The organism is Citrobacter sp. RHBSTW-00986 (assembly GCF_013783065.1).
GTDB classification, from domain to species: Bacteria; Pseudomonadota; Gammaproteobacteria; order Enterobacterales; family Enterobacteriaceae; genus Citrobacter; species Citrobacter braakii.
In genome coordinates this window covers 633,442-691,112 of sequence record NZ_CP056200.1, presented here as the reverse complement: position 1 = coordinate 691,112, position 57,671 = coordinate 633,442, and the positions used below count along the sequence as shown (strand labels likewise).

The 57,671-nt window shown below is 49.8% G+C and carries 50 protein-coding genes and 7 pseudogenes (2 of these 57 only partly in view); 21 read left to right on the top strand and 36 right to left on the bottom strand.

Annotated elements, in window-relative coordinates:
• Positions 1 to 631, bottom strand: the 5' portion of a protein-coding gene (locus tag HV345_RS03395) for an ATP-binding protein (RefSeq protein WP_015063045.1). The gene continues 686 nt to the left of window position 1, outside the view; only the first 631 of its 1,317 coding nucleotides appear in the window; the start codon lies at positions 629 to 631; its stop codon lies off the left edge, out of view.
• A 3-nt stretch (positions 632 to 634) separates the two neighbouring features.
• A complete protein-coding gene (locus HV345_RS03390; protein WP_035893670.1) occupies positions 635 to 2,944 on the bottom strand; it encodes a TerB N-terminal domain-containing protein in 2,310 nt (769 codons plus the stop codon).
• Between the two features lie 573 nt (positions 2,945 to 3,517).
• Here HV345_RS03390 and HV345_RS03385 point away from each other — a divergent pair.
• Positions 3,518 to 4,441 (top strand): phage exclusion protein Lit family protein, encoded by a 924-nt coding sequence (locus HV345_RS03385; RefSeq protein WP_227745126.1) that lies wholly within the window; start codon positions 3,518 to 3,520, stop codon positions 4,439 to 4,441.
• Positions 4,442 to 4,742: 301 nt separating this feature from the next.
• Here the strand turns inward: HV345_RS03385 and HV345_RS03380 are convergent, their stop codons facing one another.
• Positions 4,743 to 5,210: a hypothetical protein gene (locus tag HV345_RS03380; RefSeq protein ID WP_015063048.1), complete on the bottom strand. Its 468-nt coding sequence runs from the start codon at positions 5,208 to 5,210 to the stop codon at positions 4,743 to 4,745.
• 24 nt (positions 5,211 to 5,234) lie between these two features.
• Positions 5,235 to 5,414 (bottom strand): annotated as a pseudogene (locus tag HV345_RS26330) (YfjS/YafY family lipoprotein); the annotation flags it as partial.
• Positions 5,415 to 5,486: 72 nt separating this feature from the next.
• Between HV345_RS26330 and HV345_RS03375 the strand changes: the two are divergent.
• From HV345_RS03375 to HV345_RS03365, 3 genes are read left to right on the top strand one after another with little or no spacing between them, the layout of a single operon-like run.
• Positions 5,487 to 5,891 (top strand): transposase, encoded by a 405-nt coding sequence (locus HV345_RS03375; protein WP_003031976.1) that lies wholly within the window; start codon positions 5,487 to 5,489, stop codon positions 5,889 to 5,891.
• Positions 5,888 to 6,235: an IS66 family insertion sequence element accessory protein TnpB gene (gene tnpB, locus HV345_RS03370; protein WP_021563201.1), complete on the top strand. Its 348-nt coding sequence runs from the start codon at positions 5,888 to 5,890 to the stop codon at positions 6,233 to 6,235. Before HV345_RS03375 ends, tnpB begins: the two co-directional genes overlap by 4 nt.
• Positions 6,236 to 6,283: 48 nt before the next feature.
• Positions 6,284 to 7,822, top strand: coding sequence for an IS66-like element ISKpn24 family transposase (locus HV345_RS03365; RefSeq protein ID WP_004201219.1), 1,539 nt, complete (start codon positions 6,284 to 6,286; stop codon positions 7,820 to 7,822).
• Between the two features lie 36 nt (positions 7,823 to 7,858).
• Here the strand turns inward: HV345_RS03365 and HV345_RS03360 are convergent.
• The 5 genes and pseudogenes from HV345_RS03360 to HV345_RS26325 all read right to left on the bottom strand — a co-directional run.
• Positions 7,859 to 8,140: pseudogene (locus tag HV345_RS03360) on the bottom strand (YfjS/YafY family lipoprotein); the annotation flags it as partial.
• A pseudogene (gene ypjK, locus HV345_RS03355) lies at positions 8,140 to 8,384 on the bottom strand (protein YpjK). The pseudogenes HV345_RS03360 and ypjK, both read right to left, overlap by 1 nt.
• Positions 8,385 to 8,424: 40 nt before the next feature.
• On the bottom strand, positions 8,425 to 9,126 hold the full coding sequence (locus HV345_RS03350) for a WYL domain-containing protein (RefSeq protein WP_015063051.1): 702 nt from the start codon (positions 9,124 to 9,126) through the stop codon (positions 8,425 to 8,427).
• A 216-nt stretch (positions 9,127 to 9,342) separates the two neighbouring features.
• Positions 9,343 to 10,161 (bottom strand): DUF932 domain-containing protein, encoded by an 819-nt coding sequence (locus HV345_RS03345; RefSeq protein ID WP_053275379.1) that lies wholly within the window; start codon positions 10,159 to 10,161, stop codon positions 9,343 to 9,345.
• A gap of 495 nt (positions 10,162 to 10,656) precedes the next feature.
• Positions 10,657 to 10,902 (bottom strand): annotated as a pseudogene (locus HV345_RS26325) (transposase).
• Positions 10,903 to 10,918: 16 nt separating this feature from the next.
• Here HV345_RS26325 and HV345_RS03335 point away from each other — a divergent pair.
• A pseudogene (locus HV345_RS03335) lies at positions 10,919 to 11,532 on the top strand (IS630 family transposase); the annotation flags it as partial.
• A 308-nt stretch (positions 11,533 to 11,840) separates the two neighbouring features.
• Here the strand turns inward: HV345_RS03335 and HV345_RS03330 are convergent.
• On the bottom strand, positions 11,841 to 12,443 hold the full coding sequence (locus tag HV345_RS03330) for a DUF6448 family protein (RefSeq protein ID WP_051910832.1): 603 nt from the start codon (positions 12,441 to 12,443) through the stop codon (positions 11,841 to 11,843).
• 233 nt (positions 12,444 to 12,676) lie between these two features.
• Between HV345_RS03330 and HV345_RS03325 the strand changes: the two genes are divergently transcribed.
• Positions 12,677 to 13,828 carry an AraC family transcriptional regulator gene (locus tag HV345_RS03325; RefSeq protein WP_032180275.1) on the top strand — a complete coding sequence of 384 codons (1,152 nt, stop codon included), beginning with the start codon at positions 12,677 to 12,679 and terminating at the stop codon, positions 13,826 to 13,828.
• A gap of 127 nt (positions 13,829 to 13,955) precedes the next feature.
• Here the strand turns inward: HV345_RS03325 and HV345_RS26320 are convergent, their stop codons facing one another.
• The 8 genes and pseudogenes from HV345_RS26320 to HV345_RS03290 all read right to left on the bottom strand — a co-directional run bounded on the left by HV345_RS26320 (position 13,956) and on the right by HV345_RS03290 (position 22,256).
• The gene (locus tag HV345_RS26320; RefSeq protein WP_223307989.1) at positions 13,956 to 14,204 is read right to left on the bottom strand and encodes a DUF905 family protein; all 249 of its coding nucleotides are present in this window, start codon (positions 14,202 to 14,204) and stop codon (positions 13,956 to 13,958) included.
• Positions 14,184 to 14,537 (bottom strand): annotated as a pseudogene (locus HV345_RS26315) (TA system toxin CbtA family protein); the annotation flags it as partial. The gene HV345_RS26320 and the pseudogene HV345_RS26315, both read right to left, overlap by 21 nt.
• A gap of 56 nt (positions 14,538 to 14,593) precedes the next feature.
• Positions 14,594 to 14,977: pseudogene (locus tag HV345_RS03315) on the bottom strand (DUF932 domain-containing protein); the annotation flags it as partial.
• A gap of 90 nt (positions 14,978 to 15,067) precedes the next feature.
• On the bottom strand, positions 15,068 to 15,931 hold the full coding sequence (locus HV345_RS03310; RefSeq protein ID WP_035897355.1) for a GTPase family protein: 864 nt from the start codon (positions 15,929 to 15,931) through the stop codon (positions 15,068 to 15,070).
• 340 nt (positions 15,932 to 16,271) lie between these two features.
• Positions 16,272 to 17,951, bottom strand: a complete 1,680-nt coding sequence (locus HV345_RS03305; RefSeq protein WP_035897357.1) for a UvrD-helicase domain-containing protein — start codon at positions 17,949 to 17,951, stop codon at positions 16,272 to 16,274.
• A complete protein-coding gene (locus HV345_RS03300; protein ID WP_046670264.1) occupies positions 17,948 to 19,852 on the bottom strand; it encodes an ATP-dependent endonuclease in 1,905 nt (634 codons plus the stop codon). Before HV345_RS03300 ends, HV345_RS03305 begins: the two co-directional genes overlap by 4 nt.
• Before the next feature lie 629 nt (positions 19,853 to 20,481).
• Entirely contained in the window at positions 20,482 to 21,588 is a 1,107-nt protein-coding gene (locus tag HV345_RS03295; protein ID WP_023326115.1) for an ImmA/IrrE family metallo-endopeptidase, read from the bottom strand.
• Positions 21,585 to 22,256: a hypothetical protein gene (locus HV345_RS03290; protein WP_023326116.1), complete on the bottom strand. Its 672-nt coding sequence runs from the start codon at positions 22,254 to 22,256 to the stop codon at positions 21,585 to 21,587. The genes HV345_RS03295 and HV345_RS03290 overlap by 4 nt, the downstream gene beginning before the upstream one ends.
• A gap of 351 nt (positions 22,257 to 22,607) precedes the next feature.
• Here HV345_RS03290 and HV345_RS03285 point away from each other — a divergent pair, with 351 nt between their 5' ends.
• Positions 22,608 to 23,816, top strand: coding sequence for a type II restriction endonuclease (locus HV345_RS03285; protein ID WP_032635832.1), 1,209 nt, complete (start codon positions 22,608 to 22,610; stop codon positions 23,814 to 23,816).
• Positions 23,817 to 23,850: 34 nt separating this feature from the next.
• On the opposite strand, the gene HV345_RS03280 is transcribed toward HV345_RS03285, so the two are convergent.
• The 5 genes from HV345_RS03280 to HV345_RS03260 form a co-directional block, all read right to left on the bottom strand.
• Positions 23,851 to 25,284: a DNA cytosine methyltransferase gene (locus HV345_RS03280; protein ID WP_023326118.1), complete on the bottom strand. Its 1,434-nt coding sequence runs from the start codon at positions 25,282 to 25,284 to the stop codon at positions 23,851 to 23,853.
• A 316-nt stretch (positions 25,285 to 25,600) separates the two neighbouring features.
• A complete protein-coding gene (locus tag HV345_RS03275; protein ID WP_023326119.1) occupies positions 25,601 to 26,221 on the bottom strand; it encodes an inovirus Gp2 family protein in 621 nt (206 codons plus the stop codon).
• A gap of 241 nt (positions 26,222 to 26,462) precedes the next feature.
• A complete protein-coding gene (locus HV345_RS03270; RefSeq protein ID WP_023326120.1) occupies positions 26,463 to 27,863 on the bottom strand; it encodes a YfjI family protein in 1,401 nt (466 codons plus the stop codon).
• Between the two features lie 125 nt (positions 27,864 to 27,988).
• Positions 27,989 to 28,225, bottom strand: coding sequence for an AlpA family transcriptional regulator (locus tag HV345_RS03265; RefSeq protein ID WP_023326121.1), 237 nt, complete (start codon positions 28,223 to 28,225; stop codon positions 27,989 to 27,991).
• 279 nt (positions 28,226 to 28,504) lie between these two features.
• Entirely contained in the window at positions 28,505 to 29,383 is an 879-nt protein-coding gene (locus tag HV345_RS03260; RefSeq protein WP_127913521.1) for a hypothetical protein, read from the bottom strand.
• 196 nt (positions 29,384 to 29,579) lie between these two features.
• On the opposite strand from HV345_RS03260, the gene HV345_RS03255 reads away from it, so the two are divergent.
• A complete protein-coding gene (locus tag HV345_RS03255) occupies positions 29,580 to 29,738 on the top strand; it encodes a hypothetical protein (RefSeq protein WP_110820546.1) in 159 nt (52 codons plus the stop codon).
• Here the strand turns inward: HV345_RS03255 and HV345_RS03250 are convergent.
• Both HV345_RS03250 and HV345_RS03245 read right to left on the bottom strand, forming a co-directional pair.
• Positions 29,735 to 30,349: a Fic family protein gene (locus HV345_RS03250; RefSeq protein ID WP_032635834.1), complete on the bottom strand. Its 615-nt coding sequence runs from the start codon at positions 30,347 to 30,349 to the stop codon at positions 29,735 to 29,737. The genes HV345_RS03255 and HV345_RS03250 overlap by 4 nt on opposite strands.
• Positions 30,350 to 30,353: 4 nt before the next feature.
• Positions 30,354 to 31,670, bottom strand: a complete 1,317-nt coding sequence (locus HV345_RS03245; protein WP_023326125.1) for a site-specific integrase — start codon at positions 31,668 to 31,670, stop codon at positions 30,354 to 30,356.
• A gap of 1,642 nt (positions 31,671 to 33,312) precedes the next feature.
• Between HV345_RS03245 and HV345_RS03240 the strand changes: the two genes are divergently transcribed.
• From HV345_RS03240 to HV345_RS03230, 3 genes are read left to right on the top strand one after another with little or no spacing between them, the layout of a single operon-like run.
• Entirely contained in the window at positions 33,313 to 33,795 is a 483-nt protein-coding gene (locus HV345_RS03240) for an Hcp family type VI secretion system effector (protein WP_141875681.1), read from the top strand.
• Positions 33,792 to 34,271 carry a DUF2778 domain-containing protein gene (locus HV345_RS03235; RefSeq protein WP_141875682.1) on the top strand — a complete coding sequence of 160 codons (480 nt, stop codon included), beginning with the start codon at positions 33,792 to 33,794 and terminating at the stop codon, positions 34,269 to 34,271. Before HV345_RS03240 ends, HV345_RS03235 begins: the two co-directional genes overlap by 4 nt.
• Positions 34,271 to 34,537, top strand: a complete 267-nt coding sequence (locus tag HV345_RS03230; RefSeq protein WP_047499199.1) for a hypothetical protein — start codon at positions 34,271 to 34,273, stop codon at positions 34,535 to 34,537. Before HV345_RS03235 ends, HV345_RS03230 begins: the two co-directional genes overlap by 1 nt.
• A gap of 483 nt (positions 34,538 to 35,020) precedes the next feature.
• Here HV345_RS03230 and HV345_RS03225 read toward each other — a convergent pair whose 3' ends face one another.
• The 5 genes from HV345_RS03225 to HV345_RS03205 form a co-directional block, all read right to left on the bottom strand.
• Positions 35,021 to 35,344: a DUF1889 family protein gene (locus HV345_RS03225; protein ID WP_071524484.1), complete on the bottom strand. Its 324-nt coding sequence runs from the start codon at positions 35,342 to 35,344 to the stop codon at positions 35,021 to 35,023.
• Between the two features lie 113 nt (positions 35,345 to 35,457).
• The gene (locus HV345_RS03220; protein ID WP_181636240.1) at positions 35,458 to 37,269 is read right to left on the bottom strand and encodes a diol dehydratase reactivase subunit alpha; all 1,812 of its coding nucleotides are present in this window, start codon (positions 37,267 to 37,269) and stop codon (positions 35,458 to 35,460) included.
• 10 nt (positions 37,270 to 37,279) lie between these two features.
• On the bottom strand, positions 37,280 to 37,708 hold the full coding sequence (locus tag HV345_RS03215; protein WP_016154578.1) for a diol dehydratase small subunit: 429 nt from the start codon (positions 37,706 to 37,708) through the stop codon (positions 37,280 to 37,282).
• A 2-nt stretch (positions 37,709 to 37,710) separates the two neighbouring features.
• A complete protein-coding gene (locus tag HV345_RS03210; protein WP_016154579.1) occupies positions 37,711 to 38,295 on the bottom strand; it encodes a propanediol/glycerol family dehydratase medium subunit in 585 nt (194 codons plus the stop codon).
• Between the two features lie 11 nt (positions 38,296 to 38,306).
• Complete coding sequence (locus HV345_RS03205; protein WP_181626897.1) at positions 38,307 to 39,974, bottom strand: propanediol/glycerol family dehydratase large subunit; 1,668 nt, start codon at positions 39,972 to 39,974, stop codon at positions 38,307 to 38,309.
• Between the two features lie 391 nt (positions 39,975 to 40,365).
• On the opposite strand from HV345_RS03205, the gene HV345_RS03200 reads away from it, so the two are divergent.
• From HV345_RS03200 to HV345_RS03185, 4 genes are read left to right on the top strand one after another with little or no spacing between them, the layout of a single operon-like run.
• A complete protein-coding gene (locus HV345_RS03200; protein WP_003828504.1) occupies positions 40,366 to 40,794 on the top strand; it encodes a heme-binding protein in 429 nt (142 codons plus the stop codon).
• 22 nt (positions 40,795 to 40,816) lie between these two features.
• Positions 40,817 to 41,980 (top strand): 1,3-propanediol dehydrogenase, encoded by a 1,164-nt coding sequence (gene dhaT, locus HV345_RS03195; RefSeq protein WP_016157511.1) that lies wholly within the window; start codon positions 40,817 to 40,819, stop codon positions 41,978 to 41,980.
• Positions 41,981 to 41,996: 16 nt separating this feature from the next.
• On the top strand, positions 41,997 to 42,350 hold the full coding sequence (locus tag HV345_RS03190; RefSeq protein WP_095715261.1) for a glycerol dehydratase reactivase beta/small subunit family protein: 354 nt from the start codon (positions 41,997 to 41,999) through the stop codon (positions 42,348 to 42,350).
• Positions 42,351 to 42,881 (top strand): cob(I)yrinic acid a,c-diamide adenosyltransferase, encoded by a 531-nt coding sequence (locus HV345_RS03185; RefSeq protein WP_101701238.1) that lies wholly within the window; start codon positions 42,351 to 42,353, stop codon positions 42,879 to 42,881. It begins immediately after the preceding gene.
• Here the strand turns inward: HV345_RS03185 and dhaR are convergent.
• Positions 42,859 to 44,784, bottom strand: coding sequence for a dihydroxyacetone kinase operon transcriptional regulator DhaR (dhaR, locus tag HV345_RS03180; protein ID WP_016154585.1), 1,926 nt, complete (start codon positions 44,782 to 44,784; stop codon positions 42,859 to 42,861). The two genes, HV345_RS03185 and dhaR, sit on opposite strands and share 23 nt — an antisense overlap.
• Positions 44,785 to 44,876: 92 nt before the next feature.
• A complete protein-coding gene (locus tag HV345_RS03175; RefSeq protein ID WP_016154586.1) occupies positions 44,877 to 45,974 on the bottom strand; it encodes a glycerol dehydrogenase in 1,098 nt (365 codons plus the stop codon).
• A 560-nt stretch (positions 45,975 to 46,534) separates the two neighbouring features.
• On the opposite strand from HV345_RS03175, the gene HV345_RS03170 reads away from it, so the two are divergent.
• Entirely contained in the window at positions 46,535 to 48,193 is a 1,659-nt protein-coding gene (locus HV345_RS03170; protein ID WP_181636239.1) for a glycerone kinase, read from the top strand.
• Between the two features lie 65 nt (positions 48,194 to 48,258).
• Here the strand turns inward: HV345_RS03170 and cfa are convergent, their stop codons facing one another.
• A complete protein-coding gene (cfa, locus tag HV345_RS03165; RefSeq protein WP_094762095.1) occupies positions 48,259 to 49,413 on the bottom strand; it encodes a cyclopropane fatty acyl phospholipid synthase in 1,155 nt (384 codons plus the stop codon).
• Positions 49,414 to 49,480: 67 nt separating this feature from the next.
• Between cfa and HV345_RS03160 the strand changes: the two genes are divergently transcribed.
• Entirely contained in the window at positions 49,481 to 50,329 is an 849-nt protein-coding gene (locus HV345_RS03160) for an AraC family transcriptional regulator (protein WP_016154589.1), read from the top strand.
• Here HV345_RS03160 and HV345_RS03155 read toward each other — a convergent pair whose 3' ends face one another.
• A complete protein-coding gene (locus tag HV345_RS03155; RefSeq protein WP_046276265.1) occupies positions 50,330 to 51,103 on the bottom strand; it encodes a siderophore-interacting protein in 774 nt (257 codons plus the stop codon).
• Positions 51,104 to 51,338: 235 nt separating this feature from the next.
• Between HV345_RS03155 and HV345_RS03150 the strand changes: the two genes are divergently transcribed.
• On the top strand, positions 51,339 to 52,013 hold the full coding sequence (locus tag HV345_RS03150) for a PadR family transcriptional regulator (protein WP_161623113.1): 675 nt from the start codon (positions 51,339 to 51,341) through the stop codon (positions 52,011 to 52,013).
• A 52-nt stretch (positions 52,014 to 52,065) separates the two neighbouring features.
• Here HV345_RS03150 and HV345_RS03145 read toward each other — a convergent pair whose 3' ends face one another.
• On the bottom strand, positions 52,066 to 53,586 hold the full coding sequence (locus tag HV345_RS03145) for a PAS domain-containing methyl-accepting chemotaxis protein (RefSeq protein ID WP_016154592.1): 1,521 nt from the start codon (positions 53,584 to 53,586) through the stop codon (positions 52,066 to 52,068).
• A gap of 430 nt (positions 53,587 to 54,016) precedes the next feature.
• Here HV345_RS03145 and ygjG point away from each other — a divergent pair, with 430 nt between their 5' ends.
• Positions 54,017 to 55,396, top strand: coding sequence for a putrescine aminotransferase (gene ygjG / locus HV345_RS03140; RefSeq protein ID WP_049259762.1), 1,380 nt, complete (start codon positions 54,017 to 54,019; stop codon positions 55,394 to 55,396).
• A 90-nt stretch (positions 55,397 to 55,486) separates the two neighbouring features.
• Here ygjG and HV345_RS03135 read toward each other — a convergent pair whose 3' ends face one another.
• Complete coding sequence (locus tag HV345_RS03135) at positions 55,487 to 55,819, bottom strand: tRNA-binding protein (RefSeq protein WP_016157522.1); 333 nt, start codon at positions 55,817 to 55,819, stop codon at positions 55,487 to 55,489.
• A gap of 209 nt (positions 55,820 to 56,028) precedes the next feature.
• On the opposite strand from HV345_RS03135, the gene ebgR reads away from it, so the two are divergent.
• Both ebgR and ebgA read left to right on the top strand, forming a co-directional pair.
• Entirely contained in the window at positions 56,029 to 57,012 is a 984-nt protein-coding gene (gene ebgR / locus HV345_RS03130) for a transcriptional regulator EbgR (RefSeq protein WP_181636238.1), read from the top strand.
• Positions 57,013 to 57,219: 207 nt separating this feature from the next.
• Positions 57,220 to 57,671: the 5' end (the start) of a beta-galactosidase subunit alpha gene (gene ebgA / locus HV345_RS03125; RefSeq protein WP_181636237.1), read on the top strand. It continues 2,641 nt past the right edge of the window; the window shows 452 of its 3,093 coding nt (coding positions 1–452); it begins with the start codon at positions 57,220 to 57,222; its stop codon lies beyond the right edge, outside the window.

Genomic DNA, 57,671 nt, shown 5'->3' with positions numbered 1-57,671 from the left:
TCCGAACGTCGAGATCGTTACGGGCATCAGTTTTGGTGGTGTACTCTCCCCGCAACCAGCGAATAGCATTGGATTTTAGCGTTTCGTTATCCTGCTCATGCCCGCGCCAGAATGCATCAATGACCTTCGCAAAGTCATATCCACCCACCATATCTGACAGAGCTGCCAGGCGTTTATGAATAACTGATGAAACCTCGGAGCCGTCCGTGTCCGCTTCCTTTCTTGCCTCCGTAACGAATCTTTCAACAACGCTAAGTAACGCATTACCATCCGGCTTGTTTCTGGTGGACATGTTTTTCATAAGCTCAGAATAGAGATTACGAGCCTGACCTCCCGATGAGTGAATGCGTCTGTCAGGAGAAAGGTCTGCACTGACTGACACCAGCTTCTTCTCTAGCGCAATAGAGCGCACAACACTCAGAAAGAACGTTTTACCAGAACCATATTCACCGATGATAAGTCTGAAGCTTGCACCACCGTCAGCAGTCCTCTCAATATCCTGGTGGAGAGCGGTGATCTCATTCACGCGGCCAACCTGGATATGCTGAATGCCTATCCTTGGCGTTACACCTGACTTAAGTGACTGAATAATAGCGTCACGTTCTTTCACTCTTATACGTGTTACAGACATTCACTATCCCTCTAATTCTTTGGCAATTTCCAGGTCAACCCAGATATCATCATCGGCATCGTCCAGTACTGGAGCATCAACCACCGCATAGGACCAGTCATTGATCACCTCAAGCGCACCGCCGAGCATCAAATTCAAATTTCCGCACAATTCTGTCGCCTCTTTTCGGGACCACTGTTCTTTCTCCAGCAAACTGCGATAAAGCTGGCTATGTGCGGAGTCAAGCCCCCCCGCCTCCGTTGATGAGGCTGGAGCGCTTTCTGGCTCTTCCGGTTCTTCTTCGGTGAAAATTGTGTTCAGCAATTTACGAACATCATCCGTGGCAGATTCGTGGCGGGCAAGTACATTAGCATCCAGTGTGAACCCTGCTGCTGGCTGATCAGTTGGTACAGACGAGACGAGATCATGTTCAGTTGCGGAATGCTGATGGATATTGCTCGAGACAGATGAGGGATCCAGCCCCAAACTTGAATAAATCTTCTCAAGCTGTTTGATTTCGGCAGGCGCTATTGTCCCATCCGAACAGGCAACACTAACGATAACCTTACCCACAGCAGCTTTTTCCGCGGCCCCCATCAACTCAATCCTACTTTTTATTCCTGTCATATTGGCTGGGGTATGAAGTTGCCACGTTAAATACGCATGTAGAGAGCGTTTTTCATCATCGGTGAAGCCAGGATTGTTGTTGATGGCATTCTCAAGCACTTTCTGTTCAGCTTGATCAAGAGAATCGTCAATCAAGGCGACCATCGCCCCTAATCTGAGCGTCATTACGGCTGAGATAAATTCAGGAGAAGGTGAGAAGCGTCCACCTTCGGCGGCAGGGAATAGAACAAGTGTCCCATCAACATCCGCCTTCACATGGTGATAATACGGGTCAGGTGCCAGACCGTAACCCATCTTCAGAGCAAAGGCCTGCATCAAATCGGCCTCTTTTTTATTGATCTTATTGGGGCAACTGGCATTCATATGTGCCCAAAAGTCAGCAACTGAGACTAACCCCTCCTTGACGAGGATCGCCTCATCAGCCCAGCGTTTGAATGAGCTTAATATTTTTTCTGCGCTTTCATTAACGATCTCTGAAGGGAGCAGCATAATTGCAGCCGTATCATTGACTGACGTACCTTTCCTACCAAGGTAGCGACTATAAGCATCAAGTTCATCTGTACATATATCGGCAAGAGCCATAATTTTCTGGACAGGGCTCTTCAACGCACTTGGATCAGGCAGGTCGGGAACAGGAAGTCGAACACCTCGCAAACTAGGACTTGCTGGTGTGTAATCTAACCTTAGGCGCGTTTTATTCGCCTTAACGACCATCCCTTCACCATATTTGAGGGTGTAACGCCGTTTGAAAAGCGCAGCAAACTCTTTAGCACAGCGGCGAGCCGGGGTACGCAGCGAATACTCGGTGTAGTTTATTACCCAGTTCAACGCCAGTTCAGCTGATACAGGAACTCCTTCATGTACAGTTTTTGCCAGAGCCAGCTTAAATTGCATGCTGTTGCTGAAACCTGAATTGCTATCGAGCTCAGTGGCTAAGCCCATGTTCGGGCGCAGAATAGACATGGCTTCGAGTAATTGGGTCGAATATCCACGGAAGGAGCGGTTCTCAATGAATACCGATCTTAACCGAGCGACTTCATTGAACAGATTACGGAACTCAGCATCAGGGAATTTTGGGTCAGTGGAATCTACGAGCGCTTTTCTTTCCAGGCCGTAGAGGTAGATAAAAACATAGCCGATAGGACACGATGGATCAGACCTATCGCTGGCAAGCCAACTGACATACGCACCGCGTGCTTCTGGGGAAAGAGAGGAAAAACTGGGCCAGTATCCTAATGAACTGTCCTCGTAAAGATAAGAAGTAGGTTTTATCTTACATGTGTCATCAATTAATGATGCCTCACTTCCATCGTCATAATAGCCGCCTGATTCCTGACCGGAGGGCTTCATACGTTGCCCCACGTAAATGTGGCCACCGCTAATTGCTACACCAGCTACAGTTATCATCTCACCCGGAAGTACCCATCGAGCTAGTGCACCTGCTGACTTTGAGGTGTTGCGGTAATGATTGGTTGTCACCCGAAGTTCAACACCCCGGCCACCGCTCAATGTAAAAGTTGCAAGGTTATCGTCTTCACTATCATCGTTTCGCACAACCGCCTCTTTTTTCTTGATGTCAGCGAGCCATTCTTTTGGCGGTGCTTTCACGGGGTCTGAAGCATAAGACTTTGGAGATTTACGTTTTTTCTTTCTAAAAAACAACAAGTAAATGACAAAAATCGCCGCCAAAAACTTCAATAACTCCATGATATATAACCTTAAAATCATTCTTCACGCATATTTACAAGCAGTGATGAAGGCAGGGCAAGTGGATTAATCTCAAAATAATACTTCTAAATTGCGAGGGTTAAAAGCAAATCACAATTAAAATTAACCCAATGATTTAAATGATAAAAATCATTTAATAATGTGTTTAACCAGCAGTGAAATCTTAAGGTGTTAAAACCTGTTAGGCCATTCGTCTCTAAATGATGTTGTACTACTGCTACGTTAACATGCGAGCAAATGTACTGCGGATGCACATCTGACCACTGTATGATGATACTTACCTATTCGCTGAGAATGTCGGCAACTTTATGGCAGGGAAGCTTTTAGAGACTATACCGTCTCGAATTTCCGTTTATCGCTCTCAGCAGACCTTCAGCATCCTAAGCTTGTCTGCTGTGGGCCAGGAGCGGTCATTTATACGTAGTAGCTCAATGACTGCTTCGTACATAAAGCTGTCATTGGACTTTCTGACCTTACAAGGTAATCTGGCTTGCAAGGAAGCCGACCTTGCGGGACCGGTATAACGCACTGTTATATGCTATAGGAGGGCTAGTGGAAACGACAGACATTGTTCGAAAACTTTTTGACGGTGTTGTTCCTGAGAGAGCATCAGAGATTGAATCTATCGCTAACGATTATGATGCCCAGTTCCGACTGATTGCTGACCGCGAAGGATTTAACTTAGATGCTGGAGGGTTCTCCGCAATCCAGTACACCAGCAGATCAATGCGTCAAATGTGGCTTTTCGGTTATGCGGGAAGGCAGGCGTTACATTGTTATTCTTCGTTGATCGTATTGTTCAAATCATTCGGTACCACTCTCGACATAAACGAAATCAACAAGATTCCAGATCAGGCAGCAGAAGATGAAGCCTTCAAGTCGATACTTGATGCAGTGAAAGACCTGAGCACTGCATTTCATGAAGACGACTTTGAATGGCCAGTGGCTATTCCTGATCCTGAGAAGGGTAGGCCGTCAGATTCAGAGCGCGCTGCAGTATATGATCTCACGTGCATGGCTACGGCATATGTATTTTTACATGAACTGAAGCACGTAATTTTCTCAGCTGAAGGAAATGCACCGGAAGACCCGAAGGACGAAGAATATCTGTGTGATCAGTTCGCTAAAGATATGATGATATCCAAGATCGATCAGTACGCCGCAAGCAGTGGGTATCCCCCGGAAAAGGTTAGGATGAAGCGTATGATGGGGATCGCTCTAGCATCCGCCTTTATCCTTTTCGCAACAGGAAGAAACCGCCTCGCGGGTTCAGAGACTCATCCTCCCATTTACGGGCGTTGGTCGGCGACTGTGCAAGATGTCAATTTACCGGAAGATGACTGGTTCTGGCTGTATTTTTCCTCATTCGCCCTTGCGTTGCTGAAATATCATTCAATAACCATTCAGCCGAAGATCGTAAAGGATTATAAATCGCTATGCTTTGACCTAATCGCAGATCTTGAAAATGGCATATAACAAGGTAATCAAATTCGGTCGCCGGACGCTCATTCCTCGCGCCGTTTATTGCGGGAGTTACTGAGCGGCAGCTTCTGGCACAAAAATGAAATAGAATCTTCTATCATTGAATGACCGCTCTTTGTCTGAAGCAGACCTTATTGACCTTGATTTCTGTCCGCTCTGTGCTGTGAGTTCAACGGGTCAAAGCTCATTCTTATAATGTAAATAATACCGGTCGGGACATTTCAGGCTATGGGTAAAAGAAAACCCCGGCAGCCAGGAGGTTGTCGGGGTTGGTTTGTGGGAGAAAATGCGGGTATCAGTCGTTACCACACTCTCCGGGAGTGGGCAGGACCTTCGCTGCATTCGTCGAGTCAGCACTGAAAGAGCCCGCTTTGCGGTCATTGACGTAGACCTCAAACTGTCGGGCTTTGCGGATATCGCTGATGAAGTCATACCAGGCGTTATCCCCATTTCGCCAGCCTAGTCTGGACGGAATAACGTACTGCTGGTGATTCATTACCACGGTGATCGTGGTGCCGTCATCGTGCGAACTGACCATCCTGTTATCCGTCTGGGTCAGAAAAACAGAATGCTGGTAGAAACCGTTCTGGTCCGGATTTCCCGTGCAATTGATGGTAAACATTTTCCCACTGGCATCCGTCACGTTGTATTCCGTATTGCCCTGGCCATAGCCCTGCTGCCAGAGTCCAGGAACCGCAGAGGCTGTAAAACTGGTAAACAGTGAACATGCCAGTACAAACCGGCTTAGTGAACCTATTGTCATTTCTGTCTCCTTTATCGTTGTTTTTTATTCGTGGTTCTCAGGGTTTGAGGGTATCAGCAGCCGACCCATCAGTTTTCCGTCATGGGAGTACTCAAAGTATTTTTCCTTCGTATACCGGTCCGTAACCTCGTGGTATTCCAGTTTGATATTGTCGGCAATACAAAGCGCATTCATCAGCGGCTGGACGGTTTTTTCGTAAGCGTCGTCTCAGCACCGTCTGGCAGATCCTGAAATTCCTGAGAGGATAATGGACACCAAATATGGTGGACGCTATCCATGAAATCATTAACCGCAGTGCGTAAAAAAAGCCCTAATTATCCCGTTGAGTTCAAAATCAAAATGGTTGAACTCTCGCATCGACCAGAGATCTCCGTAGCGCAACTCGCTCGTGAGCATGGGATCAACGATAATTTGCTGTTCAAGTGGCGCCAGTACTGGCGCGAAGGAAAACTACGTCCTCCTTCAACAACAGAAAACAACGTGCCTGAGCTGCTCCCGATAACACTTGATGCCGAAGATGTTGTCCCTGCAACCTCCCCCCGGTCACAACCTGTAGCTGCTGCGGCACCTGAATCACTCAATATCAGCTGTGAAGTGACGTTCCGGCACGGATCACTCCGTCTGAATGGTGCCATCAGCGAAAATATCCTGAACCTGCTGATACGGGAGCTCAAACGTTGATCCCATTACCATCAGGGACAAAGATCTGGCTGGTCGCTGGCATCACCGATATGAGAAACGGCTTCAACGGCCTGGCGGCAAAGGTGCAGACGATGCTGAAAGACGATCCGATGTCAGGTCACGTTTTTATCTTCCGTGGGCGTAATGGCAGTCAGGTAAAGCTCCTCTGGTCTACCGGCGATGGACTGTGTCTGCTGACCAAACGGCTGGAGCGCGGCCGCTTCGCCTGGCCGTCAGCCCGGGATGGCAAAGTGTTCCTCACACCGGCACAGCTGGCGATGCTCCTTGAAGGTATCGACTGGCGGCAGCCTAAAAGACTGCTTACGTCACTGACTATGTTGTAGGCCTCTTTATCCTGGTCGACGCTGAATGAGCCTGGTAATATACCCGGTATGAACAGCTTACTTCCTGACGATATCGATGAACTGAAACGTCTCCTTGCCGAACAGGAGGCGCTGAACCGTGCCCTTCTGGAAAAGCTGAACGAGCGTGAACGCGAAATAGATCACCTGCAGGCGCAACTGGATAAGCTGCGCCGGATGAACTTCGGCAGCCGCTCCGAAAAAGTCTCCCGCCGTATCGCGAAGATGGAAGCCGACCTTAAGCAGTTGCAGAAAGAAAGCGATACCCTTACCGGCCGGGTGGATGACCCGGCCGTGCAGCGCCCGCTGCGGCAGACCCGTACCCGCAAACCGTTCCCTGAATCACTTCCCCGTGACGAAAAACGGCTGCTGCCGGCAGCGTCATGCTGCCCGGAATGTGGTGGTGCGCTGAGTTACCTGGGTGAAGATGCCGCCGAACAGCTGGAGCTGATGCGCAGCGCCTTCCGGGTTATCCGGACAGTACGTGAAAAGCATGCCTGTACTCAGTGCGATGCCATCGTGCAGGCCCCCGCGCCTTCACGGCCCATCGAGCGGGGTATCGCAGGACCGGGGCTGCTGGCCCGCGTGCTGAGTTCAAAGTATGCAGAGCACACCCCGCTGTACCGCCAGTCTGAAATATACGGCCGCCAGGGTGTGGAGCTGAGCCGCTCACTGCTGTCGGGCTGGGTGGATGCGTGTTGCCGACTACTGTCACCGCTGGAAGGGGCGCTTCAGGACTATGTGCTGACTGACGGTAAGCTCCATGCTGATGACACGCCTGTCCCGGTGCTGTTGCCAGGTAATAAGAAAACGAAGACCGGGCGGTTGTGGACGTACGTTCGTGACGACCGTAACGCCGGGTCAGAGCTGGCGCCGGCAGTGTGGTTCGCTTACAGCCCGGACAGAAAAGGTATCCACCCGCAGAGCCATCTCGCTGGCTTCAGCGGTGTTCTGCAGGCGGATGCGTACGCCGGGTTCAACGAACTGTACCGCAATGGACAGATAACGGAAGCTGCCTGCTGGGCTCATGCCCGCCGCAAGATCCACGATGTGCACGTTCGCACCCCGTCAGCGCTGACGGAGGAAGCCCTGAAACGGATCGGTGAGTTATATGCCATCGAGGCGGAAATAAGGGGGATGCCGGCGAAGCGACGCCTTGCAGAACGTCAGCAAAAAGCTAAACCGCGGCTGAAATCCCTGGAAAGCTGGCTGCGTGAAAAGGTGAAAACGCTGTCGCGACACTCAGAACTGGCGAAAGCGTTCACGTACGTACTGAACCAGTGGCCGGCGCTGGCTTACTATACTGACGACGGCTGGGCCGAGGCAGATAACAACATAGCTGAGAATGCGCTACGGATGGTCAGCCTGGGCCGCAAAAACTACCTGTTCTTCGGTTCGGATCATGGAGGAGAGCGGGGAGCGCTGCTGTACAGCCTGATCGGGACATGCAAACTGAACGGAGTGGAGCCAGAAAGCTACCTTCGCCATGTGCTTGATGTTATAGCTGACTGGCCGATAAACCGGGTCAGCGAACTACTCCCCTGGCGCGTAGCACTGCCAACTGAATAACACATCCCCGTCAATACGGTTCTCGCTGCACGCTTACGTTTTTTCCTGCATATCCACGAGGTAGTAGTAACTACCGCCCTCGCAGCCATCGGGCAACTGGCGGGTACGTAAGACCTGCAGGGTGAGACCGGATGAGAAGCCAACCTGTGACCATTCTTCGCTGACATCATCCTGACGACTGACCACATCGCTGAAGCGCGGCGGGGTGAGATCCTTGAACTTGCTGATGGCCTTCAGTTCATCACTTCTGTCATCGCAGGCGCTCAGAAACAGAGTGGTGGCAACCAGTGCCAGCAGAGGTAGTGTTTTACGTTTCATTATTTTTTTCCTGAAATCAGACGAACCACTTTGGCAAAGACATAAATCCCCACAAAAATACCCACCGGCACACCGGCACACCGGCGAACGGCGTCAGTGCAACACTGGCAGCACCGGCTGCACCTCCGCCCGTCAACAGTGCAGCAACGGTGGCAAGTGTCAGGGCCGTGAGGCTGTCGGACACCCCGGTTTTGTTCAGAATGATGACGATGGCAACAATGGCGATAATGGCAATTACGGGCATAGGGCTCCTCCCTGTTGCCGGGTTGATAACAACGCTTGCGCTATTCTGGTGGACTGTCGGCCGGAACAAACGTAAGCAGTGACTGCTGGATAAAGCGAAAATGGGGTAAGGTCTGAATAAAGACCGGGTCTTCAACAAGACGACACAGACTGTCGTTACGCCGGAAACTCTCCTGCAGGAGCTGAACCAGATGGATCTCATCCAGGGTGAATACGGCGATATGTCCGTCGTGTTCCGCCACCAGATACCAGGCCTGCTGGTGGATGAGTAACCGGCAGGGAGCCAGCCGCTCACAGCGCTGCCCCTCGGCAATCAGCGTCACCCGCCTGCGCCCGGTAATGGCCTGAATCAGTCTCCAGAAAGACAATGCTCCTGAAGGCGAAGGAACCGGACTAGCTGGTGCTATCACGCAGGGAGACTCATCGCACATCAGCAGTGCGTTCACCAGACGGCGGTCAAGGCCGGGGAAAAGTCCGGCCAGCCCGCTGCGGTGGGCAAAGATAAGCACGTCGGGCACCATCTGCATCTCGCTGCCAGCAGTGCGTAAGCGGCAGTATCCGGACTGATACTCCAAGTCCAGATACATCAGTCGCTCACGAAAATCACGCCGCAGCGTGCGCACTGACACGCCAAACTCAGCGGCCAGTTTGCGCACACTCAACGTTTCACCCGCCACCAGACGGCTGATTATCAGTGACAGCCTGACAGCCAGCCGGTCATGGCGGCGTTCTGCCTGTGTCATGAGAGGTTCTCCAGGAAAGTTAACTGACTGAAAATGATGTGATTACTTTAAACAGGGGGGCGGACAGGGTATGGACAACGCAGAAACTATTTTTTATTTCTGCAAAAGCCAGATGTAACGGGGGTTACAGGCTATTACCGGGAGATTGAGGCACACGAGCACGTAGCAATTCGGACAGGTGGTGTCCGATAATAACAATGTGGCAACATAAAACGTCTACTGCAGTTGTGTGAGCAGTGTTTCAGCCATCACCCACAGCGCACGGTTAAGCTTCACGTCCCCGTCAATGCCACGCACGGCACGAGTATGCGTTCGTTCGCCTTTAACATTACGCCCGCTGAGTCCGCCCTTAATCAGGTTTTCCTGAATCCGCTGATAGGTAGTCCACAGGTCATTGCTCTCATCCTGCCAGCGGCGCGGGGAGAGTATCTGCGATTCAGTAACCGGCTGGTGGTCCTCACCAAAGCGATACGTTAGCGCGGCTTTTGCCAGCGCCTGCTGCGCAGGTGGCGGTAAAAGCAACGACTGCATGACATCCCGCTTTTCTTCCACACGCTCAAAAATCCCCAGCACCTCATAGGCCCCCTCAATAACCTGGCTCACCACGTCCCCCTTGTGTGGCACCCGCACCTCGCCAAACGACTCGCCGCAGACCAGACCGTTCTGGCACACCGCCCTGAACAGGCCCGGCAGCATCTGGTACGAACTGGTGCCATCGTGAGAGTTAAGCAGGATAATTTCCGGCACCTGTTTACCGGTAATTTGCCCCTCCCGACGCAGGCGCAGCATATGCTTCGTATGCTCACGACGACGGGGGTCACGTACCCGTGTCTGACAGGCAAAAAATGGCTGGAAGCCTTCCCGCTGCAGGCTGTCGAGCAGGGAGATGGTGGGGATATAGGCATATCGTTCACTGCGGGAGGTATGCTTTTCTTCACCGAACACGCTGGGGGTATGCTGCATCAGTTCTTCATGGGTAAGGGGGCGGTCGCGGCGTATCAGATTAACGCGACCAAAACGGCTGGCTAATTTCATGGGGTTTACCTTTATGGATGACATAAGCGAAAACGCCCTGCTCGTAAGAGCAGGGCGTCAGGGAAAATAGTGATGTGGCGAAGATAAGGATTTTATGCTTTCTGTAGTGGCACAAATTTACTGTGCCATATATGGACGTCCCGCGTTTTGCAAGCCCTGAGTTGATACGGTTTGCTGCAATATATCCGGCGTCGTTAGTGGGTCTGATGACCCGCGCCATGATGTCATCCGCACCCTGTTTCCTAATCACTACATCGGTATGTTACTACCTCGGCACAGTTCAGGCTGTTACAGGGTTGGTTTACCGTTCTCTCATCAGTATCTGCAAACTCAGGAGGAATTGTCTCTCCGGATACAACAATGCTTAGCTCATAGCGAAAGCCCTGTTGATATTAAAACTTGTTGATTCGGTCAGTAAGCGCCAGACGATGCGAGTCAGTTTATTGGCCAGCGCGACCGTGGCTTTCATTTTTCCCCTTCGATCGGTGAGGTGCTTCAGCCATATACCCAATGCATCATCGCCCAGTGCATAACCGAGCGGGCACCATGAATAATTAAGGTTCTGAGGCCACGATTCCCATTTTTGGTCATGGATGACAGGCTGCTTTTCCCACCTGAACTACGTTGTCTGGGAACCAGACCACATCAGGTGGATAGTTGTCGCCCGTTAGAAAACTGCTCCGCATTCACTTCACTCAGAAAAGCTGCCGCAATAAGTGGGCCAATCCCCGGTATTGTCATCAGTACTTTATATTTGGGTTGTTGCTGGCGCAGAGCGGCACCGACGCTGTGTATCCGTGACCCGCATAAAGATGAAAAAATGGCCGCAATCCATAAAGCGCTGGACGAATGCAGCGCAGAGCACCCGGTCTTTTATGAGGATGAGGTGGATATCCATCTCAATCCAAAAATCGGCGCGGACTGGCAGCTACGCGGGCATCAAAAACGCATAGTAACCCCGGGGCAGAATGAGAAATATTATCTGGCCGGGGCGCTGCACAGCGGTACAGGAAAAGTCAGCTATGTGGGCGGCAACAGCAAAAGTTCATCTTTATTTATCAGTCTGTTAAAACATCTGAAAGCGACATACCGGCGAGCGAAAACAATCACGCTCATCGTGGATAACTACATCATCCATAAAAGCCGTAAAACTCAGGGCTGGCTGAAAGCAAACCCGAAGTTCGGGTGATTTACCAGCCAGTTTACTCGCCGTGGGTGAACCACGTAGAGCGGTTGTGGCAGGCGCTGCACGACACGATAACCCGCAATCATCAGTGCCGTTCAATGTGACAGTTGTTGAAAAAGGTCCATCATTATATGGAAACCGTCAGCCCATTCCCGGGGGGACAACATGGGGTGGCAAAAGTGTAGCGGTATTAAGCGCAGCTATTTAGTTCACGGTATTCTTGCCTGTAGCAGCCTCTATCCGTGACGATTCAGCATCATTGGCGTATGCACGTCGAAATTCTCTGATGTACTCATTAAGTTTGCGGACCTTTAGCCCGTTCAACCGCAGAGCTCTGAGTTTTTTCGTCCATAAATTTACTTACATCCGTTGTCGGAATGAACATATCAAAAACAGGTAATTACATAATTTTAATTACAATCCTCCAAATCCCGCTGGGCGTTATCGTGGTGATTCAGAGATGCCGCAAGGGCATCTCTGGCGGACATGATAATTAGTGCTGATGTTCCATCTCAGGCGATCCTCCTGCCGCCATTCTGTTCACTTCTTCGACAAAATGTATGTAGTGAACGTAGTCATTCACATATCCACGTCCCTGTTTAACCGATTGATTCACTTGTTGCTTACTTTGTTCAGCTTTAGCAAATTTTTCCCGGAGAGCATGCTCAACATTGGCAGTCACCTTCGCCACCAGGCTATCAACATTGCCGGCGTTGAGTGCGGCATCTGCCTCTTGTACAACCACGGGAATATGGCCTGCCGGTTTTACACCGGTAAAGGGCGCGCCTTCCGCCTCACGGTGAACACGTACCAGAGTGGTGAAGAGCTGCTGATCGGCCTTCTCCTGAGCGGCCTGACTGCCACCTTGTTTGCTTATTGCCTCGTCAAACGCCTTCCTGACGGTATCTTCACGGTTTTCTGGCACCCATTTTAATAACGGGGTAACATCATGCGCCTGGAGCGCGCTTTTAGCCTCGGTAATCACCGGTCCATCCATGCCGTCGCAGTGGGCGAACGCCGTTGTGCTTATCGTCATTCCCGCAAGGATCACGATGCTCGCGCACAGGGTAGTTCTGATGTTTTTCTGCTTTTTCACAATAATGCTCCCGGGTCTTTTTCGACCTGTTCATCTGCTTTTTGGGGATGTTAATCGACGTAGGATTTCAGACCCTCTGCCGATTTGACATCAGAGTACTGGCGTGAAATCAGGGCGTCGTTCGAATTGGTAAAGTCGAACCTACAAAGCGCAAAGTCGAACGTTCCGCTAACAAGAGGCAGAGCGGAACCCGTTCTTTATGTCTCGTTTTGAATGATTGGTGGCGGTAATACATGCTGATTGAGCTATCCGTTTTTCTTCTGGCAGCAGGAATAATGCAGGCTGTATTGCTTTCTGTTTTTCTACTTTTGCCGTCCAACATTGTACAAACCAGCAACCGGCTATTGGTGGTCGTCCTGCTGACCGTCGCCGCCGGTTTTGGCGAGCTTTTACTTTACGGAAGCGGTGTAAGTTTTTCACACCCAAACTACGCTTATATCGGTACGCTCATCTCTCTGCTTCAGCCGCCAGCTATCTATCTGTATACCCGATCGCTGATGTATTGCCGTTTTCAAATTCGGCTCATTCATGCCGTACACTTAATCCCGTTCGCGGCTGGCCTGATTGTGTTTTTCACACTATATGTTCCGCTACCTGAGTCGGAAAAAATAACAATATTACAACAACAGGATTTACCAGGAATGCCGGAACCTCTGCCCCTTGCGTTGGTCTATCACGGGGTATTTCTCGGTTGGTTGGGCTATTCGCTCGGCCGCTTGCAGTCATTTAATTCGGATATCCAGCGTCTTTATTCTGATATCGCCCGCCAGCAAATACTCTGGCTCCGCTTCCTGCTGTCGGGTTACGCGGGGCTGTGGATCGTCAGTATCATTTGCTGCCTGTTTTTCTATCTGTTCAGGCTAACCGATCAAACCACCTGGATACTGCCTGTTGTCAGTATGGCGGGGTTTGCGTTCATTAATACATTGCTGATCTGCGCACTGCGACAGCCCGCTGCGTTTATGGGGCTAACGCAGGAAGATGAAACCCTGCTGGTGGATATTCAGCCGGTTAAAACACTGTTGTTACCGGAGTCAAAACAGGTAGATAACGTGGTGGATTTTATGCGTCGGAATCAGCCGTTTCTGGATTCCACCCTCTCCTTAAGCCAGCTTGCGCGCCAGATAAAACTTTCACCGCACGATCTCTCCGCCATTATCAACAATGGATTTCAGCAGAACTTTTTTACCTTTATCAGCGAGTACCGCATAGAGTATGCCAAAAAGTTACTGGCCACGCCGGGAGATAAGCGGACCATTCTTGATATTATGTATGCTTCGGGTTTTAATTCTAAATCGGTATTTAATACTGCATTTAAGAAGCAAACAGGTGTGACACCCACAGAATATCGTCGGCAACATTGTCTACAAACAGTACTCCGATGACCTATTTTTTAATGCCTGGATACGCTTGGATAAAGAAGCATGGGTCGGACTTTCCACCAACAAAGGACAGTCAGTTGTTCAGGTTGAGATCCGCCAGCCCTGCCCCAGACGGGCCAGCGGCGTGCTGTCAGCGTTTTTTCACACCGTAGCGCTGCAGGTGGGTGTTCAGGTCATGACCAGCACCGGGCTCAAAGTTCCATGCCCGCCAGATGAGCTGGCCGTCCGCATCGCGAATGACCAGCCGGAAGTGGGTGTGCTGGTCATCCTCAATGCCAACGTTGATATACAGGGCGGCAGTGGCCTCAGCCTGTCTGCGGGTGAAGGTGCCTGCCGGAAGTGTCCCGTCAATCGGCAGACCTTGCGTGATATCCGTCACCCGCCTGTAATAGCCCCGCTTCAGAAGCCCTGTGGCTTTCCGTGCCCGCAGGACATCCGTGGGGGTGATAAGTGAAGACCGCACCGTGAAACGGAAGCTGCTCTGGCCTGTACGTACTAGGTCATATTTTTCAACAACATCATTCAGGGCATCCGCCAGCGGTATACCGGCCTCAATGTGCTCCTGAATCACGCCATCGCTGCCAAACGGCGTGTCGTTAAGAGTCAGTCCGTAGTGCTGGCTGAGCAGATATCCCAGCAGGAGGCGCCAGATTTCGACGGGGGACAGATGTGACAATGCCGCCCATGATAGTGAATCGGGTGATGTTTTCATATCGGTTATTCCGTAATGCTGAAGGGATGTAAGTGGTGGGGTATTACTGCATGGCTCAGGCCATTACAGCAGACACTACGGAACAGGCCCGGCAGCATCTGGTAGCTGCTGGAGCCGTCATGCGAGTTGAGCTGAATAATTTCCGGAACCTGCTGACCAGTGATTTGCCCGGCACGGCGCAGGCGCAGCATATGTTTCGTGTGCTCCCGGCGGCTCTGGTCACGGACGCGTGTCTGGCAGGCAAAGAACGGCTGAAAACCTTCACGTTGCAGGTTTTCCAGCAAAGTGATGGTGGGAATGCAGGTGTAACGCTCACTGCGGGATGCGTGCTTGTCTTCGCTGAATACGCTGGGCACCACGCGAAACAGCTCCTCACGGGTTAACGGACGGTCACGACGGATAAGATTTGCGGCGCTAAAGCGCGAAGCCAGACGGGTCATAAGCAGACTCCTCATAACGGGAAAACAAATAAAGAAATCCCCGTCGCATCGGCGACAGGGATAGGGAAATAACAGGGATGGGTTAAATACTCAGAAGAAGAAATCCCAGACAGCGCGGGCCACTGACACCACAGCGGAGCGCACGGCCTGAATAATGGTTCGCACCGGGGCGGGAATAAGGTGAAAGGTGCTTACCGTATCGAGTATGGCACCTACGGTTTCACCGAAATCGGCACGGGCCTGTTCCTGAACTACCATTGTGCGAAAGTGATGCTGCAGTTGCGCTACCACCGGGCTACTGGCCTCGCGTGGCAGATACTTAATCATCCTCTCAGCCATCACCCGCAATCCCCACTGCAGACGGACCGATACGGCACACACCGGATGCACAGGCTGAAAAATCTCATGCAGCAGGCAGATTTTACGGCTGATGTTTTGTTTTTGCTCTGTGGACAATCTTTCTCCACCGCTTGTGGGCTCGGTCTTGTCCGACTGGCTGATAACAAACATCACCTTATGTCGGTATGCCTCACTAATCACCTTTCGGTAAAAATACTCATCCACCGCCAGCGCACGGTCATCAGCTTTAATCAGCCACAGCACCAGGTCGAGCCGGGGTAGCTGATCCCGATACAGCACAGCATATTCGGTATCGCGAGCACTGTTTTCGCCCACACCGGGCAGGTCCACGATGGTCATAAACCGTTCACCAACTTGCAGACGAAATCGCAAAGGTTCACGGGTGCAGGCGCCCACATCACTGACCGGAGATACTTCACCGGCAAACAGGGCATTGCAAAGGCTACTCTTTCCCGCCCCGGTTTTACCCATAATGCCGATCACTGGCTCGTAATGGGTTAACTGATTTATCTGCTGTAATATGCGTTCAGACACCCATTGTGGCAGGCCGGAAAGCGAGTGCTGCAGGGGCTGCAGACCTTCAGATTTTCTCATGGCTACTCCTCTCAAAAATATAATAAAAAAACGGCAGAACCGTTAGGCTCTGCCGTTAATTGGATATGCTCAGTTGAATGATATATATCTGAAGTTTTTTACAATGCTGACCCAATCACTAATCTTTAGCCATAGAAACTTTTATTATGCAACACTGCTGTACTAATCAATGAGGAGCAGGTAACCTCCCCTAACGAAGGATTCATCATTATATATCTCTTTATTTTGGCAAGTTGAGTGAAATCACTCAACACCTGATTTCTTTGTTCCAGAAATGAGCATTTATAACATGTTACTATTTTAAGAAATGAGCCATAAATAATTAATAAAACATGGATAATCACTTAAACTTGTTACCCGCTACAAATGGAGTAACATAACTAAAATACTCAGATTGAGCAGTTCGATTGATATTCCAACGTCTGGCGTTAGCAGGACGTTCTCGCTGATCGGCATGTGTGAGAATCAACCGTCTTTTCGCTCGTGAAACACCGACGAAAAAAGCGCAACGATTCTCATCCTGATCGCCAAAGAAAATCTCGTTTTCTACTGCCATGATAATGACAGAGTCGAATTCCAACCCTTTACTTTTATGAATGGTCAGAATGCGTACAGCCTGATCATCCGCAAAACGTCCCAACGCTTTTGGCAAATCTGGTTCTAATTTATGCAATTCTTTAATCCGGGCAAAAGTTTCACGGATAACATCATTTAAACGCGAACGAGTTTCATAGTCAGGTGATAAAGCAACCAAAATTTTGGAGCCGATATACTTCAGAAACTCTATTGCCAATTGTACCCAATCCGAAAAAGGCGAGTCTGTATGCCTAGCATCAGATACTTTTTTACGTTGTTTTTTAATTAATTGATCAAGATCCTTTCTCGCACTTGACTGTATTTCTTCATCGGCAAAAGGAATCAATTGATTCATCAATCTAATCCAAGCCTTAGGTTCACGCTTACCGTAGAGACATGATAAATAATCTACGATCAAACGTGCTGCAGGTTCTATAGTGATATCCTGCAATTGTTGTTCGTTACGATATGGAATACCGCGTGCTTCCAACTCGGTCATAAGGTGGTCAGCATAAAGTTCCAACTGTTTAGAAACCAAGACTGCAATTTCTGCAGGTGGTAATTGTTCTGTATTTATCCAACCATTTATTAGATCAGCCAAATAGACGGCTTCTTTACAACTGTCTTCAAAACGCCAGGCATAAACCTCACCTCCATCGCCACCCAATTGTTCATCTGGCATGACAGAGTCAGGATCAAGCGTACGAATAATTTCGTTCTGAACCCGCAGCAATTGTGGTTTAGAACGGAAATTGCGATACATGTTAAGTGGTACGGCATTAAAATCATTGGCAAAGGTTTGGAAAATACCGTCCAGCGCTCCAGCCCAAGCCATAATTTTTTGTTTAGTATCACCTACTGCCGTAAGGCGAAGACTAGTCCCTTGGAAAGCAAGCTTAACTAAGTCATATTGTAAATTCGTGCAATCCTGGAACTCATCCAAGAAAATATCGCTGTAAGTTTGCCGAATTGCATGACGGGCAATTTTTGAGGTTTTCAATATCTGGATTGCCAAAGGGACCAGATCGCCGAATTCAATTTGAGTACGAGAGGGGCCATTTTTCTTGTCCACAATTGTATAACCCGCATCCAGGACATCTTTCCCCGTGAGCACCGGCCTGAAACGATCGATGATACGTTTGGCAAATGCATGGAAGGTATAGCTATCAAAACGCGAGGCAAGATCAGTCCCGCACCGCCGTTCGACACGCTCTTTTAGGTTTCGGCTGGCATCAACCTTGAAGGAGATCGCTAGAATCCGCTTAGGGTACCGACATGTTCCTGTACGCAAAAGGAAGTCTGCTCGTTGCGCAAGCATTTCCGTTTTACCCGCACCTGGTCCGGCGGTGAGTGCCAAGCAGCGCTTACGCGCTTTTGCTGCTCGTTTTGCATTTGGTTCCAAAGTCAGTCCATCGGCGGGTTGCCATGCTTCAGCAGCAATCATTCTGGCAGCTCTTCGAGTTTGGCAATAACTGCATCTGCCAGCCTGCTTAGCGACTCAGGCATGTTTTCAAGTAATTCAGTGTCCCTTAGCTGAGTTAACGCCTCAATGTGTGCTGCTGGTTTGCTGCCAAGCTTAAAGCGCTGATGATAGGTGCTGAACAACATTAATTCGTCTTCACTGTATTGAGATGAATCGTGATGGCTTTTCCCGAGGACAGCCTTGATAGTTGACTCATCAGGTTTTTCTTTATCAACATCATAAGCTTCGGGATAAGCCAGTAACATTGAAAAGTCCAAATCCATTGGGGAAGAAAAAAAAACGCCACGTTCTTCGAGAAGTTCGAAATAATTATCAAAGTCCCGAACTTTTTGAGCTTTATCTTTCCAACTTGGAATTCCGTGATCTTTGGGGAGTTTCTTATACGGCTCATATGCAGAAAACTGATCATTAACATACTTGATTCGTCCCCATCCTGCCGCATAGCGAGCTACATCAAGATCAAGCAATGTCAGATAGGGAATCTGCAACGCTGAAAGCAACCGCCAAAAATGATTGACATGCCTACCGCCTAACGGCGCAATCGTGATTGCTGACTCATCAACTGGCGCGCCTTTGGCCTGAAGTAGACATGGCAACACAATCTCTTCACTATCACCTTCACCTAGCACGACGAGACGTGAGAAATAAATCTCAGGAAATGCTTGGACGGCTTCACGGACAAACTTGTGTGCATCATCAGCTTTCTCTGGCAATTTGATACAGGTGACCCGTGTTTTTCGAGCCTCAGTTAACCGTAGATAACGTATTAACTCAGGAGCAACGCGACGTAACATTGTAGGGGCATGAGTAGCAATGAGAGCTTGTGCATCCACATTTTTCGTCATGGTATACAAAGCACTGACGATACGTCCCAGGTAATGTGGAGAAAGACTATTTTCTGGCTCCTCCAAGGCGACCAGCGTAAAGACCGGTGGACGTAACTTATCGGGATCAAAAGATACATCTTCCTCGGCGAGCACAGCTCTCCCAATCGCTTGAGATGATAATACTAGGGAAAGATAAAGCATTGACTTTTGGCCATCACTCAACCGCGAAAAATCGACAAGTGAACCGTCGTGCCCGGGGGTAAAAGAAACCGACAAATGTCGCAACAGTGCTTCAATCTCCGAAGCCACAAATGTGATTTTTGGATCAGCGAAAAATTTGCCCTTGTGTAGAGTGGCCCAGGTTGTTTTCAAACTCTTACTAAATGCTTTCACTGAAGGGTTGGCTGCAAGGCTGTCGCTTATTTGATCGGTCAGACCTTTGATCGTATCGCGCTCAGCATCCCAACGTACGGCACGGAGCAAACGGCCTAGTAATGCATTCGCACCGTAAGTAATGTGATCAGCAGGGTCACGTCTGGCTGGTAAATAATGAACCTGGATGTGATTACGCTCTGCTCGTGGTACTTGAGCTGTGTTTTGAGGTGAACCATCAGCATTGACATCCAGTACATACACTAAGTTTTCGTCGATATCACCATCCAGTCCCATAGTAGCCGTGAGGCGAAAACGCACACGTGGGAGGCCTCCCGGATCATCAAGTCGCATATGACTAAAATGAGGTGCTACGGTACTGTTATCATCTTCCTCATCAAGTTCAGGAAATAAAAAGTCAGCTTCTATCCACAATTGGCGCTCTTCCGGAACTTCTTCTTCATCATAAGGGACATGGAAATCAGAACGATGGATCCGACGCAATGCAGGATCAAAGGCAAATAGTTTGCATAAAGCCTGAAGTGCCGCGGTTTTACCCGAGCCATTAGGACCGATTAAGTAAGTGATATTTTCAAGGCTTACCTCTGTCGGTTCTGGGCCAAAAGATTGGAAACCAGATATCCGAATTACTTCAAGCTTCATGTTGATTACGCCCCCAGCTCACTTTACCCATTGAATAAATTAGCTAATAGTTTTCATGCCACTAATGAGTCCATGACTTTTAAATTCTCGCACATTAAGCTCAAAAATATTTGATCTCGTTATCGATTCAAAGACTTAAATACTTCAATTCCTCTGGAAGGTAAGCGAACAGCCAGAACCGTATTGACGAACGACGGCTATTCGGAAGACAGTGCTATGCGCCATGGCAGCAGTTCAGCAGCACCGCCAGTTGCGCCGACGTCAGGAACACTTTGCCATCATGGGCCGACGGTCAGCCGAAGCAGCCACGCTCTAGCCGTTTTGTCAGCAGAAACAGTCCGTCGCCGGTGGACCACAGCACTCCTGAGCGCCAAGAGCATATGTTGCTAAAACCAGTCTGTACTTACCAATGGTGGGACAGGTCAGGGGAATTACGGGGGTATACCACTACATTTTTCCGAGCCCCTCATGGTATTTTGGTAACATTGGTTGATATCTAGTATCTCGGCAAGAATGCGGCGAACAAGGAATATTAAAGATTACTATTCAGAAACATGTCCGCTGGCTATAAATAAAAAAAACCGCTAGAAACTCCTTCTAGCGGCTCTAAGCATGAGCAGTTTTCCTGTTCACACCAGACGGAGCGAGGCCCTTGATAGTGAGGTTCCGCCATTACCACCGCTGATTGCCGCCACACCGTAAAGTAGACTGCTCAGTTCATCAACAGGCACGTTAAGCGCATCACTCAGTTGAGTCAGATGAATGCCGTTACCTGCTAAAGCGGCCATCATTTTTTCAATAATGAGCGATCTTTCACGCTCAATTCCTCCCGGCTCACCGGTTCGATATCCCTTTGCCGTCGCATCGCGCATCAGGCTGTTATATTGCCATTCCGTCAGCACGTTCAGATTGCGCATTCTGACAATCAGAGCCATCGCCGAAACTTTCCAGAGCGACTTCAGTTGCACGATTTTGTCAAACGTCGGGAATGCCATCTTAACGGCCATCACGTTTTCCGGGGGCATCAGAAATGCTGACGCAAAAGCATCCGCTTCACGCTCAGCATCCTGCCCCTTGACATCACCATGACGGTGAAGTACCAGATGAGCCAGCTCATGTGCCGCATCGAAACGGCTGCGTTCACCTGACTTACGTGTGTTGAGGAAAATGTAAGGAACATCATCTTTCCAGAAGGAAAAAGCGTCGATACTCGCCGTTTCCTCTGAGAGCCAGAACACCTTAACGCCGTGCTTCTCCAGAAGATGAACAACGTTGGTGATACTCTTCTTACCTATTCCCCAAGCTTCGCGCACCGCCTGAGCGGCGACCTCAGACTCACTTCCACGAAGATTCGGCAGTTCAGGCTGAGGCAAAGTGAAGCGCGTACTGAAATACTCGCTCAGCATAACCCCCAACCCACCAGCTCCAATTGCCGCATGCTGGTCGACGGCTTTTGTCGTACGCAAAGAACGAAATGAAACCGTCAGTGGATCGATTGCTTCAACGTCATCCCCAAAGAAAAAGGACTCTGGATATTTTAGAGCGCTGGCGTACGCCTGGACTGTCTCTGGCGTGGGTTCATACAAGCAATAGGGTTTTTCGTACTCAATTACAATACGACTAGATAGCCCCATTTTCTCTGCTAATTCCTTCAGGGTCAGTTTGCGTCTAATCCGCGCCAGCTTGAGCCGGGACGGATTAAAAAGGCGTTTGCCGTCATCAACAGGGTTACTCATTTGCTTTCAACAGTAATAGATATGTCATCATCAAAATCCTCATCAGGGAAAATATCAGCACCTTCAAACGGCAGAGGACCCAAGATGATACGCTCACTCCATGCGCTTACACGGGCAAATCCGTCCTGATTCACCATTCCTACCGGATATGACACCTCGCAGCGAACCTCTTTGTTAGCCGCATCATAATAATACAGGACGATATAAGTACGGGTGCTGTCTATCGGCGTGATCTCAGATTTGCCTGAATACAACGCATCCGTCTGGAACATATCAGCTGTGCCGGGATTGTTGTGAACAATCGAGCGCGTTGCCTCACCCTTGGCATTTTTGGTTTTCGGCAATCCATCAGGACGTCCGGTGTGCCTATCGCCCGAGGTGATAATCAGATTAACCCCTTTGGCTGAGTTAACGACCATTTCCATTCGCTTGACCACTTCAGGAGACCAGCCGTTACCCTTACCAATCAGTACACGGCGGGTCGCGGCGACCATCTCACTCCAGAAACGGAACCCTGCATCTACTGCGGGGTGAAGCTTGCTAGATTTACGGCGCTCGTACAAAGCAGACGTCAGAGCGGCATGAATATCGTTTTCTGAAAAACCCAGTTCATTAAGTACAAGATCTGAATCAGCTTCGGTATGTAGGATACAATAAGGCATGGTCATGAAGGCATCTCCGTGAGGTTCACTTCATGATTTCAACATAATTATTATGATAAAATCAAGAAGTGATTCAGGAAAGTCGTTACAGGTCCTCACTTAGTTCGTCACACCCCCGCTTCCCACCTTTCCCTTCCTTCTATCAGATTTCTGAAAAATCTTATTAAATTTCATAAACTTAAATATAACCCTATGCTGTAACTTTATAGTTGAAAAAGTGAGGAAGCGGTACATTCCCTGCGTATGACCTGCAGCCAGTTCACTGACATACCGCGATGCTTATAAAGCCTTACTGGTTGCTTTTATATAACTATGAAAAAATGGCGTTTCGAGTTTCAGGTTAACATAGGGGTGTTTATGTCGGTTTTTCATAACTGGCTGCTTGAGATCGCTGGCGGAAATTATCTTGTCTATATCAAACGCCTTTCCGCCAACGATACAGGCGCAACAGGTGGTCATCAGGTCGGACTTTATATCCCTTCCGGCATCGTAGAAAAGCTGTTTCCGTCCATTAACCATACCCGCGAGATGAATCCTTCAGTCTTCCTCACTGCGCATGTGTCATCACATGATTGTCCCGACAGCGAAGCCCGGGCTATTTATTATAACAGCCGTCATTTTGGTAAAACCCGGAATGAAAAAAGGATCACGCGCTGGGGAAGAGGCAGCCCACTTCAGGATCCTGAAAATACAGGTGCTCTGACACTTCTGGCCTTCAGGCTTGATGAGCAAGGCGGGGACTGTAAGACAGTGAACATCTGGGTATGCGCCAGCCCTGATGAAGAGGACGTTATCGAGACCGCTATCGGCGAAGTTATTCCTGGAACACTTATCTCTGGGCCCGCTTGGCAAATCCTGGGGGGCCTGTCTCTTCAGCATGCACCTGTAAATCATAAATACGTTATTCCTGAAGACTGGAAGCATCGCTTTCCGTCTGGAAATGAAATTATTCAGTATGCCGCCGGTCATTATGCGAAAAACTCCAATGACCCGGATGTGCAGCTGATTGACCGCCGGCGCGTTGAGTACGACATCTTTCTGCTGGTTGAGGAATTACATGTTCTTGACATCATCCAGGGAGGATTTGAATCTGTGGATGAGTTTATTGCATTGGCCAACTCTGTCAGTAATCGACGTAAATCAAGAGCCGGAAAGTCACTTGAGCTGCACCTGGAGCATCTTTTCATTGAGCACGGGCTGCGGCACTTCGCCACACAGGCAGTCACTGAAGGCAATAAAAAACCAGATTTCCTATTCCCCTCTGCAGAGGCATACCACAATGTTGAGTTTCCCAGAGAAAATTTGCGCATGCTGGCGGTCAAGACCACCTGTAAAGATCGCTGGCGCCAAATACTGAATGAAGCAGATAAAATCCATCAAGTGCATCTGTTTACACTGCAGGAGGGGGTGTCTCAGGCACAGTACAGGGAAATGCGTGAAGCAGGTGTCAGGCTCGTTGTGCCGTCATCGCTACACAAAAAATACCCGGAAGCGGTCAGAGAGGAATTAATGACGTTCGGTGCGTTCATTGCAGAGCTTACAGGCCTTTACGCTAAGCTTCCTTAAGTAAACTCCCGGCATCATAGGCCGGGAGCATTACTCAGACCTGTTCAGCGTTATCAACATCGGCAGAAACAGCTTTGAGGATATAAGGTTGCAGCAGTCTGGCAACAGCTTCAAATACCGGTACCACAACAGAGTTACCGAACTGTCGGTATGACTGCGTATCAGAAACCGGTATACGGAAAGATTTGCCGTCTGGCTTTTCAAAGCCCATGAGGCGTGCACACTCGCGGGGAGTCAGCCTGCGCGGTCGACGCGCTTGGTTTTCTTCGTTCATAAAGTCTGCTTCACCTATATCCATATCCCAGCCGCGGTCTATCAGAATTTCAGACCCGTCTTTGTGATAGCGGGCAGAAAGCGTTCTGGCAACACTTTCCTTATTTTTAGGATTGACGAGACCAAAACCGAAACCATTCCCCTTAGCCGCATGCTTTTTAGCATAGTTGTAGAGGTACTCCCAGAGCTTCGGAGTCAGGATATATTTACTGTCAACCACGGGTTCCAGCAGCTCGCCAAATGACGGACGTTGTTCCGGGTAAAAATGGCTGACGTCGCGCAGGGTAAAACCCTTGTGAATATTCAGGTCGCGGCGGAACCCGACTAGGACGATACGTTCACGGTGCTGAGGCAGGAAATATTTTCCATCGATGACTTTAGGATCGCTTTTTCCCACATCAGCAGCATCCGCAACTTCATAACCCAGCTCGTCAAGGGTCTCCATGATGACTTTAAAGGTTTTGCCCTTATCATGACTCTTCAGGTTTTTGACATTCTCCAGCACAAAGATGGCCGGTTTTTTTGCCCGTATAATGCGCGCCACGTCAAAGAAAAGCGTTCCCTGCGCCTCACATTCAAAACCATGCGCACGACCTAATGAGTTTTTCTTGCTCACACCAGCAAGACTGAATGGCTGGCAGGGGAAGCCTGCCAGAAGCACATCATGATCCGGCACGTGCTCATCAATGTAGGCATAGGCGTCGGTTTCTGACACTTCAGGTTTGTCACTGAGAGTGACTTCCCGGATATCGAGATTGAATTTGTGTATGTGCTCATCATTAAACCAATTAGCTTTATAAGTGCGCACTGCCTCTTTATTCCACTCGCTAGTAAAAACGCACTGGCCACCAATGGCCTCAAAGCCTTTTCGTATACCGCCAATACCTGCAAACAGGTCAATGAACCGGAAAGAATAGTCCGGGTGGTATGCAGGCGGTTCTGGCAGCATTTTCCGGAGAAGTGCTTCTTCAGCTGACGTCAGTGATTTTGGTGGGCACTTACCATTAACCCAGCGGTTAAGAGTTTCGCGACTCCACTCGTTTTTCCCGACTTTTCTAAGTAACTCAGCCACGTACTTCTGATCATAGATTTCCAGTACCTGTTCGATCAGCTTTTTATCATTTTCCTGTCGCAGCTTTTCTTCCTTCCCTGCTTTCTCAAGCAGATCCTGCGCCAGCAATTCAAATTCAGACATAATGCCTCCATAGGGTCTTATGGGTGAAACTCTATCACTCATCTGACCCAGAGGGAAATTTTTTATCTGGATATTTAAACAGTGGCAGTTGTTGGAACCTATTAGCTCTATAAAGCTACCCACAATGATGCTTTTGGGTAGTTAGTCAGTTAAAAAAGGCAGGTTTGTTTTGTGAAATGGAAATTAAGAAGATATTGGCCGATTTACACGGACCTGAATCACACTTTTCGCTCGAAGTAAACTGTCAGGTTTAATTACGTACTGACGGATTTTGGCCTTTCCAATTATAAGAAAGGCCGTTTCTGTAAAAAATAAATCAACCTCGACTGCAACCGAAGTTCCGATCTCCATCGCCAAATACTTTAGTATCAAGTTTTGCTAAATAATCTAAACGATTCAGTAGGCTGTTGTACTGTGCTTCAAAATTAAAATCATTGCTATCTAGAATATAGCGACAATTTTCAGGGTAGTGAACCAATCCCAGATAATCCTCCAACTCTAAACCTAAAGCACTGTACCATGCCCTTACAATCATCATCCGTAGGTTGCTTTCAATCTTATAATCACCTAAGTGATAATAGGCATCTTTATTAAAAAAAAGACCAAGATGAAAGTGGCATTTTCCTTCTTCGGAAAACTCTCGTACCCAAACATGACGAACACGGTTTGGATATATTCTTTTACCGTCGACTGCTCTGGCTTTCTCATTGGCCTCCAGTATAGCATTTAATGAGTTACGGAAGCGGGATATCACTCCTGGCTCCAGATTAGGGAAGCAACATACAGTATCACCTCTATCTAGAATAGGTGGATAATGAACATCAACACGTAATGCCATAGTCCTTGGAAATTCGTTGATAGCATTATTAATTACTTGTTCAATATGCTTTCTATAGGCGAGTACATGCTCACCATGAGAACCGTTGTATAATTCCATAAATTATTCCTATGTCTTACTTTAATGTCTGTTCGTATAAATATATTTCTATCGTAGTTGTGATTTAGCTAGTATCGAATTAAACTGTTAAGGTATGTTTATAGTTGTATATTGGAATGGAGTTGGTGGTATATTGGTATGTTATATATTACCAGTTCCAACATAAAAACACTTGTTGGTGAACCGGAAAACCAAGCACCACAACTACTCATGATAAAAACATCACTCTGCAATTAATTTGCTAATGTACTGGCTGGATATAAATAGTCTTACCCTCTCTTGTTACCATTATTTTCCGTTGAGTGAATAAGGTGCCAAGTAATTCATTCATTTTAATCTTATTTCTGAACCTGTGAGGACCATATTGAAGAATCATCGTTTTACTTATATGTGATGGGAAAGTACTAGCACAATAATTTTTTATCCACGAATATAGCTCGTCACTTTCTTTATCGAGAAGAGTGAATTCCTGGGACTTAAAGAACAAACGCTTGTACTCGCCTACATACCAGCCACTTATCTGCGCTGCAGCCTCGACAGCCTGAACAGATACATCTCCGTCATAGCCTTCAAAATAATAGAGCAGTGCAGCAATCCTCGCCATATTCTCTGCCATTTTTGAGGCATAATCTTTCATGTTAGATAAATAGCCATGCTCACTCATTTCCGATTCTGTTTTGTTATAAAATGAGATCCATTCTTGTTCTGCCTGAGGAGAGAAACGCAGGCTGAGCCGTTCTCCTTTGCCATTTCTAGCAATGCTATCGTTGACTATATCTATAAGCCGACTATGGAACACTGGCAGATATTCGCTGGAGATTATCGGATTAGTGATCTGTCGGTATCCTTGCTTTGAATCTGGCTGACAAATCAAGCAACGAGCAAAAAAACCAATTCCTTTTGCTATATCACCTTTTCGTTCAATATACTTCTGAAATACTTCAGGCTGTACCATCAGAGATAATGTCATTCTGGCATCATGGATTAAAAGCTCAGGCGAATTTCTCCTATCGACAGAATAAGTTGAACCATCCCACATCTTATTGATGAAAGGTAGCTCATTCAATGTATGTCCGTTGAATATTGTGCCTGCTTCATCTGACATGATACCCACTGACCTCCAGTCTCTACAGAGATAATGTTTTATCGCAGATGGTGTTGCGTCATTAAGTATTAGCCTATATCTAACAGGTTCTGCGGGTTTGGTTTGCAATAACGCTTTCAATCGTTCATTCGTTGCGCCGTAATCTTTATTACGGCACATATCGGCTTTCAATTTTGATGCCAATGCTTTTTTTTCTATATTAAAAGCAACCTCGCCGTTCAACCAAGCCTTTAGATCTTGGTTGTATTGCTCAAACCACTTTTCCTCAAGCTGATACAACGGTCTCATTAAAACCTTATCAACCGTACTTTTCCGTTCTCCAGATTCAGCCAGAGTGAGTAAAAAGAGCGATACTGGGCTACGCAAGTTGTTCAACCTACAGACATCAATTCCGTTTTGACATGCTAATGAAATGGCACCAAGCGCTGACGCCGCTATTAATGACAGCGGTGCTTGCGTATGTTGTTCTGCTTCATAAATCGCATTTCTAATTATTGATGGAAAAACATCCACAGGGAAAGAGCGACCAAACGACATAAACTACCTCTTGTTAAATTAACATGGTAAATAATTCCGCTAATGCTGCTATTTAGCTATTCATAGCGGAAATAGCAAAATGCAAAGGTCATTAGGTAAAAAAAGAATGCCTTTATTTCCTGAGTTTAACGCTCGTTGATCCAGCAAAGCAGGTCACTAAGCAACCATCCACAAGACTTCAACCCAATGGATTTACGCAAGGGAAAATGGCCGACTTGTTCTAGCTTCCAAGCCGTGGAACGAGATATCGATGTGATGTACTGACGTTCTTTTTCACGCACCAAGCGATCATGCGGTTCTCCATAGTTACGTAGAACCTGCAGGCGTTGTTCTGGTGTTGGATAGTTGAATGTTGTTTTCATATTGCCTCCTTCGTTTCAGTGGAGACAGCATGTCTCAGTTTATGAGGATGTGAAAGGAATGCACTCCTTGTTAAGGCCTTAATAAGGACTTTGCAAACCATCACTGGTGAGCAAACGCCAAGGGTAGAATGCATAAGTGACACAAGCTCTGGATTTATATCGTACAGCGCTAGCAATACTGGCCCAACGCAAATGAATCTTGATACTGCCTGTTCTTGCAGAAGTGAGCTTGGGCCGTAGACAATGCAATCTTAAATAGTTGCATTGTCTAATTAAAAATTATTTAAGTTTCGATTCTATTAACCAATTTCTAATAGTTTCTTCATCGAACTCCCAATCTTTACCATAGTCATTATTTGCTATAACAGTTAGAATATTTGCCATTGATGAAGCGTTAGATTGTAGATTTTTCTTTTTGCATATCTCATGCAACAAAATATAGAGGGCCCTTCGCTCTTGTTTAGACGTTCGTGGTTTTATTACTTTTTCCAAATTAACACTTATATCAGAAGAGCAACCAGCTTTTATCATTTCAATGTCGCTTGAACTTATATATAGTTCAAGTCCATCTATTTCAACTTCATTATTAAATATTAAGCAATCAAATTCATCCATTCCATAGACATTCAAAAAGGCAGAGGAATCGCAATCAGACATTAATGGATTTGTATTTGCAATTTTATACTTCCCTGTTACAAAACGCGTTGAAGGCCCGGCTTTAACCCGCCAATAACCATATGCAAATCCGTTGTAGAACAACTGCTCACGTCCAATTTTAATATATGAAACCTCGGAACCTCTTTCGTGACGAAACTGTCTTTCCGTGAACTGGCAGCTCAATTCACTTTGATATATATCATTACCATGAATCACATCAAGCTTGCTATTTTCGATAATAAGATTTTTGAGATCAATACTATCCAATGGATTTTCACCAAATAAAAAATCACGATACCTATAAATGCTTCTTTTTTCATCTTTTAAGAACAGATCATTATCATCACGAATAATACATGATAACTTACATGACACACCTTCCATCTTAATATAAAGAGGAATCTCATGACCTATCCAGAAATTTATCACATCACTTAGGTGTAATTTATATTTATTAATTACTTCATTTAATTGATAAAATTGTGTGGAATGTTCCATCATATTCCTTAAGGCATTCATTAAGAGACATTGTTGGATAATAACACTTAGGATAGTAATTTTGTAAAGCCCTGAAGTAGGCCTACCTTTATGACATTGTCTCACTTATTTTGCTTATGGCGAGGCTTGACCAAAAGCATCCTTGCTACTATCAACCATCGTAACTACAATCCAAGTGGAAACCCTTAGGAACCGTCCCATGCACAAGCAACCAACATCATCACAAGTTACCAAAGCACAGATTTACCGTTCCATCGCCAGCTCAACCGCGATCGAAACGGGTGTTTCTGTGCAAAAAATTGAGCAGCAACTCAAAAAAAATCAGGCACAGGCGAAAGCTGTTGGCCTCGCCCGTTAATCTGGCAAGATGTCGCTCACCAGTTGCATCATAGGGCTGTAGTTACCTGATACGCCCGCCTGAATGGCCTTGAAGTAAAACGCCTTGTGTTCATCCCATAAGCTGTAATCTAACAAACTCTTCCCTGCCAAAACGGCCAATACATCGCAAAGTAGCCGCGACAGACGTCCGTTACCTTCTCTGAATGGATGGATCAAAATAAACTCTACGTGGCATTCAGCCAGATAACTAACCAGCTCCGGACGAGAAAGATCCTTTAACTCACCAGACCGAGCAAGAAACTGTTTCTCGAAACCATCAAGAAGAAGCGGAATCCTGTCGGCAGCTGCAAACTGAAAGCCGTCTTTAGTCAGGTTGGCATTGCGTAACTTCCCTGCCCAGTCATACACATTCCCCAACCATTGGCGATGCCACCTACTGATGTGCTCAAAAGCCAGCGCTTTAGGCGGCTGGCCTTCGATAAATAGCTGTTCATAAAGCATCAGCAGCAAGCCAGATTCCAGCGCTTCCATTTCCTCTTCATCAATGATCCCCAGCTTATTAGCCAGCACTAAGTCTCCAGAGCCCGGCTGATACCGATCTTCTGCAGAATTAAGCTCATATTTTGACAAGCCCTTACCTCCGTCCAAACAAGTTCACAACGTTGTTTTCCTGCTGTCGCTGATAGTTGTTGACACGATCTTCCCAGATCTCAAGCGCCCTGCGCTTTTCAGTCAGATAATCATAACGGTCGTAGTGTTTCGAGCTGACGTCGTTCAAAGCGTGATTCTGAATACGGTCCCGGATCTCTTTGCTGATCCCCGCTTCCCCCATCAGCGTTTTACAGGTCCGACGTAAATCTCGCGCCGTAAAAACTTTAAACTCAGGATTAAAAGCCCGGAAATACATGATGGAACGCGCCAGGCTATCGGTACGCACCGGTCGTTCGCCGTTGGTCGAGAGCGGGAAGATATAGGGGCTGTTACTTTCCTTAGTCAGTTCTTTCACTGAGGCTAATTCACTTAATGCCGATTCAGTCAGTGGGATCAGGTGCTCCCGTTTGTTTTTCGATACATCGGCAATTACTAGGAGCGTCTTTTGCTGCCAGTCAATCGCGCTCCACTGGCTGGCAATTATTTCAAACGGACGCTGCCCGCCAGCATAAACACAGAAGCGGATTAGGTGCTGCATCAGTGGCCCAACGTTAGTTGCCTGAGCGAACTGCTCCATGACAAAACGTAGCTCTTCCAGCGTTAACCATGTATCACCCACCTTTTCCGCCGAAGACTGCTTAGGTATTGCCGACACAGGGTTAACTTCAAGGCCAAACGTGATACCCACACTGGTATTCATCGGATCGTTATCGGCTTTCAGGCCGTAGTTAAATGCCGCCATCAGATACGAGCGAATCCGATTAGCATGGACCACCGCATCACGCTGGATAATACCTGATAGAATGGTTTTGATCTGCAGAGGCGTCACGTCCTTCGCTTTGGTATCACGAGGAATAACCGTGTAGCACTCTCTTTCAAGACGTTTCAGAACATCAGCCCAGGTCCGCTTATTATCGAGCTTCATCTTGTTGACGTAGCCATGCACCAGTTCTTCAAAAGATCCCTGAGAACGATGGATCTGCATCATGTGCTGCTCGGCCAGGCGTTGTTGCTCAAGCTCTTGCTGGGGTTCTTTTCCTTCAACAAGCCAGGCACCATACTTTTTCGCCAGCTCATTGGCTGTCACCAGTTTCATCTCAGGCCAGATGCCCAACTGGATGAACTTCTCTTTCTTCCCTTTCTCAACGTAGTAACGGAAATAAAAAACCTTGCTGCCTGAAGGCTGAACCTTAACGCCAAGCCTGCCAGTACCACGTTGAGCGCTGTTGCTCCACACGTAGTACGCCGTGCTTTTTGTCTTCAATCCACGTATAGCAGTCTCGGTAAGATTAGCGGCCATGAGTTTACCTTTCTAAGAATAAGCGTTACCTGACCCGATGCCCATTTCGGGTCAGGTAACGGGTCAGGTAAGGATAGTACAATGGGGAAATGAGGGAACCAATCAGAAACAAAAATAACCTCATAACTGATTGATTAAAGACAATTAAAAATACAAACAGAGACAATGACAAACAATTAAAAACATGCCAATTTTATGACTCATAATCGCTTGGTCGCTGGTTCAAGTCCAGCAGGGGCCACCAAACACAGCAAGGGCTGGCGAGTAATCGTCGGCCCTTTTGTTTTTTCCGGGGATATGCCGGGGATATTCCAGAAAGGTAACCATGGTGATTTATGGTTATTTTATGACCGCCCACCATATCTACAGCATTTCTTGCTTAGTGCCATTCGCAAAACGTTAACATTTGCATACATTGACGATGTGTGAAGCTGGTGGACGAACTCCACGCATAAGCCCGCCCGCATCATATAAAAAAGGCTGGCACGGCTTACAGCTTAGCAGGTACGCACGTCTTTTTGCGTACCTTGCGTACCCAGTTTTTCACTGCGCAATCTGATGAATAGCGTTTCTGATGTTTGTCACGCTGCCAGCGAATGGCCCGTGTAACCCTGGCATTTCTAAGCATGAGAATGGCTCTTTGAACCTTAACATTTCTTAACTTCTGGCTTGCCCCGGCGCAAGCTAATGGCTCGTAAAACCTTAGGAATTCTTAGGGGCTGGCTGGCGGTCACAAACGCCGCAAACCCTTTGCATTTGCACCCGCCAGACGGTATGCGTCGATGAGTTTTTCGCGTTTTACCGACTCCGAATTCGCAGTTTTTTTGCGCAGTTTTGCGTAGTTTTTTTTTGCGAATTCGCAGTTTTTTTATCTTTGGCATCGTCTTTCTTTTCTCCGTGCCGTCTTAACTTACCTGCTCCGGGTAACGTCGGCAAAATATTTTGCTCAGTACCCGGCGAACGCCGTCGAACTCAAAAAGTACCGCTGCGGGATAGAAATCATCTCGAGCACTTGCGACAACAAACACACGTCTGCGTCGTTGGGCCACTTCCGAAAAATTGAAGATTACCCGCCGCCGGGAGAAGGAAAACCGCAGGAGCGGAAAAGGAAACCGGGCGATCAGTGGCGGCTCACGTCTGAGTGCCACGTTAATTAATAATACAGGTTAATAATTATTAAAATAACCGAAAATGTAGATAATCAATATCCGATAGATAACAAACAATATCGAACAAATAATTTACATTACCCTGAATGATTTCATCGGTTTATCTCGGTGCGCAATCCATTCAAATATTCTATCATTACATTGAGCTGTTCCCGATTGGCGGCCAGCATCTCACCAGAAAGTGAACCACATAAAAATCCATGATAATCGACAAAGAAAAATGCTTCAGAATTTAAAGATCACTTATATTCTTCCAGTGTTTTTAATTCCAAATTATCGCATTTATGAATTTTTTTATGTTTCTCGATTTCAATATTCTCCATTATACTTTCCTTTCATTTATTTCTTATATAAATCCAAATAACACATTCACATATATGTTATTTACCAGCTTACAATAACATTATTTTGGACATACTAGCGGCTTAGGTTATAGGATTTAGTCACCTCATTAACTAAAAGGCGTTTATGTAATGGCTATTCCTGCATATTTATTTTTAAAAGACGACGGCGGCGCGGATATCAAAGGTTCAGTTGATGTCCAGGATAGAGAGGGAAGCATAGAGATTCTATCTTTTGGCCATGGTCTGCATATTCCGACAGACAGCAGAACCGGAAAACTCACCGGCACCAGGCAACATGCCCCCCTTAACTTTCAAAAAGAGTTCGATTCTTCCAGCCCGTATCTTTACAAGGCTATTGCCACCGGGCAGACACTTAAAAGCGCAGAATTTAAATGGTACAGAATTAACGACGCCGGGCAAGAAGTTGAATACTTCAACATGTTGCTTGAGACCGTGAAGATCGTCAGCTCCGCGCCGCATATGCTCGATATCAAAAACCCGGCGACCGAAAAACATAATCATCTTGAAAACGTAGCCATGCGGTATGAGCGGATTACCTGGAAATACTGTGATGGCAACATTCAGTTTTCTGATGCGTGGAATGAAAGATGATCCGGTGCACCTTCCATCTTAATGGCGGACAGCTATCAACATTAAGTTGCCCGGGCGTGGGTTTTTTCCCGGCGTACTCAGGAAATGCAGGAACACACAGGAATAACCCTGCTTCGATTACAGTAGTAAAAAAAGGGCCATTGCCGCCCGGTCTTTACTACATCGTGACGCGCCAAAGAGGCGGGCTTCACTCCCGCTGGCGGGATATGGTGCACGGCTTAGAGAGCGGCTCAGATCGCGATCTATGGTTTGCGCTTTATCGCCAGGATAGCCAAACTGATGATATCTCATTCATAGACGGTGTTGAGCGGGGTAACTTCCGTTTACATCCCGCGGGTAAATCGGGCATTAGTGATGGCTGCATTACGCTACCCAGCCATGCAGATTACGCAATCTTACTTGAGGCTTTATTAAGCACACCATCAGTTATGGTTACGGCTCAATTAAAAGCGTTCGGCACAATACAGGTGTACTGATGAAACCGGCCACACATGTTTTTTTATGGCTTTCTGAACTGCTCGCCCTGACAGTGGTTTACACCCTGCTTTGTTACTTCATCCCTGATGAAGCGTTTATGGCGTGGTATGAGGAAAACTATGGATTCATACAGGAAGCGCACTGGAATGACGGGTTTTCACTGATTCTGTATTTTCTGGCTATAGCCATCACTACGTTTGCGATCTGGTTTATTGCTGCTGCCAGACAGAGGAAGTGGAAAAAATCACAGGGTGAAAACACATGACGTTTACGTGTCCAGGCTCTGCCAACGTATTACCTTGTGATTCGAACATGACCACCTGACAGGTGGCCACAGCGGAAATACACCACAAACGCGCCGAAGTTATTAGGCGCGTTTTTATTACCTGTAACTTTTAACGCCCCACAATCCATACTCAAAAAATCACAAAAATTACTTTATATAAAAAAGTGTCCACCTGTTCACCTTTTTGATTTTTATTATATTTATCATTAAATTAAGTGGTTAACATCCACTTCAGCCACGTCGATAATGTCCAGCTTGTTCGCTAAGACCAAATCAACTGAACCAGACTGATAGCGCTCTACCTGTTTGCACCGAAATGTGAAATGAGTAACAAGAAAAACAAGTCAGGCAGGGACGGAAAGTGTTTCACGTGATAAGGCGAGAACATGCGAAAGGCAACCCCTTCTGGACGTCGCCATCCAGAGATGGAAACGTCCGTTAGAGTTTGATTCGATAGTCAGCTCAAACTAGCTCTTTGAGCTGCTCCTGCATATAGGTTGAAAAATACTCTGGGTTCTTGATAAGGATGCGGTTACCGGAGGCTACTTTTTCTGCCCATCCGGCCACTTTTTTCGTGAACTCGGGATTCCATCCCTCCTGCTCACCCCGTGCCATCACAGCTTCCGGACTCGCTGGCACACCTAAGTCATGCAAATACTTTAAGATTCCCTTAGCGGTACTTTCATCCATTGAATGGGGTACTGACGCCGAAGTGTTCATACCACCAATAAAATCCAATGCTTTCTCAATTGCTGTTGGCATGCTCTTATCCTTAAAATTAACCACGTGAGAGACACATTTATACTATGTACCCAACTCCGCCGGGATATCAAAGAGAACATCACCTTTATTTGATTTACCCCGCAGCTAAACGCTTGCGGCGGCTGTTTTCTGCACGATTAATTCGCTATCCCGGCCAAAACCAGCCCGGTCGCTACCGCATTACGCGGCCCTTCGGTACCACGGATGTTGCCCTGTCCGGCAACCACGCCGTAATGCGCCAGCGCGTCGGTGATCATCTGCGGGATTTCGAAATCCAGCGAGGAGCCGCCCACCAGCACCACAAAAGTCATATCACGAATAGAGCCCCCGGGTGATACCTGGCGTAAAGCGCGCAGGCAGTTGGTCACAAAAACCTTCTCTTTGGCCTGTCGGCGCACCAACCGAATTTTTTCCAGCGAGGTCTGGTTATCTACTGGGATCAGCTCGCCGTTTTTCAGATAAACGACTTTGGCAAACACTGACGGACTGAGCGGTTCGCGAAAAAACTCCACCGCGCCGTTTTCGTGGCGAATGCTGAACAGGCTCTCCACTTTTGCCAGCGGGTATTTTTTAATTTCCTCCGCCAGAAACGGATCGCTTAAGCCCAGCTCGGTTTGAATCAACAGGCTGACCATATTCCCCGCGCCAGCCAGATGGACGGCTTTCACTACGCCATCGCTATTGATAATAGCGGCATCGGTGGAGCCTGCGCCTAAATCGAGGATCGCCAGCGGTGTAGCACATCCGGGCGTTGTTAACGCACCGGCGACAGCCATGTTGGCCTCCACGCCGCCGACTTCAACCGGGATGTTTAACCGGACGCTCAGCTCACTGGCGATGGCCTGCATCTGTAAGCGATCGGATTTCACCATCGCCGCAATGCCAACGGCGTTCTCCATTGAACACTCCCCGGCAATACCGCCCTGCACCTTGCGTGGAATAAACGTATCCACCGCCAACAGATCCTGAATATACACCGCGTTCATGTCGTGACCGGTCAGCGAGGCCATCACCTTACGCACTCGCTCCAGCATGCCGCCTGCATGCGTACCTGCTTCACCACGAATATCGCACACGGGCGCACAGGTGCTCATCGCCTGCATAATGGCCTGTGCGCCTTGCGCTACGTCGGCTTCACCGCCACGCTTTTCGCCGCGGATAAAGATCTTACCCGCCGGGATCACCCTTGAGCGCACATCACCCTGCGGGGTTTTCAGCACCACGGCGGAACGGTTGCCAATTAGCGCCCTGGCGATGGGGACGATGGTTTGCGTTTCCTCGGGCGTCAGGGTAAAGAAGGTCGCGATGCCGTAAGGATTCGACAGCACACGCACCACCTGTCCTGGGGCCGCCACTTCCACCGCCGCCAGCACACCTTCCGGCACCTTCTCCAGCAGGGTGACTTCATCTACCACCGGCATTGTTCGACGCAGGCGATTGTTCACCAGCACGCCATCATCTTTTTTCAGGATCGCCGCTACCACGTTGACCCCGCGATCCAGCGCCTCATTGATAAACCAAACCGCCTCGAGGAAATCCCTCTCCTCACCGACCAGTGGGATCCAGCCCTGGGCAAACCGATCTTCACTCAACGCCGCCAGCTTCTCCACGGCGATGGTAGTTCCCATTCCCACGCCAACGCCGCCGGGCGTTTGCGGGTTATGCCCAATCATTGTTGATTCGGTAATGATGGTTTCAGTGATGGTTTCCATCGCCACATCGCCAATCACCGGTGCCGCCTCGTTGATGCAGATTTTCGCCACGTCCTGAAGCGACCACGGGGTGTTATTCAGCGCCTGCTGCAGGGAGGCCACCACCCCGGCAATATTGTCCCGTGTGCCTTTCATACCGGTCGTAGCGACAATCCCGCTGGAGATAAACCGGCCATGCTGCGCCAACGCCACTTCGGTGGTGGCGTTGCCGATATCAATCCCTGCAATTAACGGCATACAACCTCCGTCACTGGCTGCCTTTACGCAGCTTGTTTCTCTGCTGATACACCTCTGCCGACTCGCGGACAAACCCGGCGTTCACCGTGGCATGCCAGGTATGTTCCAGTTCATCGGCAATGGCCTGAAGCTCGGCGAACGAAGAACGAAACGGCCGCAGCGCGTTGTAAATTTCAAGAATACGGGCATCCGGGATTGCTATAAGCTCCGCCGCACGACGGAAATTACGCGCCACGGCGTGACGCTGCATCTGTTCGGCAATCTGCGCCTGGTACTCCAGGGTTTGCTGAGAAATACGCACATCCTGCGGACCTACGCGGCCCGCCAGCACATTCTCAAGGGTAATCTCGGTTAGCGGTTTGCCGGTAGGAGTCTGGATTTTCTCCGGGCAGCGGGTCGCTAATGGATAATCCTGCGCGGTCATGATGTTGTCGTTCATGGTCATTCCCTTACGAGTGCAATATGCAGCGTGACAGGCGCAGCATCCTGCACCACGTGTTTGGTTTCTTTGATATGAAACAGCGCGGCCTTGGCCATAAATTTGGGTCGTACCATCTGGTCATTAACCACTGGCACTGGCGAAGGCGACTCTTTACGTGCATAGCGCGCGGCGTTTTTACCAATCTGGCGATAGGTTTCCAGCGTCAGCAGCGGAGCCTGAGAGAACAGCTCAAGGTTGCTCAGAGGCAGCAGATCGCGCTGATGAATCACCGTGGTTCCTTTCGACTGGATACCAATCCCGATGCCAGAACCGCTGAGATTTGCCGCATCCCATGCCATAAATGAAACATCCGAGGTGCGCAGAATCCTCACCACCCGTGCATGCAGCCCCTCTTCTTCAATGCCGGCAACCAGCTCTTTCAAAATCGCTTTGTGCGGCATATCAATCAATGTTTTGTGCTGATACTTATCAAAGGCCGGGCCGACGCCTATCACGACTTCATCCACGCGTTCGTCCGCTTTAGCCGCCTCGCCTTCGCTCACCTGCAAGGTGAAAACCGGCTTACGTTCAGTTGTGCATTCCACTGTGTACCGCCTTATTCGATCGAGCCGGGCTGAACCACGCCCGCAATATTTTTAATTTCCGCCCAACGTTCGGCAGAGATGCGATAGCCGGTGCCGGGTCCCTGATAATCGTTGATGTCATTAACGGCGCTGACGACGTCGAACTGACGATCCAGAATGGCCGACGTTTGCAGATAATCACCAGTAACACGCTGCCTCAGCATGTTGAGGATATTGCTGGCGATGTCTTCGAAGCCGCTGGAACTCAACGCGCCGACGATATCCAGCCCGGTGATATTGCGTTTCATCATCTCTTCCACGGCAGCCAAATCTTCCACCACATTGCGCGCGGGCATATCTTTGCTGCCGTGAGCGTAAGTGGCGGCCTCCACCTCTTCATCGCTAATCAGCGGCAGGCCCAGTTCGCGGAACACCGCCTGAATGGCGCGCGCGGCCTTATTGCGGATGGCGATTGTCTCCTCTTCCGTGACCGGACGCAGGCCCCCATCAACCATCAGATCGCGTTGCAGAATGTTGTAATCATCGAAGTCTTCAGCGTCGAAGTTCGACCCGGCAAACATGTTGTCGTAGTTCGGTACCGCGCTATAGCCGGAGAAGATAAAGTCGGTGCCCGGCAGCATCTGCATCAGGGTGCGGGCAGTACGACGAATATCGGAGTGGGAAAAGGTCTGGTCATTGGCGGAGGCCACTTCAAGGTCGAGCATCGAGGCAATCAGGTTTTCCGCCAGCACCGCGCGAATCCCCGACGGCACAGCGCCGGTCATGCCGATACAGCTGACCGCGCCGTTTTGTAACCCCTGTACGCCCGCACCTTTGGTGATAAAAATGCAACGCGACTCTAGGTAAAGCATCGATTTACTTTCGGAATAGCCCATCAGCGCTTCCGAACCGGTACCGGAGGTGTAGCGCATCTTCAGACCACGAGAAGCATACGCCGAGGCAAGAAACGCTTTTGACCACGGCGTATCATCGCCATCGGTAAACACCGACTCCGTGCCATATACCGACACCGTTTCGGCGTAGCTGGTTAGCCCGCGCATTCCCAGTTCCAGCTCCGTGGCCTCTTCAACGGAGCATTGCGTCAGCACGCCGGGGCGACCGCATTGGGACCCCACCAGCAGCGCCAGGGCGTTAAACGGCGCATAGCGGGCGATCCCGACCGTTGTTTCCTGTTCGGAAAAGCCACGGATCCCCGCTTCAGCAGCGTCGGCAGCAATCTGTACCGGGTTATCTTTCAGGTTGGTCACGTGGCACTGATTGGAGGGGGTTCGTCTGGCGCGCATTTTTTGCAGCGCCATCATCATCTCCACCACGTTCATTTGCGCCATCACCTCCACCGCTTTCGCCGGGGTGATGGCAGTCGTAATGGCAATGATCTCATCCCGACTGACGTGGATATCCACCAGCATTCTGGCGATCTCCAGCGCGTCGAGCTGCATGGCGCGCTCGGCCTCGGGCACGTTAATCGCGTAATCGGCAATGAAACGGTCAATCATGTCGAACTCGGCGCGGCTCTTGCCGTCCAGCTCAACAATACGACCATTTTCCACCTTCACCGACGAAGCCGGATCGTAAGGGCTTTCCATTGCGATCAGCCCCTCTTCAGGCCATTCGCCAATTAGCCCATCCTGATTTACAGGCCGCTGGGCAAGCACTTCGAATCGTTTTGATCTTCTCATAGTTTATGGACTCAAAAGATAAAAAATAGGGACGCCGGGCCGTATTGCCGGGGACACAACACCCGGCATTCGCCTTTCATTAGCAATAGCCGAACTCTAAATGAGCAGGACAATAAAAAAATAAAATTAATTTCGTTCCAATTTGGTACGTAATAAAAAACCATCGTTTCATATTGAAACGCGGCTCAGGAATATTCGCCGTGAATTGTGACGAGGTTAAATGATCATTATCAATAAACGCCACAACAGGAAACTGAACGTAATATTTTTGAAATCCCTACCCTATTGACTTAATAACGCGGGGCGAGAAAATAAGATAAAGCCAATGATAAAAATAGCTGTTGCGCGATATTTTCGTGACCTCAGCCCTACAACCTTTTCAGGAGAGAATGTGAATAAGAGCCAACAAATCGCCACCATTACGCTGGCGGCTGCAAAGAAAATGGCGCAGGCCGTGGAGGCTAAAGCGCTTGAAATCAACGTTCCGGTGGTGTTTTCCGTGGTGGATCACGGCGGGAACACGCTGCTAATGCAACGTATGGACGACGCGTTTGTCACCAGCTGTGATATCTCTCTTAATAAAGCTTATACCGCCTGCTGCCTGCGACAGGGTACCCATGAAATTACCGATGCGGTACAACCAGGTGCCTCTCTATATGGCTTGCAGCTCACCAATCAACAACGAATTGTTATTTTTGGCGGCGGTTTACCTGTCATATTAAACGGCAAATTAATCGGTGCCGTTGGCGTAAGTGGCGGTACCGTCGAACAAGACAGATTATTAGCAGAAACCGCATTGAATTGTTTCTCTGAATTATAATTTAAATCTAAGAAGGTATATTATGAGCTATCGTATGTTTGATTACCTGGTGCCAAATGTGAACTTCTTTGGCCCCAATGCTATTTCCGTGGTCGGCGAACGCTGTAAACTGTTGGGCGGTAAAAAAGCGCTGCTGGTCACTGATAAAGGTCTGCGGGCGATTAAAGACGGCGCGGTAGATAAAACCCTCACACATCTGCGTGAAGCCGGTATTGACGTCGTGGTTTTTGACGGCGTTGAGCCAAACCCCAAAGACACCAACGTGCGCGACGGCCTGGAGGTCTTTCGGAAAGAGCATTGCGACATCATCGTTACCGTTGGCGGCGGTAGCCCGCATGACTGCGGTAAAGGCATCGGTATCGCCGCGACTCACGAAGGGGATCTCTACAGCTATGCCGGGATTGAAACCCTGACCAACCCGCTGCCGCCGATCGTTGCGGTGAATACCACCGCCGGGACCGCCAGCGAAGTCACCCGCCACTGCGTGCTGACCAATACCAAAACCAAAGTGAAGTTTGTGATTGTCAGCTGGCGCAACCTGCCGTCGGTCTCTATTAACGATCCGCTGCTGATGCTCGGCAAGCCAGCCCCACTGACTGCGGCCACCGGGATGGACGCCCTGACCCACGCCGTGGAAGCCTACATTTCCAAAGATGCCAACCCGGTCACCGACGCTGCCGCTATCCAGGCGATCCGCCTGATCGCCCGTAACTTGCGCCAGGCCGTGGCGCTGGGCAGCAACCTGAAAGCTCGCGAGAACATGGCCTACGCCTCCCTGCTGGCGGGTATGGCCTTCAACAACGCCAACCTCGGCTACGTTCACGCGATGGCGCATCAGCTTGGCGGTCTTTACGACATGCCGCACGGCGTGGCGAATGCCGTACTGCTGCCGCACGTAGCACGCTATAACCTGATCGCTAACCCGGAAAAATTTGCCGACATCGCAGAGTTTATGGGCGAAAACACTGACGGACTCTCCACCATGGATGCCGCCGAGCTGGCCATTCATGCTATTGCCCGCCTCTCCGCCGACATCGGTATTCCGCAGCATCTGCGCGATCTGGGCGTCAAAGAAGCCGATTTCCCGTATATGGCGGAAATGGCGCTGAAGGACGGCAACGCCTTCTCCAACCCGCGCAAAGGGAACGAGAAAGAAATTGCCGAGATCTTCCGTCAGGCATTCTGATAACGCAGGGGGCGCAATGTCACTTTCATCACCGGGCGTACATCTGTTTTATCACTCACGCTGGCAGGGTACTCGCGTGCTTGATGAGCTGTGTTGGGGGCTGGAAGAGCAAGGCGTCCCCTGCCGGGCAATCTGTTGCGACGATCATGACTGCGCGCTGGCGCTCGGCAAACTGGCGGCCAAAAGTTCGGCGCTGCGCGTGGGTCTCGGTCTCAACGCCACCGGAGATATTGCCTTAACCCATGCCCAGTTGCCCGAGGATCGGGCGCTGGTCTGCGGGCATACCCGCGTCGGGACAGCACAGATCCGCACGCTCGGCGCCAATGCCGGTCAACTGGTTAAAGTTCTTCCCTTCAGCGAGATAAAATAAATGTACCGCATCTATACCCGAACCGGTGATAACGGCACGACCGCGCTGTTTGGCGGCAGTCGTATCGATAAAGACGACATCCGCGTTGAGGCCTACGGCACGGTGGATGAACTGATTTCCCAGCTTGGCGTCTGCTATGCCAGCACGCGCCAGGCCGAGCTACGCCAGGAACTGCACGCTATGCAGAAGATGCTGTTCGTACTGGGGGCGGAACTCGCCAGCGATCAGAAAGGACTCACACGCTTAAAACAGCGTATTGGCGAAGAGGATATTCAGGCGCTGGAGCAGCTTATTGACCGCAATATGGCGCAAAGCGGCCCGCTCAAAGAGTTTGTTATTCCGGGGAAAAATCTGGCATCGGCACAGCTGCACGTTGCGCGAACCCTGACGCGTCGGCTGGAGCGGATCCTCATCGCGATGGGCAGAACGCTGACGTTACGCGATGAGGCCAGGCGTTATATCAACCGGCTGTCGGATGCGCTGTTCTCGATGGCCAGAATCGAAGAAACTACTCCAGATGTTTACGCTTAAACTGGCTGGCATCAATGTCGTACTGCTTCATCTTACGCCACAGGGTGGTGCGACCAATATTCAGCAGTTGCGACATCTCCTGAACACGCCCACTGGTCACGCGGGCGGCATGGATAATCGCCTCTTTCTCGATGGCGGTAAAGGTCAGGCTGGCGGGCAGCAGTGAAGATGCCGTCTCCAGACCCGGGCGTTCGGCAAACAGATAATCCGGCAGATTGCTCAGCCGAATATGGCCGTTATCGCTGCTGATGGCGATGTTTTCAATAATGCTGTTCAGCTCAAAATCATTACCCGGCCACGAATAGGCCACCAGTTGTGCCAATGCGTCGTCGTCGATCTTCAGGCTGGATGAAAAGCGTTTTTTCAGGCTATTCAACCGCGTATAAATCAGCGATGGAATACTGTTACGCCGCGCCCGCAGCGGCGGGATTACGATCTCAAAAGAGTGCAGCGCGTAATACAACTGACGGCTAAAGCGGTTTTGCTCCACCAGATTCGCGAGATCAACCGTAGTGGTGGCGATCACTTTGACATCCACAGGAATCAGCCGCCGGGCATCCAGGCGGGTTAAAACGCCCTGCTTGATCACCTGCAGCAGCGCGGATTGTAACTCCGGCGCCAGATATTCAATTTTTTCCAGAAACAGCGTGCCGCCGTTCGCCAGTTCAAGACGGCTTAGCCGACCGTTTTCATCATCAGTAGGCGCACTGCCCATAAAATCCTGCCCCAGTACGCTGTTGGCATACAGCTGGCAGTTCACGGCGATATACGGCCCGCTGGCGCGTTCGCTTTCATTGTGAATGGCCTGACTCAATAGCTCTTTACCGACGCCCTCTTCCCCGCACAGCAGGATCGGGAAACTTCCCCTCGCCGCCTGACGACCAAAGTGGATCAAACGTCGGGTTTCTGGATCGTCTGTCGACATCTGCTCAAAGGTGTGGCTCACCTTGCCGAGCTGGCTGGTCATCAGCTGACGCATTTGCTCCACCGGATGCAGCAGCAGGATAAAGCTGTTGCCCTGCTCTTCAACAATCGGTTTCAGGGTGATGACGGCATCAACAAACTGGTGCTGGCTTTCAAAGGTGACTTCGACATGATTCAGGCCGCGGGCATGTTTGATCGCCCGACGCAGCAGCATGGGGAGATTGAGCAGGTCATTAATATTCTTCCCCTGGCTGGCCTGCGCGTCGAGATGCAAAAGCAGCGCCGCGCGCGCATTGAGGAACTGCAATACGCCCTGTTCGTTCCAGGCCATCACGCCATCATCCATACTCTCCAGCAGCCCGTACATCTGGTTCAGATGGCGGTTGGATTCAGCCAGCAGGCTGTCAGTCAGCAATGAGTTGCCGACTTCTCTGGCAATCGCCAGCGTCAGGGATAAATCAGAAACGCACTCATGCTCTACCAGACAGCACAGCGAGATGGAGCCAAACAGTCGACCATGGTTATCGAATACCGGCGTAGAGCAGAACGACCACGGATGCAACGCCTGTTTAAAGTGCTGATCGCCAGAGGTTTTTGTCGGCTGCCCCGGCATCGTCGCCAGCGACAATGCGCAGCTGCCAATAATGCTTTCCGCACAGTAACTGCCGTCGCGAAAACCGAGCTCCGCCAGTTGCTCCACCGTCTGCGGATCGCCGCAACGGCTGAGAATACAGGCCGATTCATCCAGAATTAGCAACGCGCACGGACGGCCGTCCATAAACTCCCAGGCATCTTCCAGCGCGGCCTGAGCAATCGTCAGCAGCGCCGTTTTGCGACGACAGATCGACTCAAAGGTCAGGCCCTGCGCCTGATGCGGCGCCTGCCAGGTTTCCCGCTGCATAAACTTGCTGCAACGATGCCATGACTGGGCAATGACCGAAGAGACTTCCTTCCCAATGTCCTGAGTGTGCGTCGTCATATCCCTTTCCGCTGTTTTACCATAGACAACCCCTCCGGCAGAGACTGTCAGAGGGGGGAGAAGATGCCGGATAAAAACTTACCGACGACTGATTAACGCGCCAGCCACTGCTGTCCCAGCAGGTCTGCCGTCAGTATCGCGGCATGTACGCTCTCAGGCGTCACCGGGAACGGCATATTGTGGATGGTTTCACCTTCTGCGCAGGTCGCTTTGGCCACGGCCATGATCTTGCCGTCAATGTCGTCTTTCACGCCCATTTCCGCTAACGTTACCGGCAGGCCTACTTTCTGACAGAAATTCAGCACGGTTTCGATCTCTTCCATCGGGCTGTTTTGCAGCACCAGCTGCGCCAGCGTACCAAAGGCGACTTTTTCACCGTGGTACAAATGGTGACACTCTTCCAGAATCGTAAAACCGTTGTGGATAGCATGCGCCCCTGCAAGACCACTGCTTTCAAAGCCGATGCCGCTGAGGTAAGTGTTCGCTTCGACAATACGCTCCAGCGCATCAGTCACCACGCCAGCCTGCGCGGCAAAGCGTGCCTTTTCGCCTTCCGCCAGCAGGGTATCATAGCACAGGCGCGCCAGGCTCAGCGCCGCTACGGTGGACTGTCCGCCCGCCATGCTGGTCGCTCTGGCGTCATAACAGGCTTTCGCTTCAAACCAGGTTGAGAGCGCATCGCCCATCCCGGCCACCAGCAGACGTACCGGCGCTTTGGCAATGATTGCGGTGTCCATCACCACCATATCCGGGTTTTTCGGGTAGATCAGATACTCTTCAAACTCACCGGCTTCGGTATAGATAACCGACAGCGCGCTGGTTGGCGCATCGGTAGAGGCGATAGTCGGGATCACCACCACCGGTAGCTTCTGGTAGTAACCAATCGCTTTGGCGGTATCCAACGTTTTCCCGCCGCCAATCCCAACCACGCCGCGGCAACCGTGCTGTTTCAGAATGGCAATCAGGCGATTAATTTCAATATGGCTGCATTCACCGTTGAAACGTTCCGCGTGGCAGCTAATGTCGTGGCTGTGCAGGCCATTGAGTACCTTCTCTCCCGCCAGCTTCATCACGAAGTCATCCGCAATCACGAAAAAGCTGTCCGCCAGATTTTTAGCGTATTGACCAAATAAGGTGGAAGCGTCAGGGCCCTGGAGATATTTGGCTGGAGATTGAATAACTTTTAGCATTCCTTTCATCCTCAAATAAGTACATGTTTTTACATGGTGAGCCCTGGCGTTAACCTGTTTGGCCTGTTGCTGTCGGCAAAAACAGGAGGTACCGGAGCGATGCAATAACTGTATGGCGAGGCGTGAACAAAAAAATCTTTCGTCATTTTGTTCTGATATGAAACAGATAAAAACGACGTACGTTCCATTCTGGAACGCTTATCCACAAAAATGATAAGGTTTGCGATCCCGATCCGTACATTTACCCCCAAATCTCCGGCAAACACGAAGCTCAGTTCCTCTTTTACTCATGCAGTTGTATTAAAACCGGCAAAAAAGGCTGGCTGCGCCGTATGAGCGGCGCTGATCGCAGGAGAAAAAAGTCGAGCGAGCTCGCATTATGATCATTCCCCGCTTTTTTAAGTTTCATTTCGGAACAAAAAACAGCATCAACGTTCCGTAATGAAACTCATTTTAGCGTTGTTTTTTTCCACGCTGACTTCGCCAGAATCTCTTCATTGCCTCCGCACCATGATCCTACATTCGGGGGTTTGTCTTTCACTCAACCTCGAGGAGCCGTTATGTCTCAATTCTTTTTTAACCAACGCACCCATCTTGTGAGCGACGTCATCGACGGGGCGATTATCGCCAGCCCATGGAATAACCTGGCGCGTCTGGAAAGCGATCCGGCCATTCGCATCGTGGTCCGTCGTGACCTTAATAAAAATAACGTAGCGGTCATTTCCGGCGGCGGTTCGGGACACGAACCCGCGCACGTTGGGTTTATCGGTAAAGGCATGCTAACCGCTGCGGTCTGCGGCGACGTTTTCGCCTCCCCGAGCGTGGATGCAGTACTGACCGCCATTCAGGCGGTGACCGGTGAGGCTGGCTGTTTGTTGATTGTGAAAAACTACACCGGTGACCGTCTTAATTTCGGTCTCGCCGCCGAGAAGGCGCGTCGCCTTGGCTATAACGTTGAAATGCTGATTGTCGGCGACGACATCTCCCTGCCGGATAACAAACACCCACGTGGCATTGCGGGAACTATCCTGGTGCATAAAATCGCAGGCTATTTTGCCGAACGCGGCTATAACCTCGCCACCGTCCTGCGTGAAGCGCAGTACGCAGCCAGCAACACCTTTAGTCTGGGCGTAGCGCTTTCCAGCTGTCATTTGCCGCAAGAAACCGACGCAGCCCCTCGTCATCATCCGGGTCATGCGGAGCTGGGTATGGGCATTCACGGTGAACCAGGCGCATCGGTTATCGACACCCAAAACAGTGCGCAAGTGGTGAACCTGATGGTGGATAAACTGCTGGCCGCCCTGCCTGAAACCGGTCGTCTGGCGGTGATGATTAATAATCTTGGCGGCGTTTCCGTGGCCGAAATGGCCATCATCACCCGCGAACTCGCCAGCAGCCCGCTGCACTCGCGTATCGACTGGCTAATTGGCCCGGCCTCGCTGGTCACCGCGCTGGATATGAAAGGCTTCTCACTGACGGCCATCGTGCTGGAAGAGAGCATCGAAAAAGCACTGCTCACCGAAGTGGAAACCAGCAACTGGCCGACGCCGGTCCCACCGCGTGAAATCACCTGTGTAGCGTCATCTCAGCGTAGCGCCCGCGTGGAATTCCAGCCTTCGGCAAACGTCCTGGTGGCCGGGGTTGTGGAGCTGGTCACCGCAACCCTTTCCGATCTGGAGACTCATCTGAATGCGCTGGACGCCAAAGTCGGCGATGGCGATACCGGTTCGACCTTTGCCGCCGGCGCGCGTGAAATTGCCAGCCTGCTGCATCGCCAGCAACTGCCGCTGGATAACCTTGCCACGCTGTTCGCGCTGATTGGCGAACGTCTGACCGTGGTGATGGGCGGTTCCAGCGGTGTGCTGATGTCAATCTTCTTTACCGCCGCCGGGCAGAAACTGGAACAGGGCGCTAACGTTGTCGAAGCGCTAAATACGGGGCTGGCGCAGATGAAGTTCTACGGCGGCGCAGACGAAGGCGATCGCACGATGATTGATGCGCTGCAACCGGCCCTGACTTCGCTGCTCACACAGCCGAAAAATCTGCAGGCCGCATTCGACGCCGCGCAAGCGGGAGCCGAACGAACCTGTTTGTCGAGCAAAGCCAATGCGGGTCGCGCATCGTATCTGAGCAGCGAAAGCCTGCTCGGAAACATGGACCCCGGCGCGCACGCCGTAGCGATGGTGTTTAAAGCGCTAGCGAAGAGTGAGCTGGGCTAAGATGTAACAAGGAGCGCTTCTCAGGTATTTACTGCCTGATGGCGCTTCGCTTATCAGGCAGAACGTTAACGATACACGCGGATCCCGCCCTCTACGCCGCGACTAAACAGCACCTGCCAAAGTTCAATATCTCTGGCGCGGAAAGCCCCGGCGCAGGCGCATAAATAGTAGTTAAACATTCTTCTGAAGGTGGCGGAATAACGTGATGACAGCTCCGGCCATGCTTGATTAAAGCGCTCGTGCCACGCCATTAGCGTTTTATCGTAATCGCTGCCAAAGTTATGCCAGTCTTCCATCACAAACCGTGATTCGCTGGCTTCGGCAATATGGGTGATCGCCGGTAAGCAGCCGTTCGGGAAAATGTATTTATTGATCCACGGATCGACGCTCATCCCTTTTTTATTGCTACCAATGGTATGTAGCAGGAACAGTCCGTCCGGTTTTAAACAACGGTCGGCGATGCTGAAATAGGTGTCGTAGTTTTTTGGCCCGACATGTTCAAACATCCCCACCGAGACAATGCGATCGTAGTGTTTATCGAGGTCGCGATAATCCTGCAGCAGAATCTTAACGTCCAGTCCTTCACAGCGCTGCTGCGCCATTTTTTGCTGCTCTTTAGAAATGGTGACGCCTTCCACCGCCACGCCATAATGACGCGCCGCATATTCCGCCAGCCCACCCCAGCCACAACCAATATCGAGTAAACGCATGCCCGGTTTAAGTTGTAGCTTCTCACAGATCATTTTTAATTTGGCATTTTGCGCATCGTCTAATGTGGTCGCGTCTTTCCAGTAAGCGCAGGAATATTGCATATGCGGATCAAGCATCAGCGCAAAGAGATCGTTACCAATATCATAATGTTCTTTGCCGACAATCCACGCGCGGCTCCGCGACTGCAAATTAAACAGGCGTGCGCTGGCAATACGTAAAATATCTTTCAGGTTACCCGGCATCTGCTGGTCAAGTTTTGCTTTCAGGATTTTGCAGAACAGAATATCGAGCCGCTCGCAGTCCCACCAGCCTTCCATATAGCTTTCGCCAAGCCCTAACGAGCCTTGTTGCAGTACCCGTTTAAAGAAACCGGCATGATGAAGTTGAATGTCCCAGGCACGGGAGCCATTAATCCTGATATCCGCTTGCGAAAGCAGCTCTTTTCCCATTCGGGTCCAGTTATCATTTGTTTCATTGACGATGACAGCATCTGAACAAAGCGAGTTCATGGTATTTACCAAAGGTGGGCTAAAAATTCTTACGCAAGATTATTATGGAAAAAAGAGTGTATGTATTATGATCCGCGGACAAGATCTATCGAGCAGCGGACACACCATCGGGAGCATTGACGATCTATTTATGGAAACTCTCGTGCAAAAACAGTGGAACTCCTTCCCGGATAACTCCATGACGGAACTGCCGCAGGATGTTTACTTTCGCTCTTATGTCCTGGAAGCCAATCATCATGTTCCACAGCATTCACACTCTTTTATGCAGTTTCATTTCGCCCGCAAAGGCAGTATGCGTATTGATGTTGCCGGCAAGTGCTGGATAATCCCGGCGCATTATGGCATCTGGATCCCAAATCATACGGAGCATGCGGTTTGGGCATTGGATGATGTGCATTTAGAGAATCTGGATATTAAACCGAGCTTTCTTGAAGAGAGCATCAATGAATGTAAAGTGGTGGCTATCAGTGATTTCGCCAGAGAGTTTATTCATTACGCCACGAATTTAATTTCGGGCCATTATGATAGCCAGTCAAAAGAGGGCAAGCTGGTTAGCGTCCTGGTCGACATTATTCTGCAGCTTCCGGAAGTCGCTTTTGTATTACCCTGGCCGCAGGATCGCGAATTAACCAAAGTTTGCCGAACAATACAAGAATCCCCGGCGCTGGAGCATTCGGTTGAATACTGGGCGCAGCATCTGGGTATGTCTGCCCGTACCTTTTCACGCCATTTCAAAAAAGAAACCGGATTGCCTTTCAGCGTCTGGAAGCAAAAAATGCGTATTCTGGAATCCGTATTAATGCTGAAGAAAAATAAAAGCGTGACCGCCGTGGCGCTCGACGTAGGGTATTCAAGCACCGCGGCATTTAGCTACGCATTCCGCCAGGCGTTTGGCGTTCCGCCATCTAATTACTGATTAACGACGCTGATGCCAGTAAGCCGCTGCGCGAACAAGTTGCTGATCGAACGCCTCGCTTTCAAAGCGAGCACTCAGGTTTTTGACCACCTTACCTTCGCCGGTAATCCAGATGTAGTAATCATCTGCGGGTACGCTTAGCTGCGATAAGTGTTCATTCACCGCCTGTTCGTCATGGCCGATAAACCACTGAATAGTAAATCCGTCAAGATGGGCAAAATAGTCCTGGTACGCGGCATCCTGCACACTTACCAGCGCCGTGATGTTCGGACGTACCGCTAAACGGCTGAGCGACTCCAGGCGTCGGCGCAGCGCAGGCATTCCCGATTCATCACACACGTAAACCTGATACGCATAGTCCTCTGGCACCACCAAAGAACCGCGCGGTCCGCCTACCGTCAGCTTGTCACCCTCGCGGGCATTCATCGCCCACGTACTTGCCACGCCACCGTCATGAATATAGAAATCCAGTGCCAGCTCATGGCGTGCTTCGTCATACAACGGCGTGTAATCACGGGATATCGGACGCACGCCGTCAGCCCAGACAATACCTTCATCGGTGACAACCGGCGGCACAAAGTGGCTGCCCGGTTCAGGGAAAAAGACCTTGGTATGGTCATCAAAGCCGTGTGAGCTAAAACCATCCAGAGCGTCACCGCCCAGTACAATGCGCTGAAATCCCGCGCTAATACGTTCGACGCGCAGGACAGTAAGTTCCCGAAAACGCAGTTCATTGCGAACGCGCTGCGGGTAGCGTGAGGTGTTTTTTGTCATTTTTTCGCCTTCGGAAAGATAATACGATATATCTAAATTAATTTTTAAATGATAATGATTGCTAATCAGCAAGATTGCAAGCACTTTTTTGATATAGTCGACTTCTGATTAACTGACTAACGCACGCCTTTAAAAAAGATAAAAATCATCAAGTTAAATAAAAAATATTTTATAGCCTTGCACCAAAACAATATTTAGATATAAATTAGATATATCTAAAACACATCAGGAGACGATGATGCAAAACCATCATGAGGGTTGCTGCAAGCATACAGAGCACCAACACGAAGGCTGCTGCAAGGGTGAAGGACATCACCACGAAGGCCGCCACAACGAACACCATGCAGGTTGCTGCAAAGGTGAAGAACATCGCCATGAAGGCTGCAACAAAGAACATCACCACGAACAGGGTTGTGGACACCGCCACGGTCGCGGCGGCGGTCGTCGCCAGCGCTTCTTCGGTCACGGAGAATTACGCCTGGTCATTCTGGATATCCTGACCCGCGACGCCAGCCACGGCTATGAGCTGATTAAAGCGATTGAAACCCTGACTCAGGGCAACTATACCCCGAGCCCGGGCGTCGTCTATCCGACGCTGGATTTCTTGCAGGATCAAGAGCTGATCACTATCAGCGACGAGGAAGGTGGGCGTAAACAGATTGCGATCACAACCCAGGGCCAGCAGTGGCTGGATGAAAACCGTGAGCATCTGGAACATATCCACGAACGTATTAAAGCCCGCTGCGTGGGTTTTGAATTACGCAAGAACCCGCAGATGAAACGCGCGCTGGAGAACTTCAAAGCCGTGCTGGACCTACGGGTCAATCATGGTGATACCAGCGATGCGCAGATCAAAAAAATCATCGGTATTATCGATCGCGCTGCGCTGGATATTACTCAACTGGATTAATCTACAGACAGGCGGAACGCGTTTGCCCTGCGTTCCGCCTTTATCGTTAATATTAATGCAGCACCGTGACTGCATCTTCCAGACGACCAGCGCGATGTTTCACCATCGCGGAAATCTGGGCGCTCTCTTCAACCAGCTCGGCGTTTTTCTGCGTAATGTTGCTTAATTCATTCACTGCGCGGGTCAGGCTCGAAAGACCATCTGACTGTTCCAGCGTTGAGTGACTGATTTGGGCGATCAACTGCGTCACGTTTTGCACCTGCGCCACAATATCATCCATCGTGCGCCCTGCGGCGTGAACCTGGTCAGATCCGGACTGCACCTTATCGGCGCTGGCATCAATCAGCTTGCGGATATCATTGGCTGCACTGGCGCTGCGGCTGGCAAGATGACGCACTTCTCCCGCCACCACGGCGAACCCTTTCCCCTGCTCACCCGCCCGTGCGGCTTCAACAGCGGCGTTCAGGGCCAGAATATTAGTCTGGAAAGCAATATCGTTAATCAGCGTGGTAATGGTGCCGATCCGCTGGGTGCTGTTGGCGATATCGTCCATAGTTTTGATGACGGTATCCATCGCCTCGCCGCCGTGCGTCGCCGCGCTGCTGGCTGCAATGGAGAGCTTGTCGGCCGCGGCGGCGGTCTCTGAGTTTTGCTTCACCGATGCCGCCATCTGATTCATGGTGGTCACCGTTTCCTGCACGTTCTCTACGGTCTGCTGCGTATGCTTGTTTAAATCATCGCTGCCTTTCGCCAGCGTTTCGCTGTCGCTGCGCACACAGCTCACCTGACTGGAGACATCATGGATGAGCCAACGGCACATTAGCCCCAGTTGCCCCACCGCTCGCAGCATCAGGCCCAGTTCATCACTGCGGTTAAGATGCGACACGCTGTTTCGTTCACCGGTCGCCACTTTTAGCGCCTGACGAGCGACATTCTCAATAGGACGCACAATCTGCCATTCGAAAATAGCCGTTCCCAACATCATCACCAGCGCGCTTATCAGCAGTAACGGCCATTCGGCGCCCATTTGCTGTAATGCGGCCGCCAGTACGATAAACATAATTGCCATTACGCTGCGCACTCGCCAGCGAATCGGCAGCGCCGGGAGTTTACCCAGCCAGCCTTTGCGTACCACCAGTCCTTTATGGATACGTCGGTTGCAACGCCCTTCATTCAGCGCTTTATATAAAGGCTCTACCGCCGCAATCTCCTCGTCAGTGGCCCGGGTACGAATCGACATATATCCGGTGACACGACCTTCCCGCACCATCGGCACCGCATTGGCCCTTACCCAGTAGTGATCGCCATTCTTACGCCGATTTTTCACGATCCCGCTCCATGGCTCGCCCTGTTTCAGGGTGTACCACATATCCGCAAACGCCGCTTTTGGCATATCCGGATGACGAACCAGATTGTGCGGCTTATCGAGCAATTCATTCAGTTGATAGCCACTGACCTGGACAAAGGTATCGTTCGCGTGGGTGATATAGCTTTGTAAATCGGTGGTCGACATGAGGGTGATATCATCATCCAGCGGTGTATTTTGCTGACTAACGTAGGGATGAGAAGACATGATTGCGTCCTGTGCAGGTTATCTGGTTGTTAACTCTTTCGGCTTATGTTATTTCGGCGATAATTTTTTTATCTTTAGTTGTTAAATTTGATTTAGATCGCAATTTGCGATTAAACCTCAAAATCTGTACGCATTCTAATCCATTGATTTAAAATACTTTCACTCAGTAACTATTCAACTACACGTCTACCAACGCACCGTCACAGTGCAAATATTGCTCACTTTTAGCGCAGAAAAGTGCTTTTCCGATCTGTTTTCGCGGTCTTAACCTGGGCAAAATACCAGCAAATGTTAAACATCAGCATTAAATGTTGCGTGAATGAGATTTTTCCTGGTGTTTATCCCGATTTTTGCTAAGCGCGCCGGAATGGCGCAATCACTGCAATACTTAAATCAGTATCATGTGATACGCGAGCTCCGGGAGCATATTTTGAACAGGTTACCTTCCAGCGCATCGGCCCTGGCCTGCAGCGCACACGCACTGAATCTCATCGAAAAGCGCACGCTTGATCATGAGGAAATGAAATCATTAAACCGAGAGGTGATTGAATACTTCAAGGAGCATGTCAATCCGGGGTTCTTAGAGTATCGAAAATCTGTAACTGCAGGCGGGGATTACGGAGCCGTAGAGTGGCAAGCGGGAAGCCTGAATACGCTTGTCGACACCCAGGGGCAGGAGTTCGTCGATTGCCTGGGTGGATTTGGAATTTTCAACGTGGGGCACCGTAATCCAGTCGTGGTTTCCGCCGTACAGAATCAACTCGCGAAACAACCTCTGCACAGCCAGGAGCTACTTGACCCTCTGCGGGCCATGCTGGCAAAAACCCTCGCCGCGCTGGCGCCAGGTAAACTGAAATACAGTTTTTTCTGTAACAGCGGGACCGAGTCGGTTGAAGCCGCTCTGAAGCTGGCGAAAGCGTATCAATCGCCGCGCGGTAAATTTACGTTCATTGCCACCAGCGGTGCATTCCACGGCAAATCATTGGGAGCACTGTCCGCCACGGCTAAATCAACCTTCCGCAAACCGTTTATGCCGCTGCTGCCGGGTTTCCGCCATGTGCCGTTTGGCGATATTAACGCGATGCGCACCATGCTCAGCGAGTGTAAAAAGACCGGTGACGACGTCGCAGCCGTGATCCTCGAACCTATCCAGGGTGAAGGGGGCGTGATCCTGCCACCGCAAGGGTATTTGCCCGCCGTGCGTAAACTTTGCGATGAGTTTGGCGCGCTGATGATCCTTGATGAAGTGCAGACCGGCATGGGTCGTACCGGCAAAATGTTCGCCTGTGAGCACGAAAACGTGCAGCCCGACATTATGTGTCTGGCCAAAGCGCTGGGCGGCGGCGTGATGCCAATTGGCGCAACTATTGCCACTGAAGAGGTGTTTTCCGTTCTGTTCGACAATCCCTTCTTGCATACCACCACGTTTGGCGGCAACCCGCTCGCTTGTGCGGCTGCGTTAGCCACCATTAACGTCCTGCTGGAGCAAAATTTACCGGCTCAGGCGGAGCAGAAAGGCGATATGTTGCTGGATGGTTTCCGCCAGCTTGCACGGGAGTACCCAGACCTGGTGCATGATGTACGTGGTAAAGGCATGCTGATGGCAATTGAGTTTGTCGATAATGAAATCGGCTACAACTTTGCCAGTGAGATGTTCCGCCAGCGGGTACTGGTTGCCGGCACGCTAAACAATGCAAAGACGATCCGTATCGAACCGCCGTTAACGTTAACGATCGAGCAATGCGATCTGGTATTGCGATCGACACGCAAAGCCTTGGCAGCATTACGGGTGAGCGTGGAGCAGGTGTAATACAGGTCGGATGGCGCTGCGCATCTCAGGCTTACGGGATCAAATGTAGGTCGGATAAAAGCGTAGCGGCCATCCGGCAATTAGCACAACTTAAACAATCCGCACACCCGCAGGCATAAGGCGTTCTGGCGTCAGCAGCACGCTTTCGCTGCCATCGTCCGTCTCAGCGCACAGCAACATGCATTCTGACGTTTCCCCGCGCATTTTGGCCTTTTGCAGATTACACAGCACCACCACCGTTTTCCCCATCAACTCCTCTTCGCTGTAATAAGGCACCAGGCTGGTCACGGTTTGCAGCGTACGCTCTCCCACATCCACCTGCACGATATACAGCTTATCAGCATTGTCATGGCGCTTTACCTGTGCGATTTTTCCAACACGTATTTCCATTCGGGCAAAATCAGCAAATGCGACGGTATCCATTGTGTTCTCCTTTGGTAAAATTTTACTAAATACTAGCAAAGTATTTTCTTGGCATGGTTCTCAAAAGCGGGAAAATGACGTAGTCATCACACTCTGAAAGCCCAGTTTTACCCCAGGCATGTCAATTAAACGTACTTTTTTTACTGAAAACAGATGAATAGATAAGCACTTCATTTACAATGCGCAGGTAACTCAGGGAAAAGGCAAACATGGCAACACTTAAAGACATCGCAATCGAAGCTGGCGTGTCCCTGGCGACAGTGTCCCGGGTTTTAAACGATGACCCCACGCTAAATGTAAAAGAAGAGACCAAGCATCGCATTCTGGAGATCGCGGAAAAACTGGAGTACAAAACCAGCAGTGCTCGTAAAAACCAGACCAGCGCGCTCGGCCCCCAGCATATTCTGGCGCTCTACAGCTACCAGCAGGATTTGGAAATCAACGATCCTTACTATCTCGCTATCCGTCACGGAATAGAAACCCAGTGTGAGAAGCTGGGGATCGAACTGACCAACTGCTATGAGCACAGTGGGCTGCCGGAGAGCAAAAACATTACCGGCATTCTTATTGTCGGCAAGCCTTCTCCGGCTTTGCGTAATGCAGCAGCAGCGCTTACCGACAACATCTGCTTTATCGATTTCCATGAACCCGGCAGCGAATATGACGCCGTCGATATCGATCTGGCCCGCATCAGTAAAGAGAGCATCGACTACTTCATCGCCCAGGGCGTCACTCGCATTGGCTTCATCGGCGGTGAAGACGAACCCGGCAAGGCAGATATCCGTGAAGCCGCGTTTGTCGAATACGGTCGTCTGCAGCAGGTCGTTTCTGAACAGGACATCTATCGCGGCGGTTTCTCCAGTTCATCAGGGTATGAACTGGCCAAAAAAATGCTGGCGAAAGCCGACTATCCCGGTGCCCTGTTTGTGGCTTCAGACTCGATTGCTATTGGCGTTCTGCGCGCCATTCACGAGCGTGGCCTGAACATTCCGCAGGACATTTCGCTGATTAGCGTTAATGATATCCCGACAGCGCGCTTCACCTTTCCTCCGCTTTCCACCGTCCGCATCCATTCAGAAATGATGGGCAGTCAGGGCGTCAACCTGCTGTTTGAGAAAGCCCGCGACGGGCGTGCGCTTCCTCTGCTGGTTTTTGTTCCCAGCAAGCTGAAACTGCGCGGCACCACCCGCTAAAATCCCCAGTAAACACGCCCGGTTTCTTCTGATGCCGGGCGCGCATTGTCATGCATTATTTTCTGCGCCCCCATTATTTTCGTGATCCAGTTAAAGTAAATCACCTCACTCGCTATATTTTAGTAAAATTTTTACTAAAATCACCATCAATTACACTTACTCACCATTACAATGAATGGTTCCGATTTTTCTCCACCGGGAGGCCTTATGAATCGCTGGGAAAACATTCAGCTCACCCACGAAAATCGACTGGCGCCACGCGCATATTTTTTCTCTTATGACTCCGTTGCGCAGGCTCGCTCGTTTGCCCGCGAAACCAGCAGCCTCTTTCAGTTGCTAAGCGGTCAGTGGAATTTTCAGTTCTTTGAGCATCCGCTGCAGGTGCCGGAAATCTTTACGTCGCAGTTGATGAATGACTGGGGCAGCATCACCGTCCCCGGCATGTGGCAGATGGAAGGACATGGCAAACTGCAGTATACCGACGAAGGTTTTCCTTTCCCGATTGATGTCCCCTACGTTCCAACCAATAACCCCACCGGAGCCTACCAGCGCATTTTCTCCCTCAGCGAAGGCTGGCAGGGCAAACAAACGCTGATTAAATTTGATGGCGTAGAAACCTACTTCGAAGTTTACGTGAATGGTCAGTACGTTGGTTTCAG

What these genes read in the sequence shown, in the direction of transcription:
- HV345_RS03390 (WP_035893670.1), bottom strand. Translation starts at nt 2,944, where the DNA reads ATGGAGTTATTGAAGTTTTTGGCGGCGATTTTTGTCATTTACTTGTTG.
- HV345_RS03380 (WP_015063048.1), bottom strand. Translation starts at nt 5,210, where the DNA reads ATGACAATAGGTTCACTAAGCCGGTTTGTACTGGCATGTTCACTGTTT.
- HV345_RS03375 (WP_003031976.1), top strand. Translation starts at nt 5,487, where the DNA reads ATGAAATCATTAACCGCAGTGCGTAAAAAAAGCCCTAATTATCCCGTT.
- HV345_RS03365 (WP_004201219.1), top strand. Translation starts at nt 6,284, where the DNA reads ATGAACAGCTTACTTCCTGACGATATCGATGAACTGAAACGTCTCCTT.
- HV345_RS03350 (WP_015063051.1), bottom strand. Translation starts at nt 9,126, where the DNA reads ATGACACAGGCAGAACGCCGCCATGACCGGCTGGCTGTCAGGCTGTCA.
- HV345_RS03345 (WP_053275379.1), bottom strand. Translation starts at nt 10,161, where the DNA reads ATGAAATTAGCCAGCCGTTTTGGTCGCGTTAATCTGATACGCCGCGAC.
- HV345_RS03325 (WP_032180275.1), top strand. Translation starts at nt 12,677, where the DNA reads ATGCTGATTGAGCTATCCGTTTTTCTTCTGGCAGCAGGAATAATGCAG.
- HV345_RS03310 (WP_035897355.1), bottom strand. Translation starts at nt 15,931, where the DNA reads ATGAGAAAATCTGAAGGTCTGCAGCCCCTGCAGCACTCGCTTTCCGGC.
- HV345_RS03305 (WP_035897357.1), bottom strand. Translation starts at nt 17,951, where the DNA reads ATGATTGCTGCTGAAGCATGGCAACCCGCCGATGGACTGACTTTGGAA.
- HV345_RS03300 (WP_046670264.1), bottom strand. Translation starts at nt 19,852, where the DNA reads ATGAAGCTTGAAGTAATTCGGATATCTGGTTTCCAATCTTTTGGCCCA.
- HV345_RS03295 (WP_023326115.1), bottom strand. Translation starts at nt 21,588, where the DNA reads ATGAGTAACCCTGTTGATGACGGCAAACGCCTTTTTAATCCGTCCCGG.
- HV345_RS03290 (WP_023326116.1), bottom strand. Translation starts at nt 22,256, where the DNA reads ATGACCATGCCTTATTGTATCCTACATACCGAAGCTGATTCAGATCTT.
- HV345_RS03285 (WP_032635832.1), top strand. Translation starts at nt 22,608, where the DNA reads ATGTCGGTTTTTCATAACTGGCTGCTTGAGATCGCTGGCGGAAATTAT.
- HV345_RS03280 (WP_023326118.1), bottom strand. Translation starts at nt 25,284, where the DNA reads ATGTCTGAATTTGAATTGCTGGCGCAGGATCTGCTTGAGAAAGCAGGG.
- HV345_RS03275 (WP_023326119.1), bottom strand. Translation starts at nt 26,221, where the DNA reads ATGGAATTATACAACGGTTCTCATGGTGAGCATGTACTCGCCTATAGA.
- HV345_RS03270 (WP_023326120.1), bottom strand. Translation starts at nt 27,863, where the DNA reads ATGTCGTTTGGTCGCTCTTTCCCTGTGGATGTTTTTCCATCAATAATT.
- HV345_RS03265 (WP_023326121.1), bottom strand. Translation starts at nt 28,225, where the DNA reads ATGAAAACAACATTCAACTATCCAACACCAGAACAACGCCTGCAGGTT.
- HV345_RS03260 (WP_127913521.1), bottom strand. Translation starts at nt 29,383, where the DNA reads ATGATGGAACATTCCACACAATTTTATCAATTAAATGAAGTAATTAAT.
- HV345_RS03255 (WP_110820546.1), top strand. Translation starts at nt 29,580, where the DNA reads ATGCACAAGCAACCAACATCATCACAAGTTACCAAAGCACAGATTTAC.
- HV345_RS03245 (WP_023326125.1), bottom strand. Translation starts at nt 31,670, where the DNA reads ATGGCCGCTAATCTTACCGAGACTGCTATACGTGGATTGAAGACAAAA.
- HV345_RS03240 (WP_141875681.1), top strand. Translation starts at nt 33,313, where the DNA reads ATGGCTATTCCTGCATATTTATTTTTAAAAGACGACGGCGGCGCGGAT.
- HV345_RS03235 (WP_141875682.1), top strand. Translation starts at nt 33,792, where the DNA reads ATGATCCGGTGCACCTTCCATCTTAATGGCGGACAGCTATCAACATTA.
- HV345_RS03230 (WP_047499199.1), top strand. Translation starts at nt 34,271, where the DNA reads ATGAAACCGGCCACACATGTTTTTTTATGGCTTTCTGAACTGCTCGCC.
- HV345_RS03220 (WP_181636240.1), bottom strand. Translation starts at nt 37,269, where the DNA reads ATGCCGTTAATTGCAGGGATTGATATCGGCAACGCCACCACCGAAGTG.
- HV345_RS03215 (WP_016154578.1), bottom strand. Translation starts at nt 37,708, where the DNA reads ATGAACGACAACATCATGACCGCGCAGGATTATCCATTAGCGACCCGC.
- HV345_RS03205 (WP_181626897.1), bottom strand. Translation starts at nt 39,974, where the DNA reads ATGAGAAGATCAAAACGATTCGAAGTGCTTGCCCAGCGGCCTGTAAAT.
- dhaT (WP_016157511.1), top strand. Translation starts at nt 40,817, where the DNA reads ATGAGCTATCGTATGTTTGATTACCTGGTGCCAAATGTGAACTTCTTT.
- HV345_RS03190 (WP_095715261.1), top strand. Translation starts at nt 41,997, where the DNA reads ATGTCACTTTCATCACCGGGCGTACATCTGTTTTATCACTCACGCTGG.
- HV345_RS03185 (WP_101701238.1), top strand. Translation starts at nt 42,351, where the DNA reads ATGTACCGCATCTATACCCGAACCGGTGATAACGGCACGACCGCGCTG.
- dhaR (WP_016154585.1), bottom strand. Translation starts at nt 44,784, where the DNA reads ATGACGACGCACACTCAGGACATTGGGAAGGAAGTCTCTTCGGTCATT.
- HV345_RS03175 (WP_016154586.1), bottom strand. Translation starts at nt 45,974, where the DNA reads ATGCTAAAAGTTATTCAATCTCCAGCCAAATATCTCCAGGGCCCTGAC.
- HV345_RS03170 (WP_181636239.1), top strand. Translation starts at nt 46,535, where the DNA reads ATGTCTCAATTCTTTTTTAACCAACGCACCCATCTTGTGAGCGACGTC.
- cfa (WP_094762095.1), bottom strand. Translation starts at nt 49,413, where the DNA reads ATGAACTCGCTTTGTTCAGATGCTGTCATCGTCAATGAAACAAATGAT.
- HV345_RS03160 (WP_016154589.1), top strand. Translation starts at nt 49,481, where the DNA reads ATGATCCGCGGACAAGATCTATCGAGCAGCGGACACACCATCGGGAGC.
- HV345_RS03155 (WP_046276265.1), bottom strand. Translation starts at nt 51,103, where the DNA reads ATGACAAAAAACACCTCACGCTACCCGCAGCGCGTTCGCAATGAACTG.
- HV345_RS03150 (WP_161623113.1), top strand. Translation starts at nt 51,339, where the DNA reads ATGATGCAAAACCATCATGAGGGTTGCTGCAAGCATACAGAGCACCAA.
- HV345_RS03145 (WP_016154592.1), bottom strand. Translation starts at nt 53,586, where the DNA reads ATGTCTTCTCATCCCTACGTTAGTCAGCAAAATACACCGCTGGATGAT.
- HV345_RS03135 (WP_016157522.1), bottom strand. Translation starts at nt 55,819, where the DNA reads ATGGATACCGTCGCATTTGCTGATTTTGCCCGAATGGAAATACGTGTT.
- ebgR (WP_181636238.1), top strand. Translation starts at nt 56,029, where the DNA reads ATGGCAACACTTAAAGACATCGCAATCGAAGCTGGCGTGTCCCTGGCG.